Source organism: Arthrobacter hankyongi (assembly GCF_022012395.1).
In the GTDB taxonomy this organism is placed as follows: domain Bacteria; phylum Actinomycetota; class Actinomycetes; order Actinomycetales; family Micrococcaceae; genus Crystallibacter; species Crystallibacter hankyongi.
The window spans coordinates 1-55,922 of the sequence record NZ_JAKLTQ010000008.1 but is presented as its reverse complement, the minus strand read 5'-3'; the positions used below and the strand labels follow the sequence as shown (position 1 = coordinate 55,922).

Genomic DNA, 55,922 nt, shown 5'->3' with positions numbered 1-55,922 from the left:
GTTTGTCGTATCAGGCCCACGGTGGAAAAAATTGTGGCCGCGAGGGTCAACAAGGTTCCGTTGACCGGTACAGCGGCAAAAAACAAGGAGACGATCGCCAAAGTAAAGCCAACGATGACTTGATTGTTGCTCGCTTTGGCTGATTGGGTTTCTGCCGGGTGGGAAGGTTGAACCGGTGCCGGCGCGTGGTTCAGCGGCCCTATCGTGTGCAGGAGGTCTTGTAAGGCGGGGGCTTGGGTGTGGTGCGTCCAGCCCTGTCCATCCCACAACCTGCGTAGGCTTGGATCCCATGGATCCTGATACCACCCGCGCGGCCGTATCGTCATAAAATCTCCTATCAAGTACCGCTGCGCTCGTTCAATGCTGCCGCATCAGGCGATTGGGCAGCGTCACAATGAAGCCGAGCAAGCGGAGCAGTTAATTGCTTTCCGTGGATGGATGTTTGGCTCTCCACTGGTGACCGTATCTCAAGTCAATAGAGATAGCGGGCAAGGTGCCACAATGGGGCTGTGAACAAGGTTGATATTTCGCGGGCCGGGGGCATCTTCGCGTCGAAGTACCCTCGTTGGCACCCGGACTTCGAGCAGGAACCGGTAACCCGGCCCACATACAACCGTGAACCCTACGCGCGGGTGCGTATGGAGATGGAGACGGTCAACGGCAAGGCCATCGGTTGGACACCGCATTATGTGCAGGTGAAGTGGCAGGATGTTGATCTGAGCATTGAAACGCGCTGGGTGCCAGCAGTCTGGGTGAAGCGGATCAGCCGGGAGGAATCATCTTGGCAGGATCCCTACGACGAAACCGACTGAACCCACCCGACCTCCGATGTTTTGAGCGTTAAAGCATCGCCTAGTCTGGTCATCATGGACGACTCAACGTATTGCTGTGACGCTTACCTCGAAGGCCCGGAAGGGGAAACCCTCTGCGGTCAACCCACGATGTTCGGTGTAGAACGGACGGCGGTTGACATGCCGTTGCATGTTTGCCCGGATCATCTCGGCTCGATACTGATGCACGCTGATAGGATCGCGTGGCCCCCGATCATTAGCTGGGATGGCCCCGGAGAGCGACCGCAGAACGCCTTGAGCCTGGAACAGGTCAGGGAACTCGACGATCAATTTTTCAAGGGGCGCGGGGCACGATAGCGGATGCCGTCGCGTTTGTGCTCTGAATAGCAGGATCCCCCGTCAGCCAATGCGGTTGGCGGGGGATCCTTGTTTCTGCTGTGGCTATTTGCTGGATTCGGCCTGTTTGATGAACTGACCAAGGGCTGCGTGCATCGCTTTAATGCCGTCAAGGTCTGTCCACAGTTTCGACTGCAGTTCGTCAGTCCTAAAGTCCCAGTTTTCGATAGCCACCTCCGTGGCGTCCGCCTCCAGATCGTGGATAGCCTCCAGGATTACGGCGTCGGGCGCAGGGTCGGGGTCGATAAACCCAGACGGTTCGGGAGAAGCGTCGGCTCGCCGGTACGGCGAGGTGTAAAGGCGGCGGATGGTATTGCAGTACGGTTCGCCGTCGCCGTCCTGGTGATTGTCGCACCAAGGCTGACAGGTAGGTGTTGCCGTCATTTTCGTTTCCCCCTCATGGTTCGTACGTCTGATACTTCATTCTGGCGTAGATGTCGGCACACATCGGGCAGATGGCACCAGCCTCGGACGATGTTTCTCCGCCGTAGCCCTCGGCCGTGTAAGTGGGTCAAGCGGATCAGTCGGGAAGAATCGTCCTGTCAGGATCCCTACAACGAACTTGATGAACGAGACAACTGACCGCAGCAAATAGTATTTGTTCGTGAATATTTTTTGGGGATGGCTGCTCTCAGCCGACGTGTTGCAAACGCTGTTTGATGGGCTGTTGGGGGCTGGAGTCGGTGCGGCTGTGGCGGTTGTAGTCCTGCGGCTCACTCTGCGTGAACAGCGTGTAGGGCTTACACAACAGCTTGACAAGCAGGACACACACCACCAGGAACAGTTGAGGGTTCAACGCGAAGAGAATTCGCGGGCACGGATGCACGATGTTGTGGCGCGTTTGCTCAATACCTTGGTCGAAAGTCAAGACCTGTTTGAACTGAGTACGACTCAAAAACCATTCGACGAACTCCCCAGATTGAAGTCCCAGTTTGCAGTTGGGCTAGAAAGCTTTCACCTTGAGGTGCCGGCGGATGAGAAGGACATGTACTTCGCCATTCGAGAGCTGGGCATCAGAGCTTTTGAAGAAGTTGAAAAGTGTCTTATGGACGAGTACGAGGCAGCAACGCCCGAGAACGTTCAACGACTCTTCGGTTGGATGGGTGCCGTTCTTGTTATCTGGGTTCGTGGTTCGACAGATGAGCGCTCGGAGATGCTGGCAGGCGTAAAATACACGAACGCATATCTCGAAACCAAATCGCTGGATGAATGGGAGCAACTGTCCCGTGATGAGAAGCTCGGGAAAGCCCGCGTGGGGCTGGAGCAAGCAGTTTGATCCTTTGCTTGTCATGGGATCTCTGCGGGATCTGATTGTTTGCTTGACCCCATCCCCAAAGAAACCCGCTGCCCCCGTCTCCGCTCTGCTGCATTTGCCCACGACAACCAGACCCACCCCGGAGCGGGATGTGTCTAGCGTGTGGACCTGGGCCGCAGTCGCGTGCTGGGAGCCTCCTGACTTGGCTCACGAAGGTGGCTTCTCGCGGGTTGTGAGTCTCTGACGTGGGGTTTTGGTGGCTGCCTGCGCGGGATTTGTGCACTAAGCGGGGCCGTATTCTGGGGTGATGGCGCCGCACATACGGACCGTGAAGACCGCGTCGGGGGCGCGGGCGGTGCAGATCGTGTACTCGAAGCGGCGCGGGCAGCGGGATCTGGAGCATGTCGGATCCGCGCACACGGACGCCGAGTACGAGCTGCTGCTGGCCGCGGCGGAGCAGAAGCTTGCCGCGCGGCAGCCGCAGCTGGACCTGGGCCTGGAGGACCCGGCTGCGGCCGTGCCGATCACCGCGTCCCGGATGGGCGTGCTGTGGGACCTGCTGGAACTGGCCTACCACCGGCTCGGGTTCGCGGCCGTGGCCGGTGAGGAGGACGGGGACGTCTTCCGCCGGCTCGTGCTGGCCCGGATCATCGGGCCGACCAGCAAGCTGGACGCGGTGCGTGTTCTGGAGGAAGCGGGGATCGAGGCGCCGTCGTACCCGACGGTCAAGCGCCGCCTGCCGGCCTATGCGAAGCCGGAGTTTCGACAGAAGATCGCCGCCGCGAACGCGGACCACGTGGGGCTGGGGCCGGCCACGGTGGTCCTCTACGACGTGACGACCCTGTATTTCGAGACGCATGAGGGTGACGGGTTCCGCGAACCCGGGTTCTCGAAGGAACGGCGCCTGGAGCCGCAGATCACCGTCGGCCTGCTCGCCGACGCGGACGGGTTCCCGCTCATGATCCAGGCGTTCGAGGGGAACAGGGCCGGGATCGGCCACCATGCTGCCGGTGATCCGCTCCTTCATGGCCCATGGCCGCACACCGGCTCACCGACGTGGTCGTGGTCGCCGACGCGGGCATGGTCTCCGACGCCAACAAGAAGCTGCTCGAAGCCGAAGGGCTCTCGTTCATCCTGGGCGCGAAGATCCCGGCAGTCCCGTACGTGATCGACCGGTGGCGCAAGGAGCACCCGGGCCGGGACTTCCCGGACGGGCACGTGTTCGCCCAGCCGTGGCCGGCCGGCCCCACCGACAAGCGCCGGGACCACGTGTTCTACTACCGGTACTCCGCCGACAACGCCCGCCGCACCCTGCACGGCATCGACCAGCAGATCGCCAAGGCCGAGGCGGCCGTCGCCGGGAAGACGTCCGTGAAGCGGAACCGGTTCGTGAAGCTGACCGGCGGCGACCGGGCCGTGAACCGCGACCTGGAGGCCAAGGCGCGGGCGCTGGCGGGGATCAAGGGGTACGTGACGAACCTGGTCGACTGGCCCGTCGGGCAGGTCATCGCCGCCTACCACCGGCTCTACCAGGCCGGGAAATCGTTCCGCATGTCCAAGAGCGACCTCGCGGCCCGGCCCATCTACCACCACACCCGCGAGTCGATCGACGCGCACCTGACCATCGTGTTCGCCGCCCTGGCCGTCAGCCGCTGGCTGGAATCAGCCACCGGCTGGTCCATCCGCCGGCTCGTGAAGACCCTGCGCCGCTACCGCACCATCCAGATCCAGATCCAGGTCGGCGGGCAGACCGTCACCGCCGAAGACCCGGCACCCCCGGAGATCGGCGCCATCGTCACGGCCGCCCGCCAACACAATAGGCACTAAATGAGCCAAGTCGGGTCTAGCGTGTGGACCTGGGCCGCAGTCGCGTGCTGGGAGCCTTGCTGGCGCGGTTGCCGGCATTCGGTGGAGATAACCGCCCGCTCATTGGTTTAGGCGTAAGAGCGTAAAAAAGAACCGACTGCGGCAATCCGCAGACGGTGGAGAATGGCAGCCCCAGCCGGTACGCTGGAACTGCAATCAAACCTGACCGCTTGATTGCCACGCCCCGGAGGATTGCAGTCCTGCCGGAGCTTTTCTATTTGGTTTAGCAATCACAACCTTGCACTAGCGGCGTCCCGCTGGTCTTTGGGGTGCTGCCGCTGACCGTGCTGTTCGCGGTGTACCCGGGCCTGGCCCTGCTGAACCTGGGGTGGTGACCATGCCACGAATCCCGGATCCGTTACGACCGAAGAAAGTTCAGCGAACTACCGAGGGGAAACGATGAGACGCACACTGGGCCTGAGAGCCGCGGCCATACTGTCGGTGGTATTCACCGCCGGACTGGCACGTCTGCGGACGACGATGGCCGGGGAGGACCGCGAACGAGGGGACGTGCCGGGCTGGGTGATGATTACCCTAGTAACTCGGCCCTGAACTCACCGCGGCGGCTCTTGAAAGGGTCGGAGGATCCTATACGTGCTTCGAGAAATTCGACTTCGGTCGAAGCCGGAGGGGAGTCCTTGCTCTGTCCCAGGTGACGGAGCATTAACAGACCGTGTCATCAAGCACTGCATGTGGCCAGCGTAAAGGTACAGTTCCCCTTGAAATAGGTCAATTCAAGCTATGGGGCAAGGTCAATGACGGACGTCGAAGACGAGAAGCGTAATGCAGCAATCTTGGTGGGCAACGGACTCAGCGTCGCTTTCAACTCGAAGCTTAACCTCCGCTCCATCACCCAGGAGTTAGTTGAACGGATCAGCAACGCTACAGACGATGGTTCTGATGTTGTCGCCGCGATGAAGGAGATAGCTGAGCGGGCTCTCCCTCATGGTGCTACTACCGACGACGATTTTGAGGTACTCGTCGGCGCGTTCGGGGCTGAAAGCAGAACCCTGACGTATCTCCAGCAACTCGCCGCTCTGGTCTCGCCTCAAGACGCCAAGCTTCTTGAAGCTATCGCGCAAGTCAGTGACTTCGCCGAGCAGGTTAGGGATAACGGCATTAGTCATGTCCTGGAAGTGATTTTTGAGAGATCCCGTGCATACCGGGACGAATCTGAATCGATGCATGATTTTGTAGAAGCTATCGTCGAAGCCTTCGATGGAAAGATCGCGTTCGGCAACCTTAATTACGACACCCTTCTGCTAGCGGCTCTGATTGCAACCAATCAGCATAACCTGCTGACTTGGGACATGGCTGGAAAAGAGTAACGATCAAGAGCACTGAGGGCGACGAACTGTCAGTCCCTGCCCTCAGGCGGCGTCCGGAAGACTTCCCGGATAGCCGCATTCGGTTGCTGCACCTCCACGGCTCCTTGACCTATTGGTCGGACAGGGAACGAACTGTTTTCGCCAAGTTGGATACAGCCTTTCTCCAGACGTACGACCAGTGGCAGGCTGTCAGAGATCAGGAGACGAACGTCCGGCCTGTCGTTGTGCTTGCCAACCAGCGAGACAAAGCGGCGCATGTAACGGAATTTCCGTTTTCTCTTGCCTATGAGATGTTCGGGCGCGGTCTCAAGGACGCCCAGCACTGGCTTGTGGTGGGTTATTCATTCCGAGATGAATGTGTAAATGAGATGTTAAGGGCTGAATTCTCGGAGCGCGTGGTGAAGCCGAAGGTTCTTGTAGTCACGTATGGTGATCAGCCATCTCGTCATGACGTTGAACGCGCACTCGGCTGGGCGGCTGAAGATAGCAGTTCTAAGCATTGGTTGACCATAAACCGATATGGTGCCGATGAAATGACAAACTCCTTAGACTGGAAGAGTTTCATCTCATAATTACTATGGGCGGATGGGCTCTGGCCACCCTGATGACTGTGCTTTGAAATCACCGTAGTTGCGGCGCCGAGCTAAGTCGCGTCGTGTCCAGCCTTGGTAAGTGGTAGACCGCTTCACTTCAGCATGTCTTACGGGCGTTGGCAGTTAAACGTAACTACTTCCAGTACTAGTCATACTCATGTCCGCGGTGCTCGTCGCCGGGATCCTGGCCATTGCCAAGCCTGCGCTGGAGGGGCTGTTCAATGACGCCATGAACCAGGTCAGCCAGCGCTGACATGCACGGCTCCGGGACCGCGCGGGGTGGCGGCGAAGCGGGTTCGGCGGCGGTCGACTTTGTACTGATCGGCGCCGTCGCGGTGCTGATGTGCATGTCCATCGTGCAGTTGGCGCTGGTGTTGCACGTGCGCAACACCCTCATCGACGCCGCCGGCTCGGGGGCCCGCTACGGGACCCTGGCGGACCGGAACCTGGAGGATGCCAAAGCCAGGACTGTTTCCCTGATTACCTCGTCGCTCGGTCCGGCCTACGCCCGGGAGGTAGCCGTCGGGACGGTGGGCAGCGGCGGCGCGCGCATGCTGCAGGTGTCGGTTGCCGCACCCCTGCCGACGTTTGGCCTGCTCGGTCCTGCCGGCATGGTGAGGGTCGAAGGCCATGCGCCGCTGCCGCGGTGACGCCGGCGGTGTGCTGTCCGGGCTGCGGGAGCGGCTGGCCGGTGCCCTGTTGCCGGACGAGGGCAGCCGCTCCGAATGCGGCAGTGCCGTGGTCGAGTTCCTGTTCCTGGGCACGCTGCTGCTGGTACCGGTGGTCTACTTCATTGTCGGCATCGGGCAGGTGCAGGCCGGCTCCTTCGCCGTCGTCAGCGCTGCCGACCACGCGGCGAAAGTCTTCGCCGCCGCCCACAGTCCCGCCGAGGGACGGGCCCGGGCCGAACAGGCGGTGCTGGTGTCGGCCCAGGATTTCGGGTTCGACGGCGGGCGGCTGCGCGTCGACGCCCGCTGCAGCGCCGATCCCTGCCTCGAACCGGGATCGGCCGTGACGGTGGATGTGTCCCTCGAGGTGCCCTTGCCGTTCCTCGCGGGCCTGGACTTGTCGGCGGTACAGGTCAGCTCCACGGCCACGCAGATCGTGGGAAGGTTCCGATAGCCGTGGCGGGACTGCGGGAGACAGGCCGGCGGCACCGCGGTAAATCCGAGGACGGGCAGGTGCTGCTGCTGACTATCGGGCTGGTGGTCCTGTGCCTGGTGGTTGCCACCGTCGTCATGGCCGCCTCGACGGTGTACCTGGAACATAAGAAGCTGCTGTCCCTGGCCGACGGCGCGGCGCTCGCCGCGGCGGATACCTTTAGCCTGGGCGACGTCGAGGCCGGAGCCGGGGTGCCGCTGCCGGTGCTCGACGACGCCGCGGTGCGCCGGGCGGCACAGCGCTACCTGGCCGACACCGGGGCCGCCGGACGGTTCAGCGCACTGTCCGTGGAACCGGAAACCGGTTCACCCGAGGGGCGCACGGCCCACGTCTCGCTCTCCGCCGTCGTGCATCCGCCGGTGGTGAACTTCCTGGTCCCTGCCGGCATCCCCGTTTCGGCCGCCAGCGACGCCCGCAGCGAACTGACCCGGTGAACCGCCCGCTGGCTCTGGACGAAACCGCCGTGCAGTGCTTGAGTGGTCCCGTCCGATGCACCGGGGCGTCGTGCCGGCGGTGCTTTCCAACGGAACAAGGAGGAACGCCATGGCCGAGTTGACGGCGCAGTTCGACAAGGAATGGTCCGGCAAGGAAATGTCCGAACTCGTGGACGCACCAGTTTCCGCCCTCAAGGGAGTTTCCGAGTCCGACGCGCAAAAGCTCAAGGAAGCGTTCAACATCAAGACCATCGGGGATCTGGGCACCAACAAGTACTTCTTGTGGGCGCAGGCAGTTGTCAAACTGGCCGAATGATCCACCGGGAATCCTGCACGTAGCCGGCGTCCGCAGGAGCACTTGCCGGCGTCGGCCCGTAGGGTGCCGACGTGGCGCCCAACCGCAGGGACGTCGCCGTCCTGGGCGAGCAGGCCGGCGCCCCGGACCTGCGGGATGACCCGCCTGTGGTGCACCAGGTGGCGTCGAAGCTCTCGCACCGCCAGTCCGAACTGGAGCGGCTTGAAATCCTTTCCTCGCTGAAGGAGGCACCGACTGACCTTCGGACGGTCTGGCGCATGGCCTTCGCCGGGGCGTTACCGCCCGGGCATCAAGTCGGCTGCCAACCGGGCCACGCCCGAGCGCAGCCGGGCACAGGCATCATCGATGCTTTCGACGGGGCTGACCCTGGTGCCGAGGCCGGAGCCGGCATAGATAACGCGGTCGCTTACGGTGCCCCGGACCAGTCTCAAGTCCGGATGGCCCGGGACTGCCGAACCCGTCGGTTCTTCCACGACGGTGTGGGCGGGGATCTGCAAAAAGCTCATGACACCTCATTTGTGCGGCGGACGGTGGTCCCTTCCCCGGGCCGGCTGGCACGGGTCGTCATTTTGGTAATCGACGCGGCACCTGCCGAGGTTACGCCCCGTCTCGCCCCGGACCTGCTGCGCTGCTCTACTGCGCTTCCGTTTCCTGTTGATGCCTCCGGCAGGCGCTGTGCCGGGATGCCCTGCGGGAACAGGCAGGTGACCTCGAAGTCCACGCCGCAGTAGCTGAGTCCAACGGCCGCGAGCAGGTGGAAGCGAGGCGAACTCAGCCGTGGGCCGCGGGCCGCGGACGCGCGGCAGGGGCAGGGTCGGCACGGGATTGATCCGGTGCCACGTCCGGCGCATAAGGATTTGCCGGAAGGCCGGCCGCCCGCTGCCTCAAGGCGACATGGACGCGGGGCCGGATCCGCCAGCGTGTTAACCTAGCCCCGGCGCAAGCGCGTCCACTCGCATTCGTTTCCAGGGGAATCATGAGAAGTTCAGGGTTTCGTCCTGCCCACCGTTTGGGACGGTGGCGTCCGACGGTCTCGTTTTGGATCACGGCCGTTGTCCTGTTGCTGCTGTCAACTGTGGCTGCGGCGTCCCGCGGGCTTGCCGGAATCCTGATAACGCTGGGCAGCTTCGCATTGTTGACCGGCTTGTATGCCATTGTCTTCGAGCGCAGGTCATGGGCAGGTCTGCCAGGCCGGAAGATCGCGGCAATCGTGGGCTTAGGCGGCTTGGTCGTGACCGTGGTCGGCGGCGGCATCCCTGGACCGCCGGCCCCGACTGCCGGCGACCCGACTGCTAATGCGCCTGCCGCCGCTCAGACCGTTGCCGCGACGCCGGCGGCCACGGAGGCGGGTCCCGCTCGCGCGGCCTGCAGCGATGAAGCATCGGTCAGGCAGGTTCAGGACAAGGTTTTGGTGTGTACCGTGAACGAAGCAGGGGCCTTGGTGTGGCTGGACAAGGCAACCTCGGAAAAGCTCGCAGCCAACCGGGCAGCGGAGGAAGCTGCCGCCGAGGAGGCAGCCTCCGGGACGGCGCCTGCCGAGGAAGCAGTTGCCAAGCAGGCCGCGACGGAAAAGGCTGCAGCAGAGGCGGACGAACCGGCCACAGCGGAACAGGAAACCGCGGCGCAAACGGGGGAGAAACCGGCCGCGGCCGAGCAGGACGCGACAGCACCAGCGGCTGTCCATCCAAATAAGTCAAAAAGCCAATGGTGCGAGTTCCCGCCATCGACACCCGAATGCAATAGCGGTCCCAAACGGGAGAAATAGGCAAGGGTGCCCGGCCAATGTGCCAGGGCCCGTTGAAGCCGTCGATTGCTTTGCGCGGGGCGGGTGCAGGTGTGGGGAGGTCGTCCAAGCGACCGGCGGCCTCGGGCCTTGCGCCATGGCGTAGGCTTGGATAACCATGGCTGAAATCGATTTTCCTGCTGAAATCCGCGCGCTGCGTGCCACCTATGACTCCATCGAGGCAGTCTCCGACGTGGAGACCATCCGCAAGGACATCGCCGTCCTGAGCGAGCAGGCCGGCGTGCCGGATCTGTGGGATGACCCGGCGGCGGCGCAGAAGGTGACCTCGAAGCTCTCGCACCGCCAGTCCGAGCTGGAGCGGCTCGAAACCCTCTCCTCGCGCATTGACGACCTCGAGGTGCTCGTGGAGCTGGGCCAGGGCGAGGACGACGCCGACTCGATGGCCGAAGCGGCCCAGGAGTTGGCCTCGCTGAAGAAGGCGTTGGCGGAGCTGGAGGTCGTGACCCTGCTCTCGGGCGATTATGACGAACGCGAGGCCGTGGTCACCATCCGCTCCGGCGCCGGCGGCGTCGATGCGGCGGACTTTGCCGAAATGCTGATGCGCATGTACCTGCGCTGGGCCGAGCGCCACGGTTACCCGACCCAGGTGCTGGACACCTCCTACGCCGAAGAGGCGGGCCTGAAATCCGCCACCTTCGAGGTCAAGGCCCCCTACGCCTACGGCACGCTCTCGGTCGAGGCCGGCACGCACCGGCTGGTGCGGATCAGCCCGTTCGACAACCAGGGCCGCCGCCAGACGTCGTTCGCCGCCGTCGAGGTCATTCCGCTGATCGAGCAGACGGACTCGATCGAGATCCCGGAGAACGAGATCCGGGTGGACGTCTTCCGGTCCTCCGGCCCCGGCGGCCAGTCGGTGAACACCACGGACTCGGCGGTGCGCCTGACCCACATCCCCACCGGCATCGTGGTGTCGATGCAGAACGAGAAGTCCCAGATCCAGAACCGTGCCGCGGCGCTGCGCGTGTTGCAGTCCCGGCTGCTGCTGCTGAAGAAGGAGCAGGAGGACGCGGAGAAGAAGGCGCTGGCCGGGGACGTGAAGGCGTCTTGGGGGGACCAGATGCGCTCCTACGTGCTCAACCCGTACCAGATGGTCAAGGACCTGCGCACCGAGCACGAGGTGGGCAACACCTCCGCCGTGCTCGACGGCGAGATCGACGATTTCATCGACGCAGGCATCCGCTGGCGGGCCAACAACCGCAACGCCGCCGAGTAACCTGCCTCCGGACCAAACAGCCCGGCCCGCCCATTTTGGGGCGGACCGGGCTGTTTGTTTGCCCGCGGATACCCCGGGCGCGCCGCTCAGGCGAAGCCGAAAACGGGCGGGAACACCACCACCACGGCGGCGGCCCAGATCCCATAGACCGGCAGGTAACGCGTCTGCCAGCGCTCGAGCGCGGTGAACGGGCGCCGCCCGCGCAGGAACCCGACGCTGAGCCAGGCCGCCCGAACCAGGTGCACCAGCAGCAGGACGTTCAGGCCCAAGGCGGCGATCTTGTTGGGGCTGAAGCCGAACTCGGCGATGCGGGTCAGCATCGCGGTCAGCATCACGGCATCAACCGCGAGGGCCGCGACGACCATGACCAGCTGCAGGGCATCGAACAGGCCGGGTGGCGCCAGCGGGTCGCGGGCGGAAATCGAGTAGAGCAGCAGGCACAGGACGAGCACGAGGATCGCATCCATCAGGATGAGCAGGTTGCGGTCGACGTCGGTGAGGCCGCCGGCGGCCGCGAGCACAGCCAGCACGGCCAGCAGCATGGCAATCGTCAGGGGAGTGAAGACCCGGGTGAGGACCGGAGCGATGTTCTCGACGACGTTCTGCTTGGCCTCCACGAGCCACGCGGCGACGACGAACGCACCGGGGACGGCGAACGGCAGGAGCCAGTCCTCCAGCACCGGTTCGAGGTCCACGCCGACGATCTGGAGGACCGCGGACGTGAGCCCGATCAGGACGGCGCCGCCCAAGGCCAGGAGCGTGAAGTAGATTGCGAGCTCGCCGGTGAACCGGACGAAGTCCATCCGCCGACTGTCGGACCGCCATCTTCCTCCGGCGTAGGCGATCCCGGCCAGCAGCCACAGGACGACCGGCGCATGCAGCGCGGCGAGCACCTCGGTGGAACCGCCGGCGGCGAACGGATAGACGTTGAGCACCACCGCCAGTGCCGCGAACGAAACGAGCAGCACCGCCCCCACCCGTGCGGTGAGCCGGCGCTTCCACGCGAAGTAAGAGGCGAGGAACGGGAACACGAGCAACCCGAGGTTGCGCGCCAGCACGGCGCCGTCACCGAGCCAGGCAAGACCGGCCTTAATCGCCACACCCGCCCCGACGGCGAGCGTGAGGACGACCGCCAGCTCGCGCCACGACGGGGCACCGGCGGCGCCGGAGTCCTCCGGCACGAGCACGAGCTGCTTCCACAGCCGGTCGGAGTGCTCGCGGGCAAACTCGCGCGAGACGGCGTCGAGGTTACCCAGGCGCTTGATGGCAACGAGGAAGGCCTCCTCGTCGTCGAGCCCGGTCGCCTGCCGCTCGGCGATCTGCTCGCGCAGGTGGTCCTCCAGCTCATCGACGTCGGCGGGGGAGATGGCCTGGCGCCGCTGGACGTAGCCGCGCCACCGGCCGATCTGGGCCTCCAGATCCGCGTGCAGCTCCATCATGCCCACCCCGCCTCTGCGGCGGGCGGCCGCTGTGCGGCCTGCCAAACCTGCCGCAGTGCGTCGGCAACCACGTTCCATTGCTCCTGCCGGTCGGCGAGCGCCGCCCGGCCCGCCGGCGTGATCGCGTAGTGCTTGCGCCGGCGGCCGGCCTCGGACATGCCCCACGACGAGGACACGTAGCCGAGCCGCTCGAGCCGGTGCAGCAGCGGATAGAGCATCCCGTCGGTCCACTGCATGCCGCCGCCCGAGAGCTCGCCCACCCGCTTGAGGATCGCATAGCCGTACAGATCGCCCTCCGCCAGGATCCCCAGCACCAGCGGGGTGGCCGAAGCGGCGACCAGGTCCTTGTCGATATGCACCGCACCTCCTATACCTAGATCTACTAGGCATTAAACCTAGCAGATCTAGGTATGGCAAACGGTCCTGCCCGGCTGAGGGCCGGGCGGCCGCCCTCGGTCGGGCCTGGCTGCTTCGTAACCGCTTCGTGACCCTGAAGCGGCCCCTTCACGTTGACAATCTGTGAGCCTCGCCATAGATTTGCCGTAATCTGAATCACCTTTCAGGTTTAGTCTTGCAGTCCCCGCGGGGAGCTGCGCCGTCCTCTTTCAGGCCGCCGGGGGACAGGGGGTCCCGCCGGCGGCTGGTTCCGACGAAAGGTATCCCGTGAAGGCAACAAAGAAGTTCCTGATGGCCGCCGCGCTGGTCGGCGGCCTGACCCTCAGCGCCTGCGCACCCACTCCCGGCAGCGCCGGCAGCGGCAGCGCCACCGATGGTGCCGGGAGCGTGAACGTCGGCATCGTCTACTCCAAGACCGGGCCGCTGGCCGCCTACGGCGAGGCCTACTACGAGGGCCTGCAGGCCGGCATCGACTATGCCACCGGTGGCACCGGCGAAGTGGACGGCACCAAGCTGAACCTGACCTACCATGACGACGGCGGGGATCCGGACAAGGCGGTCAGCGTCGCCAAGGACCTGATCGGCCAGGATTACAAGATCCTCGCCGGCACCGTGGTCTCGGGCATTGCGCTGAAGCTGGCCGAGCAGGCGGCGCAGAACAAGGTCCTGTACATCTCCGGCCCCGCCGCCACGGACGCGATCCAGGGCATCAACAAGTACACCTTCCGTTCCGGCCGGCAGAGCCTGCAGGACGTGGCCACGGCCGGCACGTTCGTCGATGACCTCAAGGGCAAGAAGGTTGTGGTCTTCGCCCAGGACAATGCCTTCGGCCAGGGCAACCTCGCCGCGGTCAAGGCCGCCCTCGGCGGCAAGGGCGCCACCGTGGACAGCGTGCTGGTGCCCGAGGACGCCACCGAGTTCACCCCGTTCGCCCGCCAGTTGATCGACGCGAAGCCGGACCTGGTCTTCGCCGCCTGGGCCGGGGCGAGCTCCGGGTCCATGTGGCAGGCGCTGAACCAGCAGGGCGCGTTCGACGCCGCGCCGATCGTGACCGGTCTCGGCGACGCCGCGACCTTCGGGGCCTACGGTGCGGCCGCGGGCAAGATCAGCTTCCTGAACCACTACTTCCCGGGCGCTGCCGGCAACGACGTGGAGAAGGCGATGATCGCCGCCGTCGAGAAGGCGGGCAAGAAGCCGGACCTCTTCACCCCGGACGGCTTCGTGGCCGGCCAGCTGATCGTTCAGGCGGTCAAGGAGGGCGGCAGCGACGTCGACGCCATGGTTTCCGCGCTCGAGGGCTACAGCTTCGACGGGCCCAAGGGCAGGACCAGCGTCCGCGCCTCGGACCACGCCCTGCTGCAGGACATGTACCAGGCCAAGCTCGTCGAGAAGGACGGCGCGTGGACGCCCGAGCTGGTCGAGGTTGTCCCGTCGGACACCGTCGCCCCGGCCGAAGCCAAATAGCCAGCCGCCATCCAAAGGAAACCTATGTCCTCCCCAGCCCGCCCTGCGCTCGCCGTGGACGGCGCCGGCCTGAAGATCGGCGGTGCCCGCATCCTCGAGGATGTCCGCTTCGAGGTCGCCGCCGGCGAAATGGTCGGCGTGATCGGCCCGAACGGTGCCGGCAAGACCACCCTGTTCAACCTGATTTCGGGGGTGCTCAGGCCCACCGAGGGCCGCATCGTCCTTGGGGGTGCGGACGTCACGGGTGCCTCCATCCACGCCCGGGCCAGGGCGGGACTGGGGAGGACGTTCCAGACTTCGAGCCTGTTCCCGCAGCTGAGCGTGCTGGAAAATGTCCGGCTCGCCGCCCAGGCCCGGCGGGGCGGCAGCCTGTCGGTCCTGAAGTTTCCCCGCTCCGCGGACGAGGCCACCCGGGTGGCCCGGGAGAACCTGGCGGAAGTCGGGTTGCAGGACAAGGCCGCCACGGCGGCGGGGGACCTGGCGCACGGGGACAAGCGCAAGGTGGAGATCGCGATGCTGCTGGCCGCGGATCCGTCGGTGATCCTGCTGGACGAGCCGATGGCCGGCGTCGCCTCCGGGGACGTGCCCTCGCTGAGCGCCATCATCCGGCGGATGCACCGGGACCGCGGCTGCACCGTGCTGATGGTCGAGCACCATATGGACGTGGTGCTGGGTCTGGTGGACCGGGTGGCCGTGATGCACCACGGCAAGCTGCTGGCCATCGACACTCCGGACGCGGTGATGGCCAATCCCACCGTGCAGAGCGCCTACCTGGGGGAACCCGTATGAAACCGATCCTCAACATCGCCGGGCTCAATGCCTTTATCGCCGGCCAGCAGGTCATCGAGGATGTCTCCTTCTCGGTCCCGGCCACCGGCATTACGGCCCTGCTCGGCCGCAACGGCGTGGGCAAGACCAGCACCATCAAGGCCATCATCGGGCTGATCGGCCGCACCGGCACGGTGGAGCTGGACGGGCAGCGGATCGAGAAGGAGGAGACCCACCGGATCATCCGCCGCGGCGTCGGCTACGTCCCCGAGGACCGCGAGGTCTTCTCCAAGCTCACCGTCGCCGAGAACCTGAAGCTGGCCGAGCGGGACGCCCATCCGCGCCGACAGCTCGTGGAGGAGCTGTTCCCGGACCTGGTCAAGCGCTCCGGCCAGCTGGCCGGCACGCTCTCCGGCGGCCAGCAGCAGATGGTCAGCCTCGCCCGCGCGCTGCTGAACGAGAACAAGGTGCTGCTGATCGACGAGCCGACCAAGGGCCTGGCGCCCAAGATCGTGCAGGAAGTGGCCGATACCCTGGCACAGGCCGCAGCCACGGTGCCGATCCTGCTGGTGGAACAGAACCTGCAGGTGGTCCGCCAGCTCGCGGACGGGGCCGTGGTGCTCTCCGGCGGCCGGGTGGCGCATACCGCCGACAGCGCCGCGGACTTCCTGGCCGATGAGGACCTGACCCGCCGCCTGCTCGGCGTGCACGACGACGGCGCGGGCGCCGCGGCCCCGGCCGCGGGTTCCGGCGCGGGGGAGCCGGCCCCGGAGGTGGCCCGATGAGCACCGTCATCCTGCTGGCCGCGACCGGGCTCGGGCTCGGCGCGCTGTACTTCCTGGTGGCCTCCGGGCTGTCCCTGATCTACGGGCTGATGGGCGTGCTGAACTTCGCCCACGGTTCCTTCCTGACCCTCGGTGCGTTCGCCGGCTGGGAGGTGGCCCGCCGCACCGGGGCGGACAGCTGGTGGACCTTCCTGCTCTCCATCCTCATCGGCGCGGCGGTCGGTGCACTCTTCGCGGCGTTCACCGAGTTCGTGCTGATCCGCCGGCTGTACCAGCGGCACATCGAGCAGGTGCTGATCACCGTGGGGCTGGCGCTGGCCACGGTGGCCCTGTTCGAGGGCATCTGGGGTACCGACCCGGTATTCATCCAGGGCCCGGCCTGGTTCAAGGACACCACCGAGCTGCTCGGCGCCCGGATCCCGAACGACAGGTTCGTCTGCATCATCGCCGCGGTCCTGGTGCTGCTGGCCATGGTGCTGTTCCTCAAGCGCACCCGCTACGGCATGATCATCCGCGCCGGCGTCGAGAACCGCTCGATGGTCACCGCCCTGGGTATCGACGTGCGCAAGGCCTTCACCTTGGTCTTCACCATCGGCGGTGCCGCCGCAGGCCTGGGCGGGGTGCTGGCCTCCCACTACTTTGGCTACGTCTCGCCGCTGCTCGGCGGCTCGCTGCTGATCTTCGCCTTCATCGTCACCGTCATCGGCGGGCTCGGTTCGCTCACCGGGGCGGCGGTGGCCTCCGTTGCGGTGGCCCTGCTGCAGCAGTTCGCCAACTTCTACTTCGGCCTCGGGGACCTCGCCGTGGTGCTCGCCCTGGCGCTGGTGCTGCTCTTCCGCCCCGCCGGACTGCTCGGGAGGAAATCATGACCACCACCCGCACCGAGAACGCCGGGCTTGCGGCCGGAAGCCCGGCTCCGAGTCCGCGCCGCCTGCGCGGCGGCAAGGACTCCGACGGCGGCCGCCGGAAGCTGCTGGGCATCGGAGGCGGCCTGGCCGCCGTCGTGCTGCTGGCCCTGCTGCCGCTGTTGAACCTCTCCCTGCCCGGCATCCTGCCCGGCCCCACCTACACGCCCGGCTCGCTGCAGCTGCTGGCCATGTGCCTGCTGATGGCGGCGGCAGCCCTGAGCTACCACATGCTCCTGGGCGTGGCCGGGCTGCTCTCCTTCGGCCACGCGCTCTACTTCGGCGCGGGGGTTTACGGGCTGGCGGTGATCCTGTCCAACCTGCAGATCCCGCTGCTGCCGGCGATGGGACTGACCCTGCTGGTGGTCGTGATCCTGGCCCACGTGGTCGGCAGCATCAGCCTGCGCGTGGGCGGCATCCCGTTCGCGATGGTGACGCTCGCCTTCGCCCAGGCCGGGTCCGTGATGGTCCGGCGCAATCCGGGCGGAACCACCGGCGGCGAGGAAGGGCTCGCCCTGGACACGGCGAACCTGCCGGACTTCCTGGTCGGCGTGGCGAACACCCGCAACCTCTACTGGCTGGCCCTGGCCGCCCTGGTGCTGGTCTTCGCCGCCGTGAGCTGGATCCAGTACAGCCGGGCCGGCCACGTGGCCGCCGCGGTGCGCGAAAACGAGCTGCGCGTGCGGGTGCTGGGCCTGCAGCCGTACCTGGCCAAACTGCTGGTGTTCGTCGCCGGCGCCCTGATGGCCGGGCTCGTGGGTATGGTCTACCTGCTGCTGCAGTCCGGCGCGGTGCCGCGGGCGGTCTCCTCGGACTTCACCATCACGCTGCTGGTCATGGTGGTCTTGGGCGGCGTGGGCTCGCGCTGGGGAGCGGTGGCCGGCGGCATCTTCTACACGCTGCTGGACCAGCGGCTCACCGCCCTGGCCAACTCCGAGGCAGTGGCGGGCCTGCCGGACGTGCTGCGGATCCCGCTCTCGGAACCGCTGTTCATCCTCGGTACACTGTTTATCCTCGTGGTGCTCTTCCTCCCCGGCGGGATTACCGGCGGCATTCGGGGCGCGGCACGGCGGTTTGCCCGGCCGCGGGGCGGGCAGCCGGGCCGGACCGCAACCGCCGCGACCGCACGGCAGATTCCCGAGGAGCAGGCATGAGCCAAAACCCGGCAGCAGGCGACGGGCTGCACACTCTCGGCCGCTGGACGACGGACAGGTCCGTTTCCACCCCGGACCGGGTGGCCATCGATGACCGCGGCGTCCGGCTGCACTACCGCGAGCTGGAACGGCGGGCGGCAGCGCTCGCCGCCGCGTTCGGCGCCGCCGGCTACCGGGCGGGGGACCGGATCGGGACGGTCACCGGGAACTGCGCGGACCACGTGGTCCTTTTCTTTGCCTGTGCCAAGGCCGGCCTGGTGCTGGTGCCGTTGTCCTGGCGGCTGGCCCCGGCGGAACTGGCCGCCCAGCTGCAGTTGGCCGATCCGGCCCTGCTGGTGGTGGAGCACGAATTCGACGCGCTGGCCGCCGCTGCGCTGGAACTGCTGGCGGAGCCGCCGCGGACCGCGGCGCCGGGCCCGGCCGGCGTCGAACGCCTGCTGCCCGCGCGCACCGGTGCGATCCCCGGCCCGGTGCGCCCGGTCCGCGACGATGACCCGCTGCTGATGGTCTTCACATCGGGCACGGAAGGGCCGAGCAAGGCGGCGGTGCTCACCCACGCCAACTGCTTCTGGACCAACCTTTCCCTCTCCCGCACCATGGAGCTGAGCAGTTCGGACGTGGTGCTCTCGGTGTTGCCGCAGTTCCATGCCGGCGGTTGGAACATCCAGCCGCTGCTGGCCTGGTGGACCGGGGCCACGGTGGTGCTGGAGCGCCATTTCGACGCCGGCCGCGTGCTGGCGCTGATCGCCGAGCGCGGCGTGACCACCATGATGGGCGTGCCCAGCCAGTACCTGATGCTGGCCGAACACCCGGGCTTTGCCGCCGCGGACCTGTCCACGCTCACCCGGGCCGTGGTCGGCGGCGCCTCGATGCCCGCCCCGCTGCTGCGGATCTGGCACAGCCGGGGCGTGGCACTGAGCCAGGGCTACGGGCTGACCGAGGCCTCCCCGAACGTGCTGTGCCTGCCGCCCGAGGACGCCGAGCGGATGCTCGGCTACGCCGGCAAGCCGTATCCGCATCTGGAAATCGCCGTGGTGGATCCGGCCACCGGTGCCAGGCTCGACGGCGCCGCGACCGGCGAGCTCCGGGTGCGCGGCCCCGGCGTTTTCGCCGGCTACTTCAGGGACCCGGCGGCCACCTCAGCCACCCTGGTGGACGGCTGGCTGTGCACCGGGGACCTGGTGGAGCGGGATGCGGAGGGATTCGTGAAGATCGTGGACCGGATCAAGGACCTCTATATCTCCGGCGGGGAAAACGTCTCCCCGGCGCAGGTGGAGGCGGTGCTGCTGGCCCACCCGGCGGTGGCCGAAGCCGCCGTCGTCGGCGTGCCGGACGAACGCTGGGGCGAGATCGGCGCGGCCTTCGTAGTGGTGCGGGCCAGCATGGCCACGGACGAACAGGACCTGCTGGAGCACTGCGCGCAGCGGCTGGCCCGGTTCAAGCTGCCCGGCCGGATCGAATTCGTCCCGGCGCTGCCGCGCACCGCACTGAACAAGGTGGCCCGCGGCCGGCTGCGGACCCGGGCCGAAGCGGGGGCCCGGTGGTGAGCGGGGCGCCGCGCACCGCCCGCGGCACGCGGACGCGGGCCAAGCTGCTGGAAGCGGCCGAAAGCATCTTCGCCTCGGTGGGCTACCACGACGCCTCGATAGTGAAGATCACCGAACAGGCCCAGGTGGGCCTGGGCACGTTCTACCTCTACTTCGAGGGCAAGCAGGCCATTTTCGACGAGGTGGTGGAGGACCTGAACCGCCGGGTCCGCCACGCGATGACCGAGGCGGCCCGCAGCGCCGGTACCCGGCTCGAGGCCGAGCGGGCCGGCTTCCGCGCGTTCTTCCGCTTCACCGCCGAACACCCGGCGCTCTACCGGATCATCCGGCAGGCCGAATTCGTTTCGCCCGGCGCGCTGCGGATGCACTACACCCGGATCGTCAACGGCTACATCGAAGGACTCAAGAGCGCCCAGGCCGCCGGCGAGGTCCGGCCGCTGGATCCGACGGTCGCCGCGTGGGCACTGATGGGCGTCGGCGAACTGATTGGCATGCGCTGGGTGCTCTGGGACGAGCCCGGCGACGCCGGGCCCGCGGCGGCCGGGCCGCGCCGCGAAGTCCCCGAAGAGGTTTTTGAAGAAATGATGCAGTTCATCGAACGGGCACTGGCACCGGATGCTGCACCGGACCAGGAAGGAACCACAGATGGTTGAGCAGACCCTCACCGGCAAGCGGGCGATCGTGACCGGAGGAGCCAGCGGGATCGGCGAAGCCTGTGCCCGCGCCCTGGCCGCGCGCGGCGCCAAGGTGACCGTGGCGGACCTGGACGGGGCCGCGGCCGAGGCACTGGCCGCAGCCATCGGGGGAGAGGCCTGGCAGGTGGACCTGAGCGACACCGTCGCGCTCCAGGACCTCGAACTGGAGGCGGACATCCTGGTCAACAACGCCGGGATCCAGCGGATCAGCCCGATCGAGGACTTCGACCCGGAGGCCTTCCGGCTGATCCTGCGCCTGATGCTCGAATCCCCGTTCCTGCTGGTACGGGCGGTGCTGCCGGGCATGTACCAGCGCGGCTACGGCCGGATCATCAACATCTCCTCCGTGCACGGGCTGCGTGCCTCGGCCTACAAGTCCGCCTACGTCTCGGCCAAGCACGGGCTCGAGGGCCTGTCCAAGGTGACGGCGCTGGAGGGCGGCGCGCACGGGGTCACCAGCAACTGCATCAACCCCGGCTACGTCAAGACCCCGCTGGTTGAGAAGCAGATCGCGGACCAGGCGCGGGTGCACAACCTGCCCGAGGCGGAGGTCGTGGCGAAGATCATGCTGACCGAGAGCGCCATCAAGCGCCTCGTCGAGCCGCACGAGGTCGCCTCGCTGGCCTGCTGGCTGGCCGGGGAGGACGCCGGCATGGTCACCGGCGCGTCCTACACCATGGACGGCGGATGGAGCAGCCGGTGAACCCCTGGCAGCGCCGCGACTACCGCGCCATCGACGTCCCGGTCCGCGGCGGCCTGCTGCGCACCGGTGTATGGGGGCCCGGCTCCGGTCCCCAGGGCCAGGCCGTCCCGACCATCCTGGCCATCCACGGGGTGACCGCATCGCACCTGGCCTGGGGCCTGCTCGCGGACGAGCTGCCCGGGGTCCGCATCGTCGCCCCGGACCTGCGCGGCCGCGGCCGCAGCAACCGGCTGCCCGGCCCGTTCGGCATGGCCTCGCACGCCGATGACCTGGCGGCCGTGCTCGCCGCCGGCGACGTCGGCGCCGGCGGCGGGCCCGTCGTCGTCGCTGGCCATTCCATGGGGGCGTTCGCCGCGCTGGTGTTCGCCCACCGGCATCCGGCGCTGGTGCGGCGGCTGGTCCTGGTGGACGGCGGACTGCCGCTGCAGGTCCCGGCCGGACTCAGCGCCGACGAGGTAGTGGCGGCCGTGCTCGGCCCGGCGGCCGAGCGGCTGAGCCGGGTGTTCCCAAGCCGCCGGGACTACCGCCTGTTCTGGCGGGAGCACCCGGCCTTCGAGCGGAACTGGAACCCGCTGGTGGAGGCCTACGTGGACTATGACCTGGACGGCCAGGGGCAGCGGCTGCAGCCCTCCACCAGCTACCAGGCGGTGGCCGAGGACACTGCCGACCTGAATGGCGGCGCGGTCCTGCTGGCCGCCTTGGCGGGACTGAGCGTGCCGGCGGTGCTGCTGCGCAGCCCGCGCGGGCTGCTGGACGAGCCGCAGGGACTGTACCAGCCGGAGTATGTGCGGCAGTGGACGGATAGGACCGCCCTGCTCTCGGCCCGCGATGTTCCGGGGACCAACCACTACAGCATCGTGATGGACCATCCGGGCGTGCAGGCGGTGGCCGGGGCGGTCCGCGAGGCGCTGGAGCCGCAATTATCCCAGCCCGCCGGCTGTTAACCACGCGTTCACCAGTAGCGACACGCCCGCCCACCTGCAGGGTAATCCCAAGCGCGCCTGCCTATAGTCGAAAGGCCGATGCACCCCGAGCCAGGCCTTTCGACATCGGTGGCAGAAATTTGGGCAAAAGCACTCATGATTCGATTCGACCAGGTCACCAAGATCTACGACCAGAACTCGCGGCCCGCACTGGAGGACATCAGTGTGGAGATCGACCGCGGGGACTTCGCCTTCCTGGTCGGGTCTTCCGGCTCGGGCAAGTCCACCTTTATCCGGCTGGTCCTGAAGGAGGACAGGGCCACCCGCGGGGCCGTCTACGTGGCGGGCCAGAACGTGGCCAACATCCCCAGCTGGCGCGTGCCCAAGCTGCGCCGCGGCATCGGCGTCGTCTTCCAGGACTTCCGCCTGCTGCCGAACAAGACGGTGGCCGCGAACGTGGCCTTCGCCATGCAGGTGATCGGCAAGAGCCGGGCGGTCATCCGGGAAACCGTTCCCGAGGTGCTCAAGACCGTGGGCCTGGAAGGCAAGGACCACCGCATGCCCCACGAGCTGTCCGGTGGTGAGCAGCAGCGCGTGGCGATCGCCCGCGCCGTCGTCAACAAGCCCGGCATCCTGCTCGCAGACGAGCCCACCGGCAACCTGGACCCCACCACCTCGATGGGCATCATGAGCGTGCTGGACCGGATCAACCAGAACGGCACCACCGTGGTCATGGCCACGCACGATAACGTCATCGTCAATGAAATGCGCCGCCGCGTGATCGAGCTGCGGGACGGCCGGCTGGTCCGGGACGAAGCACAGGGCATCTATGTCGGCGCCCAGGATCGGAAGCGCGCCGCAGAGCCGAAGCAGAGTGCCGTATGAGGCTGGCATTCATCCTCGGTGAAATCGCTTCGGGCCTGCGCCGGAACCTCTCGATGGTCGTTTCGGTGGTCCTGGTGACCTTCATTTCGCTGACCTTCGTGGGCGCGGCTGGCATGCTGCAGCTGCAGATCAACCAGATGAAGGGCTTCTGGTACGACAAGGTCCAGGTGGCCGTCTTCCTTTGCGTGGACACGTCAACGACGGCCAGCTGTGCCTCAGGTCCGGTCACGGACGAGCAGCGCGGCGAGATCGAAAGCACGCTCAAGTCCCCGGCGGTGGCCCAGTACGTCGCCAACTACCAATTCGAGTCCCAGGCGGACGCCCTGGCGCACTTCAAGGAACAGTTCGCCAATTCGCCGATCGTGGATTCGGTGACCGCGGACCAGTTGCCCGAATCGTTCCGGGTCAGCCTGGTGGATCCGCAGAAGTACGAGGTCATCAACGAGGTCTTTTCCTCGCTACCGGGCGTGGAAGTGGTGGTGGACCAGCGCGAAGTCCTCGAGCGCGTCTTCAGCGTCATGAACATTGCCTCACTGGTGGCCGTCGGTATCGCCGCCGTCATGATCATCTGCGCCATCCTGCTGATCGCCACCACCATCCGGCTCTCCGCGTTCAGCCGTCGCCGCGAGACCGGCATCATGCGCCTGGTCGGTGCCTCCAAGGCCGTGATCCAGCTGCCCTTCATCCTGGAAGGGGTGATCGCCGCAGTCATCGGTGCGGTGCTGGCCTCGCTGGTGCTCTGGACCGTTGCGCGTTTCTTCATCGGCGGCTGGCTGGCGGATCAATACCCGGACACCGCCTTCATCTCCGATACGTCGGTGCTGCTGATCGCCCCGGCGCTGCTGCTGCTGGGCGCGCTGCTGGCGGGGGTTTCCTCACTGCTGACCCTGCGCCGGTATTTGAAGGTCTAGACTCATGACTAGTCAACAAAATAACAGGTGGGGGGACCGGTCGGTGCAGCGTGGCTACAGCTTTGTCCGTTCGAGTCAGCAGTGCCGTCCGAAGAGGTTTCCGCACGGCATTCTGGCAGCCGGACTCACCGGCCTGCTGCTGTTGACCCTGGCCGCAGCCGGTCCCGCACGGGCAGACAACCTGGATGACCGCAAGCAGGCACTGGAGCAGGAGATTTCCGACGTCCAGGAGTCGCTCGAGTTCCTGGACACGGACATCGTCAAGACCGTGACCCAGCTGAAGGAATACCAGCATCAGCTCCCGGCCGCCCAGGAAGCGTTGTCCGAGGCGCAGGGCCGCGTGGAGGAGGCCGCCGGCCAGGTGTCCGCCCTGTCCCAGCGGGTCGACCTGGCGCTGCAGACCAAGGACAAGATCAACCAGCAGATGGCCGACGACGAGGCGCGGCTGGCCGACACGAAGAAATTGATCGGCCAGATCGCCACCCAGGCATACAAGCAGGGCGGGGTGCCCAGCAACCTCCAGCTGTTCTTCGGCTCCGGGCCCAAGGCCGGCCTGGCGGATACCATCAGCCTGGCGGACCAGGCGCTGCGCACGCAGAACGCCGCCCTGGACCGGCTCTCGCAGCAGAACGCCACGAACGTGAACTCCGAGGCCCGGCTGGCCGCGGTCGAGGAAGAGATCCGCGGCCTCAAGGAGCAGGCCGAGGCCGCCCTGGCTGCCGAGCAGGTTGCCCGGGACGCGGCCGCCGCGGAAAAGGACAAGGTGGACCGGCTCATCGCGGACACCTCCGCGCTGTCGGACAAGCTCCAGGCCCGGAAGCCGGAAATCCAGCAGAAGCTGGCCGAGGCCGAATCGGCGCACGCCCAGGTGCAGGCTGATATCGCCGAGCGGCAGGAACGGCTGCGCCGGGAGGCCGAGGAACGGCGCAAGCGCGAGGAAGCCAAGCGCAAGGCGCAGCAGGCGGCTTGGGAGAAGGAACAGCGGCGGATCAAGGCAGCCCAGGCTGCCGCCGCTGCCAAGGGCCAGCCGGTGCCGCAGATTGTTCCGACCGTGTCGCAGCCGGCACCGGCTCCGTCCCAGCCTTCCTCGTTTGGCCTGATGGCACCGGTTTCGGCCTACGTTTCCTCGGGCTTTGGCTGGCGCCCGACGCCGGCCGGCACCATCGACTTCAACGGCACCGGCGGGTACATGCATACCGGCCTCGACTATGCCGCCAGCTGCGGCACCCCGGTGCGGGCACCGGCAGCGGGCACGGTGTGGCGGGCCGCCTTCGACACCTACGGTGCCGGTAACTTCGTGATCCTGGACCACGGCGTGGTCGGCGGCAATGCCCTGATGACCAAGTTCTTCCACCTCACCCGCTCCGTCGTGTACCCGGGACAGCAGGTCGGCCAGGGCCAGCTGATCGGCTACTCCGGCACCACCGGAAACTCCACCGGCTGCCACCTGCACTTCGAGACCGTGCTCAACGGGACGCTGGTCAACCCGGCGGGCCTGCTCTGACGCGGTAGCCCGCCCGGGTAGGGCAAGGCCCGGGCCGCGGGGCCCGCGGGGCCCGTGGCGAGCTTGCGAGCTGTGGGGAGGGCCGGGCCGTTATACTGGAGCTTTCCACCGATCGAAGGAGATGCCCCGTGCCCAGGGAAAGTGGCCGCAAGGCGGTGGCCACCAATCGCAAGGCGTTCCACGACTACCACGTCCTGGATACCTACGAGGCCGGGATGTCGCTGATGGGCACGGAGGTCAAGTCCCTCCGGGAAGGCCGGGCGTCCCTGGTCGACGGCTTTGCCACCTTCTACAACGACGAACTCTACCTGGAGAACGTCTACATCCCGGAGTACCTCAACGGCAGCTGGACCAACCATGCGGCCCGGCGCCGGCGGAAGCTGCTGCTGCACCGCGAGGAGCTGGCCAAGATCTCGCACAAGATCCGCGAGTCGGGGTTTACGATTGTTCCGCTCCAGCTCTACTTCCTTAACGGAAAGGCCAAGGTCGAGATTGCCGTGGCCCGAGGCAAGAAGGACTACGACAAGCGGCAGGCGCTGCGCGAGAAGCAGGACACCCGCGAGGCACTGCGCGCGATGCGGGCACGCAACCGGGGCTAGGAACTTAGGTCTCCCGGCGGGAAATAATTGCGCCGGGGGATGGGTTACAATAAGTACTCCGGAGCCACCAGATGGGTTCGGCAACGGACAGTGCCAGCCAAAGGCAACTGGGATTGGTAACTGAATAAGGGGATGACTGGTTTCGACGATGTTAGTCGCGACAGGTGAAGCGGGCCGAGGATGCAGAGTTATCTCGTAAACGCTCTCTGTAAACCAATAAGTGCCGAATCTAAGCGCACTGACTTCGAACTCGCTGCCTAAGCAGTAGTTCAGTCCGTCAGCCCGGGGATGCTCTCGCCCCGGTAACTGGCGTCATTTAGAGGGCCACTGCTGGACACTTTCGCCGTTGGAGTGTCCGGGACTTTTAGACGGCTGGGCCCGGGTTAGCCACTCGTTTGCATGATGGCTAGGGCCGAGAAAACCCGAAGCAAACTGCGCCCGGAGAAGCCCTGGCAACACAACATCGGACGGGGGTTCAATTCCCCCCATCTCCACCTCTGAGATTCAGGAAGTGTCTTCCCACTCCCTGTATCGCATTGGGTCTGCTCCTGCAGAACAGCGAAGGCCTGCCCCTCGGGGCAGGCCTTCGCTGTTTCCCGGCAGCCGCTCAAACGATCGGGGAGACGGAGCGGATAGGCCCGTCTCCCCGGGAGGCCGTGCGCTGAGCCGGTTCAGCCTTCGCCGCAGAGCAGGTGGTACCAGCTGTCGGCCAGCACCTCCAGTACGTGGTCGCGGTGCGGCTCGGACTTGCGGCGGGTCCAGAGCGTCGAGACGTAGTTGAGCTGCGTGAAGGCGAGCATTCCGCGCACATGGAGCGTTTCCTCGGAGAAGCGGCCGGCCAGCTGCATGCCCCGGATGAGGTCGGAAATGACCTCCTCATGCCATTCCGCGAGCATCGCCCGCACCTCGCGATCAACCGCGGCGGCCTCATCGAGCACGTCGAGGTACGGGCGGAAGACCGGCCAGAGCGCCGCGCGGGACTCGAGCCAGGCGAGGATACCCGGCAGCTCGCCCGCGCGCACGACGTCGACCAGTTCCGCGGCGGTCGACGCGTGGTCGGGGCCATCCGCGCGGTCGAGTACGGTGTTGACGCGCGCCATGAAGTCCCTCATGAGATCACTGCGCGAGGGGTAATGCGCATAGAAGGTTACCCGGCTGGTGCCGGCGGCTGCGGCGATTTCGTCGATCGTCGTCGCAGCGTAGCCCTTCTCGGTGAAGAGCTCGAGCGCCCGTTCGACGATTATGTCGCGGGTCAGCTGTTTCTGGGCTTCCCGCAGTGACACCATAAGGAGATTCTAACGGTGGTGTGAGGGACGTGAGATCGGCATCAGATTGTCACCGGTGCTGCCGGGCGCAGCGTTCCCGGACCGGCGCCGGCCAGACGACGCAGTTTCGGGATGGGAATCCGGTAGTTGACCGCCGCGGCGGTCCCGGAGCCGTCCTCGTTCTCCCAGCGCATCAGCATCGACTCCCGGTCCTCGCCCGGCTCGCAGAAGTCGGGTGCGCCGACCACCGGCGTAAAGCCGACGGACTTGAGCGACAGGCCGAAGCCCTCGGTCCAGAAGTACGGCTGGAAGTCGAACTCGGGCGCCGCGTCACCCTTGAGCAGGCCGACGGCTGCGACCTTGGCCTGGTCGATGGCGCTTGTCCACAGCGGCACCCGTCCCATCCCGCGGCGGGTCGGGAAGAACGCCACGTCGCCGGCGGCGACGACGTCCGGCCGGAGCCGGCCGCGTGAGTCGACGCGCAGCGACCCGTCGACGAGCAGTCCCGAGCCGGCCAGCCAGTCGACGTTCGGCTCGTCGCCGATCGCGCTGATGACGAGGTCCGCCTCCATTTCGGTACCGTCGGCCAGGGCGACCCGCGTCCCGGCAGCGGAGTCGATGAGGCGGGCCTTTCCGCCGCTGACCAACCGCAGTCCGCGCCGGATGGCGGCGGAAGTGAACAGAGCGGACAAATGGTCGCCGAGCTGGTTCGCGAGCGGTTTGGCGTCGGAGACGAGCGTGACCTCGCAGCCGACGTGCAGGCAGCCTGACGCGACCTCCATGCCCAGCGGACCGCCGCCGACCACGATGACCGAGGGCCGCCCAGCGACGCGCTGCTTCAGCGTGATCGCATCCTCGATCGTGCGCAGGGTGAGTTCCCGGGGCGCGCCGTCGGGCCGCGGCTCCGGAGCGAGGCGCCTCGCCCGGGAGCCGGAGGCGATGACCAGGCCGTCATACGGCAGCTCGCCGCCGCTGTCGAGCCGGACCACCCGGGCGTCGATGTCCAGGCCTGCGGCGCTGACGCCGAGCAGCTCGGTCGCTTCGTGGGTCGGCGCGGGCAGCTCGTGGGCCGTCAGGCCGTCGTCGCGGTGCAGCAGCGCCTTCGACAGGGCGGGGCGGCTGTAGGGGTGGTGGCGCTCGGCGCCGACCACCGTCAGCTCGCCGTCGAACCCGGCCGAGCGCAGTGAGTCGCAGGCCGTGAGCCCGGCGATGCCGTTGCCGACGACGACGATCCGGCGCATCGTCACTGCCCCGCCAGCCGGAGCGCGGCGACCGGGCAGACCCGTACCGCCGCCTTGGCGGTGTCCAGATCGGCCCCGTCCACCTCGGGGGTATCGATCACGAGTTCGCCGTCGTCGTCGAGGTGCATGAGCTTGGGTGCGGCTTCTTCGCAGAGGCCGTGTCCCTCGCAGCGCGGCCGGTCGAGTTCGATCCTCATGCTGCCACCACCTTGACGACCTGGAGCTGCTCGTGGCTTCGCGTGATGTTGCTTGGCTCCCGGACTTCGTCCGCGATCGCCATCGACCTCACCCGGCGGGCGAGCGCGTCGATGATCGCATGGGCCTCAAGCTTCGCCAGGCCTTGGCCGGCGCAGCCATGCGGCCCGTAGCCGAAGGAGAGATGGTCGACCGGGTTGCGCGTCACGTCGAAGACATCGGGATTCTCGTAGTGCCGCGGGTCGCGGTTGCCGGCGCCGAAGAGGATGCCCAGCTGGGCGCCTGCGGGAACCGTGACCCCGTCGATCTCGACGTCGCGCGTCGCCGTGCGGCCCCAGATATGGATCGGGGCCCAGTAGCGCAGGACCTCGGCGAAGGCGGCGGGGACAAGGTCCGGGTTTTCGCGGACGAGTTCGAGCTGCTCCGGGTGGCGGCCGAACAGCGCGACGATGTTGCCGATCGAGGCGATGGTCGTGTCGACGCCGGCCCCGAGGTACTGGTGGATGATGTGTCCGGCCGTGCCTTCGGGGATGTCACCGCGCGTCTCGGCGTCGAAGATTCCGCGGCCGATCGAGCCGGGAGCGAGGTCGTCGGCGGTGACCGTGGAGCACCAGCCGTAGAGCTCGCCGGCGATCGGGAAGCTCTCCTGCGTGCGCTGGTTCATCGGCCCGATGACCTGCATGGCGGCCTGCCCCCAGCGCAGCATGTTGTCCTTGACGTGCCCGCTGAAGCCGATCAAGTCGGCGACGATCTCGAGCGGGAAGGCGCGGGCCAGGGAATCGACGGCTTCGAAGCTGCCGCTGGCGGCGAGCTCGGCGACAAGCTTGTCCGCCTTCTCATCGATGGTGACCTTCAGGCCGCGCAGGGCCCGCGGCGTGAGGTTCTCCGACAGCGTCGCGCGCAGCTGGGTGTGCAGTGGCGGGTCGGAGGCAAGCGAAGTGCCCTGCAGCGCCTCGTTCACCATGGGGTTGAAGCCCAGGGCCGTGGACGAGAACGTCGCCGGATCGCCGAGCGCGTCGCGGATGATGTCGTAACGGGTCAGGACATACAGGTCGTTCTTCGGCAGGTAGACGACGCCGGCCTGCTCGCGCAGCGCTGCGTAGGTGGGGTAGGGGTCGACCAGGACGCCGTCGTCCCAGATGTCGATGGCCGACTCGGTGGGTGCAGTCACAGTATTCTCCTTGAGGTTGGGGATGGGGATGGGGTAGTGGGTAGCTGAAGTGAAGGCCGTGGGCCTCAGACGGCGGCCTCGGCATTGGCCTCCGTCGTCTCCGTGACGGCGCCGGGCGCGGGGGCCGAGGAGCGTGCGGAGATGAACAGAGTGAGGATGGCGGAGACTGTCGCCGCGATGCCCGCGACGAGGAAGACAATCTGGAAGCCCTGGCCGAGGGCGGTCCCTGCCGCGCCTTGGATCTGCTGCTGCGCGGAGCTGAGGGCCTGGACCATGCCGTCGACGGCCTGGCCGGGTGCGCCGCCGGCCAGCGCCTGTCCGGAGAACTGCCCGATGATGCCCTCCCAGCCGGAGAGATAGCCCAGCGGCGGCACCTGGGAGAGCCCGGCGACGGCGTTGGCCGGCAGCCCAGCCCCGCCAAGGATCCCGGCGAGAGGTCCGGCGAAGACCGAGGCACCGACGCTGAACGCGATGGCCGAGCCAACGACGGGGCCGAGGGCGAAGCCGAGGTCGCGCAGCAGGTTCGTCGTCGCCGAGGCCATGCCGATATCTTGCGGCCGGACGGTGTTGATCGCCACGGCGGTAATGGAGCCAACGGTGAGCGCGAATCCGAGGCCCAGCAGCAGAAGCGGCGGAATGAAGGCCGTCCACGAGGTACCGCCGAAGGCCTCCGGCGTGCCCAGGGCGAACGTCGAGAGCCAGTAGCCGGAGACCGCCATCAGGGCGAATCCCGCGGTGAGCACCCAGCGCGGCGCGACGTGGTGGATGAGCCACCCCACGACCGGGATGAACGCGAAGGCGGGGCCCTGGATGAAGACGAACAGCACGCCGACCTTCCAGGCCTCGGCCAGGGCGAGTCCGCCGACGGCGACACTCGTGCTGTAGCAGATCGCGAGGAAGGCGAACATACCGGTGACCGCGACGATTCCGGTGATCGAGTAGGCGCTGTTCTTGAACAGCGAGAGGTGGATCAGGGGCTGCCGGGTGCGCGTCTCGATGACGATGAAGAGGACCAGGAGGATGCCGCCGGCGACGTAGCTCGCGATGACTTCCCCGGAGCCGAAGCCGGAATCGACCGCCTGCACGGTCGCGAAGAGGACGGCGATGAGGCCGAGCGCGAGGGTGATCTGGCCGGGCAGGTCGAGTTTGCGCCCCTCGGCGGCCGCGGAGTCTTTCGCCCGGAGCGCGATGATCAGGACGATGACGGCGACCGCGGCTGCCACGTAGTAGGCCACACGCCAGCCGCTGAACACGTTCGGAGCGCCCGCCTCGGCGCCCGGCACGGTGAAGACCTGCGCGGTGAGGCCGGCGAGCACGGGGGAGATCACCGCGCCGAGCGACAGGAATCCGGCCCAGGTGGCAATGGCCCGCGCCCGCGCCCGATGGCCGGGGGTAATCGCCGCGATCATGGACAGCGAGATGGGGAAGAGGATGCCCGCCCCGATGCCGCCGATAGCCTGCGCGGCGATCATCATCCCGGTCGTCGACGCCAGCGCGGCCAGGACGGAGCCGACGACACTGACCACGGCACCGATGTACAGCAGCTTCTTGCGGCCGAACAGGTCGCCCAGAAGTCCCCAGCTGAGCTCGAACACGACGATGCCCATCATAAACATGCCCGCGATCCAGGTCAGGCCAGCGCCGGAGGTGTGGAATTCCGTAGCGAAGGTGCCGTTGAGGGCGCCCGGCAGTGCATTGGTGATCTGCGCGAGGGCGACCGCGCTGTAGGCGGCCACGAATGTCGCTCGGGCTGAGCCGCGGCTCGATACCGTGCTGGTTTGACTCATCGATGAAACTCCCTTGTTCCGGTCGAAGCTCGGGTGGTGGGCGACGGACCACGCTCGCTGGTCTCCGGGTGCCCGGCGGGCCTCGGCGGAAGGAGCGTTTCCTGAGACAGTGTGACCTTAAGGTTTACGTCATGTCAATAAAAATTATGACGTGAATTACATTGACTCTCCGCAGGGCCTGCAAAAAATATGCAATGACAACTTACTTAACATGACGTAGTGTGATTGTGGATGCACCGCGACGGCTCGATGGGCCGCCGGGACCCCTCCTTCAAACCCGAATTTCAACGGATAGATCAATGAGCCGCCCCACGCCCGTTCGCACGGGCGGGGCCTTCATGCCGCCGTAGAGCACGCCACCGTCCATGCGGTCATTGGCCCACCATCACCGTCCGGCGTGGGTGGCTCAGTGGCAGGCACGGCGGTCCTGTGACTGTTAGCCGAGTAGGGCGGTGAAATCGCAGCTCGGAGTGGCGGTTTTTCTGCATGGGAGGGTCGCTGCCGGCCGGGGGATGACTTGTATCCGCTGGGTTCGGGAACTCACGGCATGGACCTCTGGAGTCTTTTGGGACGAAGGGCTGTACCTGGCCGGCCGATTGAACCGCCCCGGGATCCTCCTATTCGGCTAACAGTCCCGGTGGCTGCGGCCCTGGAAGCCGGCCACGATCCGGAGCTCGCCCGGCTGAGCGAGGTCCGGATCCGTCTGGCATCGACATCGACCACCCGGGCCTCGCCATGGACCTCGCCGGTGATCAGTCCGGTCTTGCCTCCGGTGAAGGGAGGTGGGACCGCGCCGAGGTTGGCCAGCGCCAGGGCGGGCAGGGCACCGGAGATCCGCTCTCCGGTGGTCAACAGCAGGTCAAGCTCGCGGGCTGCCGGTGCCGGGGCCACTTGGCCGGCCAAGTCGAGCAGATCGTCCGTGGTGTCGCCCATGGCGGAAACCACCACCACGACCCGGTAGCCTGACTCGTACGTATCCGTGATCCTGCGGGCGACCCGGGTAATTGCTTCGGCCGTTGCGACAGAAGTTCCGCCGAATTTCTGGACGATCAGTCCAGCGCCGAAATCAGCCTCCAAAGCGGCCGGCGCCCCGGGCGGCTGCGGGACCATGGCCGCCTCCTGGTAGGCGCTTCCTGCCGAGGTGCGGTGCTACATGGCTTCCCCGGCAGATCATGTCGGGCCAGGTCCTGTCTGTGCAGTTCACCCGCGTCTCCGTTACGCGCCCGTTATCGGCACGTTACCGCTCGCCGATTAGTTTCCTGATGAAACCTTTAGCCCCGTTGACATCCCCGGGCAGGGTGGCAAGCTGGAACAAACGGGGATTCCCGCAGCGGCCGTGGGGGCGGTCAGCGGGTGGCCAGTGCTGGGGGGAGCCGGAATATCATGTCCGTAAACCGCAATTGGGAAGTCCATCTGCTCGGAGGGTGGCACCTGTTCCACAACAGGCACCCTGTCAAAGTCACCATCCGCCAGCAACGATTGATTGCTGTCCTGGCCCTGTACGGCAGCCAGCCCCGCTCCTTCCTGGCCGGGACCCTGTGGCCGAACAGTTCGGAGAAGCAGGCCACCGGGAGCCTGCGCGAGAGCATCTGGATGGTGTCGCACCAGCTGCCGGGACTGCTGGTGGAGGGCAGGGATCCGCTGGCCTTGTCGGCTTCCGTGACGGTGGACGTGCATACCGTCCGGCGCCGGGCCGCCGAACTGGACCGCAGCCCGGGAAACCGCGGGGACCAGCGCAGCGCGGAGATGCTGGACGCGCTCCGGAACGCGGAGCTGCTGCCCGGCTGGTACGAAGACTGGGTGACGGTGGAGCAGGAACGCTGGAACCAGCTGCGCCTGACCGCACTGGAACGCCTCGCCACCCGGTTCCTGGAGCACGGCGAGACCGGACAGGCCGTGGAGGCCGCTGCCTGCGCCATCGCGATCGAGCCGCTGCGGGAAAGCGCCCAGCGCCTGCTCCTGGAGGCCCATCTGGCCGAGGGGAACTACGCGCAGGCATTGCGCAACTATGACGCCTTCAGCTCCCGGCTCTGGGACGAGTTCGGAGTGGAGCCCTCCGCAAAGATCTCCGAGCTGATCAGCCCTCTCAGGCTTGAGCGCGGCAGCCGGCGGCAGGACGCGGCTCCCGAACACGGATTCGAAGGCGCGGGGGCGGCCGGCCGGCTGCGGTTCGGCGGCTTGCCGGCCCGGTAGGCCCCCTATGGACCGCGGGATCAGGGCTCGGCAGTCAGCGAGTTGGCGTAGAGGTCCAGCAGCGCGGGCATGCCGCCCTGTTCCATGGCCTTGCGCTGGCGCTCGGCTCCGGTGCCGTCGGCGCGCACCTCGGCGAGCGAAGCGTCGACCCATTCGGTCTCGCCCGCTTCCTCGAGCGCGGGGCGGATGTGCCGCAGCAGTTGGGCCAGCACCATCTCCGCCGGCAGCAGCACGCCGGCCAGCGGGTCAATCAGCTTCCCGGCCATGCCGTGGCGCCCGGCCTGCCATACGGCGGCGTCCAGCACCTCGGCGTCGGGCTCCGGACACGGCAGCCCGCGCGCCGCCTCGGCCGCCGCGGTGGAGACCAGACCACGGATCAGGGCGGCCAGCAGCACCGCGTCCTGGGCCCGAAGCTGCACATCCGCGGCGCGGACCTCGACGGTGGGGTAATGGTCCGAAAGCCGGGCAATCCAGGTCAGCACGCCGCGGTCGATAATCACCGAAGTGTCCACCAGCCGCTGGATGCGCCGTTCATAGTCGGCGGCATCGGCGAATACCGGCGGGCAGCCTTGGAGTGGCCAGCGGCGGTAGTTGATGGTGCGCCAACTGGCGAAGCCGCTGTCCCGGCCCTGCCAGAACGGTGAGTTCGCGCTGACCGCTATGATGGCCGGCAGCCACGGGCGGATCCGGTTCAGCACCTGGACGCCGGTTTCCCTGTCCGGCACTTCGACGTGCACATGCTGGCCGTTGATGAACTGGTCCGCCACAATCCCTTTCGCGCTGGCCTTGAGCTGGTGGTAGCGCGGCTTGTCCGTGACCTCCGGAAAGCTTTCGTCGATGCTCGGCGCTGTTGCGGTTGCGGCGGCCCGTACGCCGGCCTTGCGCGCGGCGGCAGCCAGGCTGCGGCGGAAATTAAGCAGGGACTCCTCAGCCTCGGTCAGCGTGCTGCACACGCTGGTGGCCGTCTCGATCTGGCAACTGAGCAGTTCCCGCTGGATGTCTCCGCGGGCCACCACGGCGGAGCCCTCCAGGTACGCGGCGACCGTGTCTGCGACCGCCGCGGGCTTGGCACTGTGCGGGTCCAGCAGCAGGTATTCTTCTTCGACGCCGATCGTCGGAACTACCTGCCGGGCGCCGGTGGCTGCCGCGGCGGCTGCATTGGCCGGGTGGTGCATGTGCTGCCCTTCCTTCGGATGTTGGCGGACAGTTTGAGCTTAGTTGATCAGCATGCTGTCTGTTGAATCCGGTAGGCGGGTTCAGCCCCCGACGACACAGCCGGGATGCGGCCGGTCGCTGCTGATCCACAGCGCGGCTGCCGTCTCGGCGCCGAGGTCGAGTTCGCGTGCGGCGTCCTCCGCGCCGAACCTGACTACCAGTGCGCCGCCGAAGGGGCGCCGTCCGATGATGCTGACCGGTTCGTCCAGGCCGATGCTCTCGGCCTGCAGGAAGCGCAGCAACTCCGGGTCCGCATCGCTGATCCGGGTGATCCTGCCGGTATGGCCCTCATCCAGGTCCTGCAGCCGGTAGGCCCGGGGGACCGTGATGGAACCGTCGGCAGCCGGAATTGGATCCCCGTGCGGGTCCCGCTCCGGGTCGCCCAGCTTGGCCGCCATGCGTTCGACCAGCTTTTCCGAGACCGTGTGCTCCAGCAGTTCGGCCTCGTCATGAACCTCGTCCCAGGCGTAGCCCAGTTCCTGGACCAAGTAGGTTTCCAGCAGCCGGTGCCGGCGCACCATGGCCAGGGCGAGCCGGCGGCCTTCGTCGGTGAGTTCGACGCTGCCGTAGGGCTCGTGAGACACGAGTCCGAGTTCGACGAGCTTGCGGACCATTTCGGATACGGAAGAATTGGCTACCCCGAGCCGGGCGGCCAGGCGGGAGGAGCTGGCCGGGCGGTCCTGCCACTCGGTGAAGCCGTAGAGGACCTTGACGTAGTCCTGGACGCTGGACGAGTCGCTGCTCAGGACGGAGTTCTTTTTGTGCTGCTTGTTGGCTGGGGACATCTTCGCTTCCGGGATTCTAGCGGCCGGCTAACTGTCCGGCGGGCCTGGCCGCCTCAAGACGGGAGGCGCGGCGGCGCCGCCATTGCCAGACTACCCCGCTGCGGCGGGCGAAGAGGAACACGATGATGAAGACCACTGACTGCGCCAGCACCACCGACGCGCCGGTCGCAATATCCAGGTAGTAGCTGGCGTAGATGCCTGCCACCGAGGCGGCCGCGGTGACCGAACCGGCGATCAGCAGCATCCGGTCGAAGCTGCGGGTCAGCAGGAACGCGGTGGCGCCGGGGGTGATGAGCATGGCGACGACGAGGATGATTCCCACCGCCTGGAGTCCGACGACGACGGTCAGTGCCAGCAGGCCCAGCAGCAGCGCGGACAGCCGGCGCGTGCCCAGGCCGATGGCGTGGGCGTGGACGCGGTCGAAGGCAAAGACCGTCAGGTCCCGCCGCTTGAACAGCAGCACGGCCAGGGTCAGGGCGCCCAGCACCAGCACCTGGATGAGTTCGCCGGTGGTGACGCCCAGGACATTGCCGAAGAGGATGTGCTGCAGGTCGATCTGGCTCGGCGTCTTGGAGATGATGGCCAGGCCGGCCGCGAACAGGCCGGTGAAGACGACGCCGATGGCCGTATCGGCCTTCAGTTTGCTGTTGGCCCGGACCGCGCCGATCAGCGCCACCGCGCCGGCGCCGAACACGAAGGCGCCGATCGAAAACGGAATGCCGGCAATGTAGGCCAGGGCCACGCCCGGCAGGACGGCGTGCGAGACCGCATCGCCCATCAGCGACCAGCCCATCAGGATCAGCCAGCAGGAGAGTACCGAGCAGACGACGGCGGCGGCCACGGTAACCAGCAGGGCGCGGGTCAGGAAACCATACTGCAGCGGCTCCACCAGCCAGTTAAGCAAGTCCATCGGGGGTCTCCTCCAAGGCGGCGGTTCCGGCCGCGGCAGGCAGCGGGCCGAAAGCCCGCGCAAGGTTGTCGTTGGTCAGCACGGACCCGGGTGTGCCGTGCGCGAGCACATGCCGGTGCAGCAGTACGGCTTCATCGCATAACTGCGGGATTCCGGCCAGGTCGTGGGTGGAAACCAGGATGGTCCTGCCCTCGTCCCGCAGGTCGCGGAACAGCGCCACGAGAGCGCCCTCTGAGGACTTGTCGACGCCGGCAAACGGCTCATCGAGCAGCATCAGCGCCGCGTCCTGGGCAATGCCCCGGGCCACGAAGGCCCGCTTGCGCTGGCCGCCGGACAGTTCGCCGATCTGCCGGTGCTGCAGGTCGGCCAGGCCGACCCGGTCCAGGGCGTGGTCCACGGCCTCGCGGTCCTGGCGGCGGGCGCGGCGCATGGGACCGAGCCTGCCGTAGCGGCCCATCATCACGACGTCGCGGACGCAGACCGGGAACGTCCAATCGACGTCTTCGGACTGCGGCACATAGGTGACCAGGTTCAGTTTCCGCGACTGGACGGAGTCGAGGCCGAATAGCCGCACCGAACCCCGGGTCGGCTGGACCAGGCCCATCAGGGATTTGAACAACGTGGACTTGCCCGAGCCGTTCACTCCGATCAGGCCGCAGATTCTCCGCTCTTCGATGGTGAGGTTGACGCCGTCGAGCGCGGTCACGCCGTGGTAGTCCACGTGCAGTTCGTTGACGGCGATCGCGGCCGCCCCGGAGGGGATCTGCTGCAGGCTCATGGCGCCAGTCCTTCCTTGATCATGTCGATGTCGTGCCGGATCAGGTCCAGATGCGTGGGGACCGGCCCGCCCGCGGCGGAGAGCGAGTCTACGTACAGTGGTTTCACCAGCCGGGCGCCGGTGGCCGCGGCGACCTGTTCCATGGCCGAGGGATTGACCGTGGACTCGCAGAAAACCGACGGCGCCTTGTGCTGCTGCACGAACCCGATCGCATTCTTGATCTGGTGCGGCGTGCCTTCGGCATCCGAGTTCACCGGCCAGAGGAAGGCTTCCTGCAGCCCGGCGTCCCGGGCCAGGTAGGAGAATGCCCCCTCGCAGGTAACCAGCGCCCGGCTGGACCGCGGCTCCTTGAACGCCCCGGTCAGGTCCGCCATGACCTGATCCAGTTCGGCCTTGTAGCTTTCGCCGTTGGCGCGGAAATCCGCGGCATGGGCCGGGTCGAGCCGGCTCAGCGCCTTGACTGTATTGTCCACATAGGTCTTGGCGGCCAGCGGGGACATCCAGGCGTGCGGATTCGGCTTGCCCTCGTAGTCGCCGGACCGGATGTTGACCGGTTCCACGCCCTCCGACAGCACCGCGTGCGGCGCGGGAACGGAGGCCACGAACCGCTCGAACCACCGCTCCAGTCCCAGCCCGTTGTCCAGGATCAGGTCGGCCTCTTGGGCGTTGACCAGATCCGAGGGCGTGGGTTCGTAGCCGTGGATCTCGGCGCCGATTTTGGTGATCGATTCAACCCGCATATGTCCGCCGGCGATCGTCCGCGCCATATCCGCCAGCACCGTGAATGTGGTCAGCACCAGCGGCCGCGGATCCTCCGCGGCGGAGCGGCTGTCCGCCGACCCCGCGCCCCCGCAGGCAGTCAGCGCGCCCAGCGACAGCAGCAGGGCGAGGGCAGTCCACCAATTTTTCGGCATGCCTAAATATAGCTTGATGGCATGCCTGAAAAGAAGTGTCTGTGCGTCAGGCTTTGAACGCCCGCCAGGTCTGCGTGTAATAGGGGAGCTGGATGACGGACGTGCCGGCGTAGGCCAGATGGTCATGCAGGTACCAGGACAGGTTGCCCAGTACCTTGGCCCGCGTGGCCTCGTTCGCCCGCAGGTAGTAGCTGCGGGACTTCGCCAGCTCGATCAGCTCCGCCGGGGTGAGCGGGTCGCTCCAATGGGTCTCGTGCCGCTCCAGCCCGGTGAACTCGGGCCCCAGCTGCGGCCGGTAGCCGGGCCGGTGCACATCCCCGGCATGCATGATGCGCGAGAGCCGGTGCACCCACGGCACGGTCACGTCCAGCTGGTTCCAGACCAGGCCGAGCAGGCCTCCGGGGCGCAGCACCCGCGCCAATTCGGTACTGGCGGCCAGCGGATCTGCCCAGTGCCAGGCCTGGGCTACCGTGACCACGTCCATCGAGGTGTCAGGCAGGCCGGTGTGCTCGGCCGTGCCGACCAGGGTCGGCACGCTGCGGAACTTGCGGGTCAGCTGCGCGAGCATGTCCGCCGAGGGGTCCACCGCCACCACCTGCAGCCCGCGGGAAAGCAGTTCCGCAGTGTACTTGCCGGTGCCGGCCCCCACGTCAGCGGCTTGTGCGGCCTCCGGCGCCGCAGCCAGCAGCCAGTCCACCGCATCCGCCGGGTATCCCGGCCGCACCCTGTCATAGTGTTCGCCGCCGGCCTGGAAGCTGCCGCCGAAGGCGCGGCGGCGGTCCTCGTCCAGCTTCGGCCCGCGCTGAACCACCGCTATCCACCCTCTCTTCCATCGACTTGCCACTTAAAGCCGCTTTCCGGGCTGGAAAGGGCGTTATCCGTCTAGCCGATCGGGGGAAATTGTACCGGACCGTTTAGCTGTCAGCGGGCGCTGCACCGGCCGTGCCCGGCATCGCCGGAGCCCAGTCGGGGAACGGGCGTGTCTCGAGGGCCGGGACCCAGCGATCGTGCTCGACCACATAGTCCTGGCCCAGCCCCTCGCGCAGCAGCGCATCGACGCCGGCGATCAGCCGCGCGGCGTCGTCGAGCCGGGAACCGATGCCGAAGCTGGCCCGCAGCGATCCGGACGGCAGGCCGAGGCGGTTGAGCAGCGGGTGCGCGCAGAATTTGCCATCCCGGACGCCCACCCCGTGCTCGGCCGAGAGGTAGGCTGCCGCCAGACCTGCGTCGTACCCCGCGATGGAGAAATTGACAATGCCGACGGCGTCCGCGGCATCACCGGGAAAGATCCGGTGCACCTTGACATCGGGCAGGGCCTCCAAGCCGGCCACAAGGTAGTTGCGCAGCGCTTCCTCGTGCCGGTACCAGGCCTTGGTGTCCAGCTCGGCGAGGAGTTCGGCGGCCTTGGCCAGCGCTGCCACGCCCATCAGGTTGGGCGAGCCTGCCTCGTGCCGGGCCGGTCCGGTGGACCACGTGGCGGTATCCAGCCGTGCCCGGCGCACCGGGCCGCCGCCGGCCAGATAAGGCGTGCCGGAGTCGAGCCAGTCGCCCGGGCCGATGAGGGCGCCGGCGCCGAACGGCGCATAGAGCTTGTTCCCCGACAACACCACATAGTCGATACCGTCCGCGGCCATATCGATCCGCCGGTGCGCGGCCAGCTGGGCCGCATCCACCAGGATGCGCGCTCCGTGGCGCCGCGCCAGCCGGGCCGCCTCGGCCACCGGGAACAGCTCGCCGGTGACGTGGGACGCGCCGGTTACGGCCAGCAAGGACGTCCGCCCCAGCGCCAGTTCGGCCTCGAGGGCAGCCAAGGTCCCGGCAATAGTCGGTTCGGCGGCGATGCCGCGGTGGGGAATGCGCTGCCACGGCAGCAGATTGGCGTGGTGCTCGATGTCCAGGTAGAGCACCTCACCCGGGACACAGCCGGAGAGCAGGTTCAGCGCATCCGTGGAATTACGCGTGAAGACGACCTGGTCCCCGTTCCGGCCGCCGACGAACCCGCGCAGAGTGCTGCGCGCCCGTTCATACACTGCAGTGGAAACCTGGGCCGTATAGCCGGCCCCGCGGTGCACGCTGGCGCAGTAGGGCAGCAGCTCCTGCAGGTGTGCGGCCACCCCGGCCAACGCCGGGGCAGAAGCAGCGTAGTCCAGGTTCGCGAAGCGGATTTGGCGGCCATCGGCCAGCGGCACGGCCAGATCCGCGCCGGCCACCTCGCGCAGCGGCAGGGCCGCGGACCGGCGGCCGGCAGGCAGGATCGTTGACAGGAAGCTGGTACTCATCTGACCTCACTTGTGAGGGACCGCCGGCCGGGCCGGCGGGTCCGCGCTTGCCGCGCCGGGCAGGCGTGGCCAGGTCGTCACCCGGGGCACCCCGCCGCGTCGGGAGGGTTGCCGGCCAGCAAACCGGGGTTTCGCGCTGGCACTCGTGACCTGGTCCCATCCTAGCTGCTCGCCGGTGTCGGGACGCCGCTGTGTTACGGCACCGGGCACAAGCGCTTAATCCCGGGCCACGGACCCTTCGCGTCCGGCAGGCCGCTGGCCGCGCAGCTCCGGATTGAGCAGTTGCAGCACTTCCTCGTGCAGCGCGCCGTTGGTCGCCAGAGCGTTGCCGCCGAACGGGCCTTCTTCGCCCTCCAGCGAGGTGAACCTGCCGCCGGCCTCGGTGACGATCGGCACCAGGGCGGCCATATCGTACAGATTGAGCTCCGGCTCGCAGGCAATATCGACGGCGCCCTCGGCCACCAGGCAGTATGACCAGAAGTCCCCGTAGGCCCGCGTCCGCCACACCGCCTCGGTCAGGCCCAGGAACTCGTCCAAATTGCCGCGTTCCTTCCAGCCGGTCAGGCTGGAATAGGACAACGAGGCATCGGCCAGCTGGGCGACGCTGGAGACAGCCAGCCGGGTGGCCGCGGACAGCGACCGTCCGGTGTAGGCTCCCGCTCCCTTAGCGGCCCACCAGCGCCGGCCCAGTGCCGGCGCGCTGACCACGCCCACCACGGGTACGCCGTCATCGATCAGGGCAATCAGGGTGGCCCACACCGGAACGCCCCGGACAAAGTTCTTGGTGCCGTCGATCGGGTCGATGACCCACTGTCGCGGCCCCTGGCCGGTACTGCCGAATTCCTCGCCCAGGACGGCATCGCGCGCCCGGGCCCGGGACAGCTGCCCGCGGATCGTCTCTTCGGCGGCCCGATCCGCGTCGGTGACCGGCGTCAGGTCCGGCTTGGTGTCGACCTGCAGATCCAAGGCCTTGAAGCGGGACATGGTCTGGGCGTCCACGGCGTCGGCCATGACATGGGCCAGGCGGAGGTCGTCGGTATAGCTGCGGGGTTCCAAGGTCATGGTTCCCAGCGTAGTGCCCGAGGGGCCCAAACCGAGCTCGCGAGGTTTGGGAGGGCACGAAGCGGTAGCGTTCGCTGCCTTCCCCGTGCTTCGCAAGCTCAGCACGGGGACCCGGGCAACACTCTTGCCGAGGGCCCGGTCCCGGGCACGGCTGGCCCTGTGGGGCACCCCTGCCGCTGATCGCTCAGACGTTGCCGAGTTCTTTCGCCTCGGTGCGTTCCTGCGCGCCCAGCAGCCGGCGCAGGGAAGCCAGCCGGGCCGGCCCGGCCGCGCCGGCGCTGCCGGAGGCCACCCAGGCATCGAGGCCGCACTTGACCGCGGCGTCGTCATGCCGGCAGCCGCGCTCGCAGTCCTCGGTACCCGGTGCCAGATCCGGGAAGGCGGCCAGGATCCGGTCCGGGTCCACGTGCGCCAGGCCGAACGACCGGATCCCGGGGGTGTCGATGATCCAGCTGCCGGCGGGCGCGCCCTGCAGCCTCAACGCGAGTGCCGAGGAGGAAGTGTGCCGGCCCCGGCCGGTCACGGCATTGACGCCACCGGTGGCCCGGTCGGCACCGGTCAGCGCATTGACCATGGTGGACTTGCCGACGCCGGAGTGGCCGAGCATCACGCTGACCATACCGTCCAAATGCTTGCGCAGGCCTGCCACGGCGTCCGTGTCCAGGCGGGCCGAGGCGCCGTCGTCGGACCGGGCGTCGATACCCGAAGCGTCGGTGGAAGCCGTGCGGCTGACCACGACCGGCAGGTCCAGGCTCTCGTAGTTGGCCAGCAGCTCGGCGGGGTCCTTCACATCCGCCTTCGTCACGCACAGCAGCGGCTTGATGCCGGCGTCGTAGGCGGCCACCAGTGCGCGGTCGATGAAGCCGGTGCGTGGCTCCGGATTTGCCGATGCCACCACGATGACCAGCTGGTCCGCGTTGGCCACCACCACCCGTTCAATCGGATCCGTGTCGTCCGCGCTGCGGCGCAGCAGCGTCCGGCGTTCTTCCACCCGCACGAGCCGGGCCAAGGTGTCCGGGGCGCCGGAGACATCTCCGACCAGGGCAACGAAGTCCCCGGCGACGACGGGCATGCGGCGCAGCTCGCGGGCCCGGGCAGCCACCACGATGCGCTCGTCCGGCGTGTCTTCGCCGACGACGGCGGTATAGCGGCCGCGGTCCACCGTGATGATGCGGCCGATCACGGCGTCCTCGTGGGCCGGGCGGTCCTTGGTCCGCGGGCGGGACCCGCGCTTGTTCGGCCGGATGCGGATATCGGATTCATCCCAGCTGCCGGTAGTGCGGCCCATGCTTAGTGCGCTCCCGTCCGTTCCGGGACACTGTTGCCGGCCTCGAACATTCCCCGCCACAGTTCGGGGAACTCCGGCATGGTCTTGGACGTCGTGCCGATGTCTTCGACCTGGACCCCTTCGACGGCGAGGCCGATGATGGCGCCCGCCGTCGCCATCCGGTGATCCGCGTAGGAGTGGAAGACGCCGGCGTGCAGCGGCCGCGGCCGGATGATCAGCCCGTCCGCGGTTTCCTCCGCGTCGCCGCCCAGCCGGTTGATCTCGGTGACCAGGGCTGCCAGCCGGTCCGTCTCGTGCCCGCGCAGGTGGGCGATGCCGCTGAGCCGCGACTCGGAGCCGGCCAGCGCGCACAGCGCCGCGACGGTGGGGGCCAATTCGCTGGTATCGGCAAGGTCCGCACCGAGGATGCGCGCACCGCCGGTGACGGTCAGGGTGCCGCCGTCGTACTCCACGCTGGCGCCCAGCCGGACCAGGATGGAACGCCACTGGTCGCCCACCTGGGTAGTCTCGGCCGGCCAGTCCGGAATCCGCACCGTGCCACGGGTGGCCAGAGCCGCGGCCAGGAACGGGCCGGCGTTGGACAGGTCCTGTTCGATCCGCAGATCGAAGGCGCGCACCGGGCCCGGGGAGACGATCCAATGGTCCGGAGTGGAATCATCCACATCCACGCCCAGGCCGCGCAGCACCTGGACGGTCATGGCGATGTGGTCCAGGCTCGGCACCGGCGGACCGGAATGCTCCAGATGCAGCCCCCGGCGGAACCGGGCACCGGCCAGCAGCAGCGCCGAGACGAACTGGGAGGAGGAACTGGCATCGATCACCAGGTGGCCGCCCTCCACGCTGCCCCCGGCCGCCAGGCTGAAGGGCAGCGCCGAGCGCCCGTCGTCGTCGACGTCGATGCCGAGGCCGCGCAGGCCGGCGATGATCGGTCCCATGGGACGGTTGCGCGCATGCGGATCCCCATCGAAGGTGATGTGCCCGCTGCACAGCGCCGCCAGCGGCGGGACAAAGCGCATCACCGTCCCGGCCAGCCCGCAGTCCACGGCCGCCGCGCCCAGCGGCCGGTCCGGCTGGATCGGGGTGACCAGCAGGTCCGGCCCGAAGAGGCCGTCGCCTTCGACCTCCTCGACGCCGGCGCCCAGGGCGCGCAGCGCCCCGACCATCAGCGCCGAGTCCCGCGAGTGCAGGGGCGAGCGCAGCCGGGACGGCCCGTCCGCCAGCGCGGCCAGGACCAGGTACCGATTGGTCAGGGATTTCGACGCCGGCACCCGTACCGTGGCGTCCAGCGGCGCGGTGGCGAAGGGCGCCGGCCAGTAGGTGCCGTGCGGTGCGGCGTTGGTTGTGGTGGAACCGGTCATGAAGCTCAGGAACCCGCCACGGCTGCAGTGGCCTTCTCGGCCGCCTTCGAGGCGGTCCGGGACGCGGCCTTCGCAGTCCTCGACACCGACTTGGCGGTCTTGCCGGTGTCTTTGCCCAGTGACTGGATGTTCCGGCGGGCATCTTCGGCCAGATGGCTCGCACGCCACGCCAGTCCGGGCCGGCCTGCGGTATCGACGGCGGCCAGCAGGCCGGCGCCGACCAGACCCAGGTTCTTCAGCAGCTGGCTGCGGCGCAGCCGGCGGCCTTCCGGGGTGGACTGTTCCGCGTTGCGGTATTCCACGATCGCATTGATCGCCGCCATTTTGGCCAGGACCAGGGCGGAGAGGCGCGGAAACTTGCCGGCGGCCAGCATCACGCCGGCACCCACCTGCACGGCGCCGACCATGCGGGCGACCAGCATTTCGTTGTCGGTAACAACCGAAGCCTGCGGCACAATGGAGCCGGCCCGCTGCAGCACCGGCTGCAGCTGGTCCGCTGTCTGCCGGGCGTTGCGCAGCTGGTCCACGCCGGAGGCGACGAAGGTGGCGGCTAGGAGCGGACGGGCGAGACGACGGACAACTGTCATAGGTGCCTCCTGGCGTAGTGCTGCCGGTGGGCCGGCAGCGCAAACTTACAAGGAATACAACGACTGGTCGGAACTGACAAAAGTCAGCACCGTGGTACTGGTCTCTAGTTTTGCACTTTTGACTCCGGGGCACACCTTCGGGCAGAACTGGTGCCCTGTCCGGGGTAGGCGCGGCCCGGCGCCGTCATGCCCGGCCGGAGGCGGAGGCAGCCGGGAACCGGCACACGGCGGCCTCCGGTGTCCGATCGTGTCCTGCCTTCGGGCCGGCATGTCGGTCTTGTTGCCGGACGGCAGCCGGGCCAATACCGGAGACGACGGTGTACCGGCCGCGGCGCGGGCGCCGGCCCGCACCAGGTAGGCGGACTTTTCCGCGTGGAGTTTTGGGCCACATGGCCAGGCCGGACGGCCGGAACTGATAGGTGGCGATTTCCCGCCACGACGCTCCGGACTTTGAAAAGGTCCTGCACCTTCGGGGAGGCTTTGCGCGGTCCGGACGGTCGCGGCGGTTGCCTGGGGGCCGAAAACGACGGGAATAGTGTGGGACCGGTGGCCGTTGCCCTAAGTGGAAGCACTGCATCCGGCACACCTCCGGGCCGGCGGGATGCGGGCGTGGAAAGCCATGAGGTCAGGAAGGGGAGGCCCGGTGTCAGCAGCGATCACCGAACCGACCAAGGACTTTATGGTGCCGCGGCCGGTATCGACGGTGCCAAGCGTAGACTTGGAGCCAATGACTACCGACAATTCCGAAGCCGAGGTCATGGCCGACAACGGGCAGCTTGCCGCCTCTCGGGCGTCCCAGGCTGCTTCCGGTGCAGGACCCGGGAACGAAACTGAAGAAACGGCCGACGAGCGAGTTGCCCGTTTTGAGCGTGATGCCATGCAGTACGTGGACCAGCTGTATTCCGCGGCCATGCGCATGGCGCGCAATCCGAGCGACGCGGAGGATCTGGTCCAGGAGGCTTACGCCAAGGCGTTTGCCGCCTTTCACCAGTACAAGCCCGGGACCAACCTTAAGGCTTGGCTGTACCGGATCCTGACGAATACCTATATCAACCTCTACCGCAAGCGTCAGCGTGAGCCGCAGCAGTCCAACACGGACCAGGTGGAGGACTGGCAGATGTACCAGGCCGCTTCGCACACTGCCACGGGGCTGCGGTCTGCCGAAGCGGAGGCCTTGGACCATCTGCCGGATTCTGATGTGAAGGACGCGCTGCAGTCCATTCCGGAAGAATTCAGGTTGGCCGTCTACTTTTCCGATGTGGAGGGCTTTGCCTACAAGGAAATATCGGAAATCATGAACACCCCTATCGGAACGGTGATGTCCCGCCTGCACCGCGGGCGCAAAATGCTACGTGAGCTGCTCGCGGACTATGCAGCCGAACGCGGCATTCGGCGGCCAGAGAAGACGGACACCACCGCCGGGACACAACAGGAGAACGGCAAATGAGCGACTGCCAGGGCTTGGGCGATTGCGATGACGAACGCATGAAGCGAATCTACGAATACGTCGACGGCGTACTCTCGCGCGAGGACGTCAGGGAAATCCAGTCACATCTGGAGTCCTGCCCTGAGTGCGCCAAGGAATACAACCTGGAGTGCCTGATCCGCGATGTGGTCAAGCGCTCCTGCCGGGAGGCTGCGCCGCAGACCCTCAAGGAGCGCATCCTGGCCCAGATCAGCCACGTGGAGCCCGCCAGCGTCGTGTGAGCGTATCTCCGCAGGTATTGCACAGAACCCCCGCCGGCAGAGTTGCCGCGGGGGTTCTGTGCAATACCTGCAGTCCGGTGGACCGGCTGCTCAGGTGTTGGGGCGCTTGCCGTGGTTTGCGCCGCCGCGCTTACGGTCACGGCGCTTGCGTGCACGCTTGCTCATTGCTGCCTCCTTACGTGGCTGGATAATAACCGGGTAACAGTCTTCCACACCCTCAGCGGCCCAGCCTAACCGGCGAGGGCCCCGAACCGAGCGAAGCGGGGTTTGGGAGCCGGTGACGTGCTAACCGGCGATGCGTGGAAACTGTGCGGTCCGTACTACGCCGGCTCGGGCAATTCCAGCCACTGGTACCAGCCGCGGTGCAACACGAGCCACGCCATCAGCCCGTAGCCGGCCTGTCCGGGACCGCCGCCGTTGGCGGCCAGATCCGTGCGCCACTGCCCGTGGTTGAGCAGTGGTGTGAAGGTGTCCACGTAGACATGCTTGCGCCGCGTGGTTACATCGCCGAAGGCAGTCGACAGCTCGGCCAGCCGGAGGTTACGCTCCGGGTCCAGGCCCGGGGGCGGGCCCACCACGAACACCCGGATGCTCAACTGCGAGGCGCCGTCGAGGATGTTGGCCAGGTTCAGCCGGCTGCGCGCGGTGGTCAGGCCCAGATCCAGGTCCCGGCTGGAGAGGCCGATGACCAGACGGTTTTCGAAGCCGTCATCGAAGCGGCGCCCGGCTTCCTGCAGCCACCGGCCCGCGAGCTCCTCGGTGCCTTCATTGGGGGAGGCCAGCGTGAAGGTCACCAGGGAGGCCGGCGCGGGATTGGTCCGGGCAAGTGTCCGGCCCAGCCAGCCCAGCGCCCGGGGATCCCCGGCGCCGGCCAGCAGCTCGTCACCGACGGCGGCAATCCTGATTTTGCGTTGCTCCACAAGCTGCTTTCTGCTCGATACCCGCTAGTTGGCATGGGCGGAATTTTGTTTAAAAGAAAGTGGGTGGGGTGCTGCTGGCACCCCACCCACCATCTTACCTATCGGCGCTCGAAAGCCTTCTTGACCAGCACATCCTGCTCAACGGCGTGACGCTTGGCGGAACCGGTGGAGGTTGCCGCCGACGCCTGCCGCGAGACCAGGCGGATCTCCTTGTCCAGCAGATCGGGCAGGTGAAGGCCGATGAACGGCCACGGGCCTTGGTTGGCTGGCTCGTCCTGGGCCCAGACATACTCGGCGTTCGGGTACTTGGCCAGCTCCGCCTTGATCTCCTCGATCGGCAGCGGGTAAAGCTGCTCGACCCGCACGACGGCGGTGCGGGTGTCACCGTTCTTCCGGCGGGCAGCAACCAGATCGTAGTACAGGCGCCCGGACACCAGGACGACGCGGTCCACCACTGCCGGATTAAGGGCTTCGACCTCCGGCAGCACCGGACGGAAGCTGCCCTGGGTGAATTCCTCCACCGAGGAGGCAGCGGCCTTCAGGCGCAGCAGCTGCTTCGGCGTGAAGACGATCAGCGGTTTGCTGGGCTTGCTGTAGGCCTGCCGGCGCAGCAGGTGGAAGTGCGAGGCCGGGGTGGTCGGGTTGGCCACCACCAGGTTGTCCTCGGCGCACAGCTGCAGGAAGCGCTCGATCCGGGCCGAGGAGTGGTCCGGGCCCTGGCCTTCGTAGCCGTGCGGCAGCAGCATGACCAGCGAGGAGCGCTGGCCCCACTTCTGTTCCGCGGAGGAGATGAATTCGTCGATGACGGTCTGTGCGCCGTTGACGAAGTCACCGAACTGCGCCTCCCAGAGCACCAGCGCGTCCGGGCGCTCCACCGAGTAGCCGTACTCGAAGCCGAGGGCGGCGTATTCGGACAGCAGCGAGTCGTAGATCCACAGCTTGGCCTGGTCCGGGGTGAGGTGGGTCAGCGGGGCCCACTCGCCGCCGGTGGCGCGGTCGTGGAAGACAGCGTGGCGCTGGACGAACGTGCCGCGGCGGGAGTCCTGGCCGGCAAGCCGGACCGGGACACCCTCCATCAGCAGCGAACCGAAGGCGGCAATTTCGCCAAAGCCCCAGTCGATGCCGCCCTCGCGGGACATTTGTTCGCGCTTTTCCAGCAGGGCCTTGAGCTTCGGGTGGATGGTGAAGCCCTCGGGCACATTGATGTGCGCCTTGCCGATGTAGGCCAGGGTGTCGGCGGTGATCGCAGTGCTGCCCGGGACGTGCGCCGTGTCTTCCTTCTGCTGGGAGCGCGGACGCTCCAGGTCGCTCACCGCGGCCGCGTCCTTGGTCACGATCGGGATCGGCGACGTCTGGGCGGCATGGGTCTCGGCGAACACCCGCTCCAGGCGCTCCTGGTAGTCGCGCAGTGCCTGGTCCGCTTCGTCCTGCGTGATGTCGCCGCGGCCGACCAGGGCCTCGGTGTACAGCTTGCGGGTGGAGCGCTTGGCTTCGATCAGGTTGTACATCATCGGCTGGGTCATCGAGGGGTCGTCGCCCTCGTTGTGGCCGCGCCGGCGGTAGCAGACCATGTCGATGACGACGTCCTTGTGGAAGCGCTGGCGGTATTCGTATGCCAGCTGGGCCACGCGGACCACGGCCTCGGGGTCGTCGCCGTTCACATGGAAGACCGGGGACTGGATCATCTTCGCCACATCGGTGGAGTACACCGAGGAGCGTGAGGACTGCGGCGAGGTGGTGAAGCCGATCTGGTTGTTCACCACGATGTGGATGGTGCCGCCGGTGCGGTAGCCGCGCAGCTGGGAAAGGTTCAGCGTCTCCGCCACCACGCCCTGGCCGGCGAAGGCCGCGTCGCCGTGGATCATGATCGGCAGCACCGGGAAGACGCCGGTGGCGCCCTGGTCCAGACGGTCCTGCTTGGCGCGGACGATGCCCTCGAGGACCGGGTCAACGGCCTCGAGGTGGGACGGGTTCGCGGCCAGGTAGACCCGGGTTGCGTTGCCGCTGTCCGAGGTGAACGTGCCCTCGGTGCCCAGGTGGTACTTTACGTCGCCGGAGCCCTGCACGCTGCGCGGGTCCTGGGTGCCCTCGAACTCGCGGAAGACCTGGGCGTAGGTCTTCCCGGCGATGTTGGTCAGCACGTTCAGCCGGCCGCGGTGCGCCATGCCGATGGCGACCTCGTCCAGTCCGTCGTCGGCCGCGTCGGAGATGACGGCGTCCAGCAGCGGAATCAGCGACTCGCCGCCCTCGAGCGAGAAGCGCTTCTGGCCCACGAACTTGGTCTGCAGGAAAGTCTCGAACGCTTCCGCGGCGTTGAGCTTGCCCAGGATCCGCAGCTGTTCTTCCCGGCTGGGCTTGGCATAGGGCCGCTCAAGCTCGTCCTGGAACCACTTGCGCTCTTCCGGGTCCTGGATGTGCATGTACTCCACACCGGTGGTGCGGCAGTAGGCATCGCGCAGCACGCCCAGGATGTCGCGCAGCTTCAGCCGCGGCTTGCCGCCGAAGCCGCCGGTCACCCATTCGCGGTCCAGGTCCCACAGGGTCAGGCCGTAGGTGAGGATGTCCAGGTCCGGGTGCTTGCGCTGGACGTATTCGAGCGGGTTGGTGTCCGCCATCAGGTGGCCGCGCACACGGTAGGCATGGACCAGCTGCTGGATGCGGGCAATCTTGTTGACCTGCAGCTCCACGTCGACCTGGTTGTCAGCGTGCCAGCGCACCGGCTCGTACGGAATGCGCAGCGCTTCGAAGATCTCGTCGTAGAAGCCCTGCTCGCCGAGCAGGAGGGATTCGACCAGGCGCAGGAACTCGCCCGAACCGGCGCCCTGGATGACGCGGTGGTCGTAGGTGGACGTCAGGGTGATGATCTTGCCCACGCCCTGCAGGGCAAGCGTCTTTTCGCTCGAACCGCGGAACTCGGCCGGGTACTCGAGGGCGCCGACGCCGATGATGGTGGCCTGGCCCTTGGACAGGCGCGGCACGGAGTGCACCGTGCCGATGCCGCCCGGGTTGGTCAGCGAGGCAGTGGTGCCGGCATAGTCGTCGGCGGTCAGCTGGCCGTTGCGGGCACGCTTGATCAGGGCCTCGTACGTGTGCCAGAACTCCGAGAAGTTCATCGTCTCGGCCTTCTTGATGTTCGGGACAACAAGCAGGCGGGAGCCGTCGGGCTTGGGCATGTCGATGGCGATGCCGAAGTTCACATGGGCGGGCTGGACGGCCACGGGCTTCCCGTCGACCTCGTCATAGTGCACGTTCTGGCTGGGGAACTGGCCCAGTGCCTTGACCACCGCGTAGCCGATCAGGTGCGTGAACGACACCTTGCCGCCACGGGCGCGGGCGAGGTTGGAATTGATGACCACCCGGTTGTCGATCAGCAGCTTCGCCGGGACAGCGCGCACGGTGGTCGCCGTCGGCACGCTCAGGCTCTGGTCCATGTTGGTGGCGATGGCCTTGGCCGGCCCGCGCAGCACGGAGACGGTGTCCTCTTCGGTCTTCGCGCTCGGCGTGGACTTGGGAAGCTGGGCGGGAATGGGGGCGGACTTCGGGGCGGAAGCCTTCGGTGCGGGCGCCTGCGCGGCGGGGGCCGGCTGGACGGGAATGGGGGCGGATACCGACACCGTCGTGGAAGTGTTCGGGGCGGGGGCGGGATCGGCGGGAATCCGCGCCGTGCCGGCAACGGTGCCATCGGCGGCCGGGGAGACCGCCTGCCTGATCACGGGAAGTGCCTTGGTGCTGGTGCTGGGTTCGGCCGCGGGGGAGGTGGCCGGGGCGCTGTTGCCGGCAGGCGCAGCCTCGGTAGCGGATTCGAAGATGCTCCACCACTTCCGGTCCACCGAATTCTTATCCTGGAGGTACTGCTCGTAGATCTCATCAACGAGCCATTCGTTGCCACCGAATTCCTCGGGTAGACGAAGGTTGGGATGCTCTGGCACTTTGTTTACGCCTCTTCCATCAGTTGCCGCTTGCCCGTCCAATTGCGCGCCTTGAAACTGCGTACTCCCGTGGCCTTGCCGCAAGCCGAGGCAACTGCGGGCGCGTGCCGGCGCGCAAGATTTGGACCTCAAGCCAGTCTAGTAACACTTCGGGGAGTACGGCCAATTACCTGATCTACTGCTACGCCGGCCGGCACTTTCGGCCGGGCTGGTGACCGGGTGCCGGCGCGGGACTGCCGCGGCGGCACAATCTGTTGACATACTTCGTTGAATAACGTTGAAGAACCTCCCCAGGCCCCGTGCAGTCAGTCAGATCCAGGAGCAGTGCATGCGTTTCCTTAATGAGCCGACCACCGATCTGACCTACTCGGATGTGTTCCTTGTCCCATCCCGGTCCGAGGTGGTGTCCCGGCTGGACGTGGATCTGGCTCCGCAGGATGGCACCGGCGCCACCATTCCGGTCGTGGCGGCCAACATGACCGCCGTGACCGGACGGCGGATGGTTGAGACGCTCTCCCGGCGCGGCGGGCTGGCGGTGCTGCCGCAGGACGTCCCGGTCGAGGTGATCGCCGACGTCGCCGCGTGGGTAAAGGCCCGCCATGCCGTCTACGAGACGCCGCTGCGGCTGCGTCCGGACAATACGGTGATCGATGCCCTGCACCTGATGGCCAAGCGTTCGCACGGTGCCGTGGTGGTGGTCGACGACGCCCAGCGGGTCGTGGGCGAGGTCCGCGCGCAGGATTGCGAAGGGGTGGACCGGTTCGCTTCCCTCGGCGCCGTGTTGCGCCCGACCCTGCTGACGTTGCAGGCTTCCATGTTCGGCACCGAGCTGGATGAATCGCTGCGCAAGGCATTTGAACTGTTCGACGCCGCGGGCGCCGCCTTTGCGCCCGTGGTGGACGACGACGGCGTGCTGCAGGGCGCGCTGACGCGCACCGGCGTGCTGCGTTCGACCATCTACCGTCCGGCACTGGATGGGAAGGGACGGCTGAAGGTTGCCGCCGCCGTCGGCATCAACGGCGATGTCCGCGCTAAGGCCGCGGCCCTGCTGGAGGCCGGGGTGGATGTGCTGGTGGTGGATACCGCCCACGGCCACCAGGCCAAGATGTTCGACGCGCTGCAAGCGGTGCGCAGCCTGCAGCCGGCGGTGCCCGTGGTCGCCGGCAATGTGGTCAGTGCGCAGGGCGTGAGGGAGCTGGTCGGGGCGGGCGCGGACATCGTCAAGGTGGGCGTTGGCCCGGGCGCGATGTGTACCACCCGGATGATGACGGCCGTCGGCCGCCCGCAGTTCTCCGCCGTCCTCGAGTGCGCGCAGGAAGCCCGCCGGCTCGGTGCGCATGTCTGGGCCGACGGCGGTGTGCGGTATCCGCGTGATGTGGCCCTGGCGCTGGCCGCCGGTGCCAGCCAGGTCATGATCGGCTCCTGGTTCGCCGGAACGCATGAAAGCCCGGGAGACCTGCTGACGGACAGCAGCGGCCGGGAGTATAAGGAGAGCTTTGGCATGGCCTCGTCCCGGGCCGTGCAGCTGCGGACCCGGGCGGAAGGGGCGTTCGAGCGGGCGCGCAAGGGATTGTTCGAGGAAGGCATTTCCTCCTCGCGCATGTACCTGGACCCGGCACGGCCCGGCGTCGAGGACCTGCTGGACTTGATCACCTCGGGCCTGCGCAGCTCCATGACCTATGCCGGGGCGGCGGACCTGGCGCAGTTCCGGGAACTGGCCGTCGTGGGCGTGCAGTCCGCTGCCGGCTACGAGGAGGGCCGGCCGGTACCGCAGAGCTGGTAGCCGCGGAACTTCCTGCAGATCAAACGAAGGCTGGACACCCTGTTAACGGCCGGCGGCCGGGCGGAGTGCACGGTCCGGCTGATAGCATTTAATGACAATGGACAGCTATTCTAGGCGCCGGTCCGTGACGTCTGCCTCGCCCACTGCGGCATGCACCAAGGCAGTCCCACCCAGCACCGGCAGACCCCGTACACGTGCCCATCACTCGCTGCCTGCCGCCGGAGCGGCCGGACAGGAGCCTTCCAGTCCGGATCCGGACGACCACCCTCCGCGAGGGCCTGAGTATTTGCCGCCCGGCTTCCGGGCCGGCCGCGCGGGAGGAGCCAGCTAATGGAATGGCTCCAGATCGCCGCCGGTTTGCTCCTGATCCTGGGCACCGGATTCTTTGTTGCCGTCGAATTCGCCCTGGTCGCCCTGGACCAGCCCACGGTCCAGCGCGCCATCGACAACGGGGACAAGGCCGCAGTGCCGCTGATGCGGTGCCTTAAGTCACTCTCCACCCAGCTGTCCAGCTGCCAGCTGGGCATTACCCTGACTACGCTGTTGACCGGCTTCCTGCTCGAGCCCTCCTTCAGTGCCCTGCTGCGGGGGCCGCTGACGGCCGCCGGTCTGCCGGCGGCCGTGGTTGAGCCCACCGCCGTCATCATTGCCATGGTCGTGGCCACGCTGCTCTCCATGCTGCTCGGCGAACTGGTGCCCAAGAACGCCTCCATCGCGCTGCCGATGGCCGTCGGCAAGGCGGTGGCGCGCCCGCAGCTGGTTTTCACCGCCATCTTCAAACCGGCCATCGTGGTGCTCAATGGCTTCGCCAACAAAGTCCTGCACCTGTTTGGACTGGAAGCGAAGGAAGAGCTTTCGGGTGCTCGCACCCCATCCGAACTGGCCTCGCTGGTGCGCCGCTCGGCCGAGATGGGCACGCTGGATGCGGGGACCGCCACGTTCCTGTCCCGCACGCTGACCTTTTCCGGCCGCACGGCCGCGGACGTGATGACTCCCCGGATCCGGGTCGAGTTCATCGATGCGGACCAGAGTGTGGCGGAGCTGGTGGCGGTGGCGCGCCGGACCGGTTTTTCGCGCTTCCCGATCCTCGGGGATTCCCCGGACGACGTGCGCGGTGTGGCCCATCTGAAGAAGGCCATCGCCGTGCCGCGGCAGAAACGCCCCACACTGGCGGCCGCGGCGATCATGTCCGAGGTGCTCCGGGTGCCCGAAACCGTGCATCTGGACTCGCTGCTCGGTGAGCTTCGCGCCGCGAACCTGCAGTTCGCCGTCGTCCTGGACGAATACGGCGGCACCGCCGGCGTGGTAACGCTGGAGGACCTGGTCGAGGAAATCGTCGGCGAAGTCAAGGACGAGCATGACCGGGTCAAGCCCGGCGTGCTGCAAAGCGCCACCGGCAACTGGTATTTTCCCGGGCTGATGCGCCCGGACGAGGTATCCGAGCAGATCCCTGCGCTCACCGTGCCGGATGAGGCCAGTTACGAAACCGTGGGCGGGTTCATCATGGCGGGGCTGGGCCGGATCGCCGCGGTCGGGGACACCGTCGCCGTCGAGGGCGGGGTCCTGGAAGTGGAGCGGATGGATGGCCGCCGGGTGGACCGCGTCCGGTTCATCCCGGCGCCGCAGCCAGCCACTGACAGCAGCGACGAGGGGAGCGGGCGATGAACGCGGAAGCGGGTATCTTCTGGCTTGTCGTCCTGCTGATCGGCAATGCGTTTTTTGTCGGTGCGGAATTCGCCATCATGTCGGCGCGCCGGAGCCAGATCGAGCCGCTGGCCGACAGCGGTGGCCGGCGGGCCAAAATCACGCTCTGGGCCATGGAGCATGTATCCCTGATGCTGGCCTGTGCCCAGCTGGGCATCACCGTCTGCTCGCTGTTGATCCTGAACGTGGCCGAGCCGGCCATCAAGGAACTGCTCCTGGTGCCGCTGGAACAATGGGCGGGTATCCCGCATGAGGTCTCCTACGGCATCTCGTTCCTGGTGGCCCTGCTGCTTGTGACGTTCCTGCATGTGACCCTGGGCGAGATGGTTCCGAAGAACATCTCGGTGTCCAGTGCGGACAAGGCGGCCCTGCTGCTGGCGCCGCCGCTGGTCTACGCCTCCAAGGCGGTCCGGCCGGTGATCAGCGTGCTCAACTGGTCCGCCAACCACATCCTGCGCCTGATGGGTATTCAGCCCAAGGACGAGGTGAGCTCCACCTTCACCCTGGAGGAGGTCCAATCCATCGTCAAGGAGTCCACCCGCCACGGCCTGGTGGACGATGAGTCCGGCCTGATCTCTAGTTCGCTGGAGTTCTCCGGCCAGACGGCGCGCAGCGTGATGGTCCCGCTCGAGGAGCTGGTGACCCTTGATGTGGACGCCACGCCCGAAGAGTTCGAGCGGATGGTGCGCCGCACCGGCTTCTCGCGCTTCCCGGTGGCTGACGGCAGCTCGGACCTGACCGGCTACCTGCACCTGAAGGACGTGATGACCATCCCCGAGGAGGGCTTCCGGAGCCCGGTTTCGGTGGGTAAGGTCCGCACCCTGGCGAATCTGGGACCGGACGACGAAATCGAGGATGCGCTGGCCGCCATGCAGCGTACCGGTTCACACCTGGCGCGCGTGATCAGCCCCGAGGGGCAGACCATGGGTGTGCTCTTCCTGGAGGACGTGCTGGAGGTGCTCGTGGGCGAGATCCGCGACGCCACCCAGGTCCAGGGCGAGCGCCGCCGCGGCGAC

Annotated in this window: 55 protein-coding genes, 1 other RNA gene, 2 pseudogenes and 1 riboswitch (1 of these 59 running past the window's edge); of the genes and pseudogenes, 33 read left to right on the top strand and 25 right to left on the bottom strand. The window is 67.4% G+C overall.

Features of this window, described 5'->3' with window-relative positions:
* A protein-coding gene (locus tag LVY72_RS12345; RefSeq protein WP_237821250.1) for a DUF2510 domain-containing protein crosses the window boundary here: on the bottom strand, positions 1-326 show its 5' portion. The gene continues 121 nt to the left of window position 1, outside the view; only the first 326 of its 447 coding nucleotides appear in the window; its start codon is at positions 324-326; the stop codon falls past the left edge of the window.
* Between the two features lie 183 nt (positions 327-509).
* Here LVY72_RS12345 and LVY72_RS12340 point away from each other — a divergent pair, with 183 nt between their 5' ends.
* On the top strand, positions 510-812 hold the full coding sequence (locus tag LVY72_RS12340) for a hypothetical protein (protein ID WP_237821248.1): 303 nt from the start codon (positions 510-512) through the stop codon (positions 810-812).
* Positions 813-866: 54 nt separating this feature from the next.
* Entirely contained in the window at positions 867-1,148 is a 282-nt protein-coding gene (locus tag LVY72_RS12335; RefSeq protein ID WP_237821246.1) for a hypothetical protein, read from the top strand.
* Between the two features lie 84 nt (positions 1,149-1,232).
* On the opposite strand, the gene LVY72_RS12330 is transcribed toward LVY72_RS12335, so the two are convergent.
* Positions 1,233-1,571 (bottom strand): hypothetical protein, encoded by a 339-nt coding sequence (locus LVY72_RS12330; protein ID WP_237821244.1) that lies wholly within the window; start codon positions 1,569-1,571, stop codon positions 1,233-1,235.
* A 220-nt stretch (positions 1,572-1,791) separates the two neighbouring features.
* On the opposite strand from LVY72_RS12330, the gene LVY72_RS12325 reads away from it, so the two are divergent.
* The 9 genes and pseudogenes from LVY72_RS12325 to prfB (LVY72_RS12285) all read left to right on the top strand — a co-directional run.
* Entirely contained in the window at positions 1,792-2,463 is a 672-nt protein-coding gene (locus LVY72_RS12325; RefSeq protein ID WP_237821243.1) for a hypothetical protein, read from the top strand.
* Between the two features lie 286 nt (positions 2,464-2,749).
* Positions 2,750-4,269, top strand: a pseudogene (locus LVY72_RS12320) (IS1634 family transposase).
* A gap of 794 nt (positions 4,270-5,063) precedes the next feature.
* Positions 5,064-5,636, top strand: coding sequence for a hypothetical protein (locus tag LVY72_RS12315; protein WP_237821241.1), 573 nt, complete (start codon positions 5,064-5,066; stop codon positions 5,634-5,636).
* Complete coding sequence (locus tag LVY72_RS12310; protein WP_237821240.1) at positions 5,612-6,208, top strand: SIR2 family protein; 597 nt, start codon at positions 5,612-5,614, stop codon at positions 6,206-6,208. Before LVY72_RS12315 ends, LVY72_RS12310 begins: the two co-directional genes overlap by 25 nt.
* A 275-nt stretch (positions 6,209-6,483) precedes the next feature.
* Complete coding sequence (locus LVY72_RS12305) at positions 6,484-6,879, top strand: TadE/TadG family type IV pilus assembly protein (RefSeq protein WP_237821238.1); 396 nt, start codon at positions 6,484-6,486, stop codon at positions 6,877-6,879.
* A complete protein-coding gene (locus tag LVY72_RS12300) occupies positions 6,860-7,351 on the top strand; it encodes a hypothetical protein (RefSeq protein ID WP_237821236.1) in 492 nt (163 codons plus the stop codon). The genes LVY72_RS12305 and LVY72_RS12300 overlap by 20 nt, the downstream gene beginning before the upstream one ends.
* A 59-nt stretch (positions 7,352-7,410) precedes the next feature.
* Positions 7,411-7,824, top strand: a complete 414-nt coding sequence (locus LVY72_RS12295) for a pilus assembly protein TadG-related protein (RefSeq protein WP_237821234.1) — start codon at positions 7,411-7,413, stop codon at positions 7,822-7,824.
* A gap of 109 nt (positions 7,825-7,933) precedes the next feature.
* Positions 7,934-8,140, top strand: coding sequence for a hypothetical protein (locus LVY72_RS12290; protein WP_237821232.1), 207 nt, complete (start codon positions 7,934-7,936; stop codon positions 8,138-8,140).
* A 65-nt stretch (positions 8,141-8,205) separates the two neighbouring features.
* A pseudogene (gene prfB / locus LVY72_RS12285) lies at positions 8,206-8,358 on the top strand (peptide chain release factor 2); the annotation flags it as partial.
* A gap of 57 nt (positions 8,359-8,415) precedes the next feature.
* Here prfB (LVY72_RS12285) and LVY72_RS12280 read toward each other — a convergent pair.
* Entirely contained in the window at positions 8,416-8,646 is a 231-nt protein-coding gene (locus LVY72_RS12280; RefSeq protein WP_237821229.1) for a hypothetical protein, read from the bottom strand.
* Positions 8,647-9,200: 554 nt separating this feature from the next.
* Between LVY72_RS12280 and LVY72_RS12275 the strand changes: the two genes are divergently transcribed.
* Both LVY72_RS12275 and prfB (LVY72_RS12270) read left to right on the top strand, forming a co-directional pair.
* The gene (locus tag LVY72_RS12275) at positions 9,201-9,905 is read left to right on the top strand and encodes a hypothetical protein (RefSeq protein ID WP_237821227.1); all 705 of its coding nucleotides are present in this window, start codon (positions 9,201-9,203) and stop codon (positions 9,903-9,905) included.
* A gap of 136 nt (positions 9,906-10,041) precedes the next feature.
* Positions 10,042-11,157 carry a peptide chain release factor 2 gene (gene prfB / locus LVY72_RS12270; RefSeq protein ID WP_237821225.1) on the top strand — a complete coding sequence of 372 codons (1,116 nt, stop codon included), beginning with the start codon at positions 10,042-10,044 and terminating at the stop codon, positions 11,155-11,157.
* Between the two features lie 86 nt (positions 11,158-11,243).
* Here prfB (LVY72_RS12270) and LVY72_RS12265 read toward each other — a convergent pair whose 3' ends face one another.
* Complete coding sequence (locus tag LVY72_RS12265; RefSeq protein WP_269092467.1) at positions 11,244-12,596, bottom strand: permease prefix domain 1-containing protein; 1,353 nt, start codon at positions 12,594-12,596, stop codon at positions 11,244-11,246.
* The gene (locus LVY72_RS12260; protein WP_237821221.1) at positions 12,593-12,955 is read right to left on the bottom strand and encodes a PadR family transcriptional regulator; all 363 of its coding nucleotides are present in this window, start codon (positions 12,953-12,955) and stop codon (positions 12,593-12,595) included. The genes LVY72_RS12265 and LVY72_RS12260 overlap by 4 nt, the downstream gene beginning before the upstream one ends.
* Positions 12,956-13,259: 304 nt before the next feature.
* Between LVY72_RS12260 and LVY72_RS12255 the strand changes: the two genes are divergently transcribed.
* From LVY72_RS12255 to ssrA, 14 genes are all read left to right on the top strand, one after another.
* Positions 13,260-14,456, top strand: coding sequence for a substrate-binding domain-containing protein (locus LVY72_RS12255; RefSeq protein ID WP_237821219.1), 1,197 nt, complete (start codon positions 13,260-13,262; stop codon positions 14,454-14,456).
* A 24-nt stretch (positions 14,457-14,480) separates the two neighbouring features.
* Positions 14,481-15,245, top strand: coding sequence for an ABC transporter ATP-binding protein (locus tag LVY72_RS12250; RefSeq protein ID WP_237821217.1), 765 nt, complete (start codon positions 14,481-14,483; stop codon positions 15,243-15,245).
* Positions 15,242-16,009: an ABC transporter ATP-binding protein gene (locus tag LVY72_RS12245; protein ID WP_237821215.1), complete on the top strand. Its 768-nt coding sequence runs from the start codon at positions 15,242-15,244 to the stop codon at positions 16,007-16,009. The genes LVY72_RS12250 and LVY72_RS12245 overlap by 4 nt, the downstream gene beginning before the upstream one ends.
* Positions 16,006-16,878 (top strand): branched-chain amino acid ABC transporter permease, encoded by an 873-nt coding sequence (locus tag LVY72_RS12240; protein WP_237821213.1) that lies wholly within the window; start codon positions 16,006-16,008, stop codon positions 16,876-16,878. The genes LVY72_RS12245 and LVY72_RS12240 overlap by 4 nt, the downstream gene beginning before the upstream one ends.
* Entirely contained in the window at positions 16,875-18,068 is a 1,194-nt protein-coding gene (locus tag LVY72_RS12235) for a branched-chain amino acid ABC transporter permease (protein ID WP_237821211.1), read from the top strand. The genes LVY72_RS12240 and LVY72_RS12235 overlap by 4 nt, the downstream gene beginning before the upstream one ends.
* Positions 18,065-19,615: an AMP-binding protein gene (locus LVY72_RS12230; RefSeq protein WP_237821209.1), complete on the top strand. Its 1,551-nt coding sequence runs from the start codon at positions 18,065-18,067 to the stop codon at positions 19,613-19,615. The genes LVY72_RS12235 and LVY72_RS12230 overlap by 4 nt, the downstream gene beginning before the upstream one ends.
* Complete coding sequence (locus LVY72_RS12225) at positions 19,612-20,268, top strand: TetR/AcrR family transcriptional regulator (protein ID WP_237821208.1); 657 nt, start codon at positions 19,612-19,614, stop codon at positions 20,266-20,268. The genes LVY72_RS12230 and LVY72_RS12225 overlap by 4 nt, the downstream gene beginning before the upstream one ends.
* Positions 20,261-21,013 (top strand): 3-hydroxybutyrate dehydrogenase, encoded by a 753-nt coding sequence (locus LVY72_RS12220; protein WP_237821206.1) that lies wholly within the window; start codon positions 20,261-20,263, stop codon positions 21,011-21,013. The genes LVY72_RS12225 and LVY72_RS12220 overlap by 8 nt, the downstream gene beginning before the upstream one ends.
* Entirely contained in the window at positions 20,998-21,957 is a 960-nt protein-coding gene (locus LVY72_RS12215; RefSeq protein WP_237821204.1) for an alpha/beta hydrolase, read from the top strand. The genes LVY72_RS12220 and LVY72_RS12215 overlap by 16 nt, the downstream gene beginning before the upstream one ends.
* 135 nt (positions 21,958-22,092) lie before the next feature.
* A complete protein-coding gene (ftsE, locus tag LVY72_RS12210; protein WP_237821202.1) occupies positions 22,093-22,821 on the top strand; it encodes a cell division ATP-binding protein FtsE in 729 nt (242 codons plus the stop codon).
* Complete coding sequence (ftsX, locus tag LVY72_RS12205) at positions 22,818-23,732, top strand: permease-like cell division protein FtsX (protein ID WP_237821200.1); 915 nt, start codon at positions 22,818-22,820, stop codon at positions 23,730-23,732. The genes ftsE and ftsX overlap by 4 nt, the downstream gene beginning before the upstream one ends.
* Before the next feature lie 4 nt (positions 23,733-23,736).
* On the top strand, positions 23,737-25,236 hold the full coding sequence (locus LVY72_RS12200) for a M23 family metallopeptidase (protein ID WP_237821198.1): 1,500 nt from the start codon (positions 23,737-23,739) through the stop codon (positions 25,234-25,236).
* A 128-nt stretch (positions 25,237-25,364) separates the two neighbouring features.
* Positions 25,365-25,835, top strand: a complete 471-nt coding sequence (smpB, locus tag LVY72_RS12195; protein WP_237821196.1) for an SsrA-binding protein SmpB — start codon at positions 25,365-25,367, stop codon at positions 25,833-25,835.
* Between the two features lie 128 nt (positions 25,836-25,963).
* Positions 25,964-26,332: a transfer-messenger RNA gene (ssrA, locus tag LVY72_RS12190) on the top strand.
* 174 nt (positions 26,333-26,506) lie between these two features.
* Here ssrA and LVY72_RS12185 read toward each other — a convergent pair.
* From LVY72_RS12185 to LVY72_RS12160, 6 genes are all read right to left on the bottom strand, one after another.
* Positions 26,507-27,121: a TetR/AcrR family transcriptional regulator gene (locus LVY72_RS12185; protein ID WP_237821194.1), complete on the bottom strand. Its 615-nt coding sequence runs from the start codon at positions 27,119-27,121 to the stop codon at positions 26,507-26,509.
* A 41-nt stretch (positions 27,122-27,162) separates the two neighbouring features.
* Positions 27,163-28,341: an NAD(P)/FAD-dependent oxidoreductase gene (locus tag LVY72_RS12180; RefSeq protein WP_237821462.1), complete on the bottom strand. Its 1,179-nt coding sequence runs from the start codon at positions 28,339-28,341 to the stop codon at positions 27,163-27,165.
* A gap of 2 nt (positions 28,342-28,343) precedes the next feature.
* Positions 28,344-28,538 (bottom strand): ferredoxin, encoded by a 195-nt coding sequence (locus LVY72_RS12175; protein WP_237821192.1) that lies wholly within the window; start codon positions 28,536-28,538, stop codon positions 28,344-28,346.
* Positions 28,535-29,707, bottom strand: a complete 1,173-nt coding sequence (locus LVY72_RS12170) for a cytochrome P450 (RefSeq protein ID WP_237821190.1) — start codon at positions 29,705-29,707, stop codon at positions 28,535-28,537. Before LVY72_RS12170 ends, LVY72_RS12175 begins: the two co-directional genes overlap by 4 nt.
* 65 nt (positions 29,708-29,772) lie before the next feature.
* The gene (locus tag LVY72_RS12165) at positions 29,773-31,494 is read right to left on the bottom strand and encodes an MFS transporter (RefSeq protein ID WP_237821188.1); all 1,722 of its coding nucleotides are present in this window, start codon (positions 31,492-31,494) and stop codon (positions 29,773-29,775) included.
* A 540-nt stretch (positions 31,495-32,034) separates the two neighbouring features.
* Positions 32,035-32,604: an amino acid kinase family protein gene (locus LVY72_RS12160; protein ID WP_372463703.1), complete on the bottom strand. Its 570-nt coding sequence runs from the start codon at positions 32,602-32,604 to the stop codon at positions 32,035-32,037.
* Between the two features lie 273 nt (positions 32,605-32,877).
* Between LVY72_RS12160 and LVY72_RS12155 the strand changes: the two genes are divergently transcribed.
* On the top strand, positions 32,878-33,687 hold the full coding sequence (locus LVY72_RS12155) for an AfsR/SARP family transcriptional regulator (protein ID WP_237821186.1): 810 nt from the start codon (positions 32,878-32,880) through the stop codon (positions 33,685-33,687).
* Between the two features lie 20 nt (positions 33,688-33,707).
* Here LVY72_RS12155 and LVY72_RS12150 read toward each other — a convergent pair whose 3' ends face one another.
* The 11 genes from LVY72_RS12150 to LVY72_RS12100 all read right to left on the bottom strand — a co-directional run bounded on the left by LVY72_RS12150 (position 33,708) and on the right by LVY72_RS12100 (position 44,863).
* Positions 33,708-34,862 carry a carboxylate-amine ligase gene (locus LVY72_RS12150; RefSeq protein WP_237821184.1) on the bottom strand — a complete coding sequence of 385 codons (1,155 nt, stop codon included), beginning with the start codon at positions 34,860-34,862 and terminating at the stop codon, positions 33,708-33,710.
* 81 nt (positions 34,863-34,943) lie between these two features.
* Complete coding sequence (locus LVY72_RS12145) at positions 34,944-35,687, bottom strand: metal-dependent transcriptional regulator (RefSeq protein ID WP_237821182.1); 744 nt, start codon at positions 35,685-35,687, stop codon at positions 34,944-34,946.
* Positions 35,688-35,703: 16 nt separating this feature from the next.
* Positions 35,704-36,597 carry a metal ABC transporter permease gene (locus tag LVY72_RS12140; protein ID WP_237821180.1) on the bottom strand — a complete coding sequence of 298 codons (894 nt, stop codon included), beginning with the start codon at positions 36,595-36,597 and terminating at the stop codon, positions 35,704-35,706.
* Positions 36,584-37,375, bottom strand: a complete 792-nt coding sequence (locus tag LVY72_RS12135) for a metal ABC transporter ATP-binding protein (RefSeq protein WP_237821178.1) — start codon at positions 37,373-37,375, stop codon at positions 36,584-36,586. Before LVY72_RS12135 ends, LVY72_RS12140 begins: the two co-directional genes overlap by 14 nt.
* Positions 37,372-38,289, bottom strand: coding sequence for a metal ABC transporter substrate-binding protein (locus tag LVY72_RS12130; protein WP_237821176.1), 918 nt, complete (start codon positions 38,287-38,289; stop codon positions 37,372-37,374). The genes LVY72_RS12135 and LVY72_RS12130 overlap by 4 nt, the downstream gene beginning before the upstream one ends.
* A gap of 46 nt (positions 38,290-38,335) precedes the next feature.
* Positions 38,336-39,100 (bottom strand): class I SAM-dependent methyltransferase, encoded by a 765-nt coding sequence (locus LVY72_RS12125; protein ID WP_237821174.1) that lies wholly within the window; start codon positions 39,098-39,100, stop codon positions 38,336-38,338.
* Between the two features lie 103 nt (positions 39,101-39,203).
* On the bottom strand, positions 39,204-40,568 hold the full coding sequence (locus LVY72_RS12120) for an aminotransferase class V-fold PLP-dependent enzyme (RefSeq protein ID WP_237821172.1): 1,365 nt from the start codon (positions 40,566-40,568) through the stop codon (positions 39,204-39,206).
* Between the two features lie 38 nt (positions 40,569-40,606).
* A riboswitch (SAM riboswitch) is annotated at positions 40,607-40,719 on the bottom strand.
* 65 nt (positions 40,720-40,784) lie between these two features.
* Positions 40,785-41,630 carry a histidinol-phosphatase gene (hisN, locus tag LVY72_RS12115; RefSeq protein ID WP_237821171.1) on the bottom strand — a complete coding sequence of 282 codons (846 nt, stop codon included), beginning with the start codon at positions 41,628-41,630 and terminating at the stop codon, positions 40,785-40,787.
* 184 nt (positions 41,631-41,814) lie between these two features.
* Positions 41,815-42,918: a ribosome small subunit-dependent GTPase A gene (rsgA, locus tag LVY72_RS12110; RefSeq protein WP_237821169.1), complete on the bottom strand. Its 1,104-nt coding sequence runs from the start codon at positions 42,916-42,918 to the stop codon at positions 41,815-41,817.
* 2 nt (positions 42,919-42,920) lie between these two features.
* Positions 42,921-44,276, bottom strand: coding sequence for a 3-phosphoshikimate 1-carboxyvinyltransferase (aroA, locus tag LVY72_RS12105; RefSeq protein ID WP_237821167.1), 1,356 nt, complete (start codon positions 44,274-44,276; stop codon positions 42,921-42,923).
* Between the two features lie 5 nt (positions 44,277-44,281).
* Positions 44,282-44,863, bottom strand: coding sequence for a DoxX family protein (locus LVY72_RS12100; RefSeq protein ID WP_237821165.1), 582 nt, complete (start codon positions 44,861-44,863; stop codon positions 44,282-44,284).
* Positions 44,864-45,590: 727 nt separating this feature from the next.
* On the opposite strand from LVY72_RS12100, the gene LVY72_RS12095 reads away from it, so the two are divergent.
* Both LVY72_RS12095 and rsrA read left to right on the top strand, forming a co-directional pair.
* On the top strand, positions 45,591-46,310 hold the full coding sequence (locus tag LVY72_RS12095; protein WP_308190779.1) for a sigma-70 family RNA polymerase sigma factor: 720 nt from the start codon (positions 45,591-45,593) through the stop codon (positions 46,308-46,310).
* Entirely contained in the window at positions 46,307-46,570 is a 264-nt protein-coding gene (gene rsrA / locus LVY72_RS12090; RefSeq protein ID WP_237821163.1) for a mycothiol system anti-sigma-R factor, read from the top strand. The genes LVY72_RS12095 and rsrA overlap by 4 nt, the downstream gene beginning before the upstream one ends.
* A gap of 90 nt (positions 46,571-46,660) precedes the next feature.
* Here the strand turns inward: rsrA and LVY72_RS24900 are convergent, their stop codons facing one another.
* From LVY72_RS24900 to LVY72_RS12080, 3 genes are all read right to left on the bottom strand, one after another.
* A complete protein-coding gene (locus LVY72_RS24900; RefSeq protein WP_369299106.1) occupies positions 46,661-46,735 on the bottom strand; it encodes a 50S ribosomal protein bL37 in 75 nt (24 codons plus the stop codon).
* 155 nt (positions 46,736-46,890) lie between these two features.
* Positions 46,891-47,490, bottom strand: a complete 600-nt coding sequence (locus tag LVY72_RS12085) for a GDSL-type esterase/lipase family protein (RefSeq protein ID WP_237821161.1) — start codon at positions 47,488-47,490, stop codon at positions 46,891-46,893.
* A gap of 98 nt (positions 47,491-47,588) precedes the next feature.
* Positions 47,589-51,419, bottom strand: coding sequence for a multifunctional oxoglutarate decarboxylase/oxoglutarate dehydrogenase thiamine pyrophosphate-binding subunit/dihydrolipoyllysine-residue succinyltransferase subunit (locus tag LVY72_RS12080; RefSeq protein ID WP_237821159.1), 3,831 nt, complete (start codon positions 51,417-51,419; stop codon positions 47,589-47,591).
* A gap of 328 nt (positions 51,420-51,747) precedes the next feature.
* Between LVY72_RS12080 and guaB1 the strand changes: the two genes are divergently transcribed.
* The 3 genes from guaB1 to LVY72_RS12065 form a co-directional block, all read left to right on the top strand.
* Positions 51,748-53,202 (top strand): GMP reductase, encoded by a 1,455-nt coding sequence (gene guaB1 / locus LVY72_RS12075; RefSeq protein ID WP_237821157.1) that lies wholly within the window; start codon positions 51,748-51,750, stop codon positions 53,200-53,202.
* A 330-nt stretch (positions 53,203-53,532) separates the two neighbouring features.
* Positions 53,533-54,867, top strand: a complete 1,335-nt coding sequence (locus LVY72_RS12070) for a hemolysin family protein (protein WP_237821154.1) — start codon at positions 53,533-53,535, stop codon at positions 54,865-54,867.
* Positions 54,864-55,922 (top strand): hemolysin family protein (locus tag LVY72_RS12065; RefSeq protein ID WP_237821152.1); only part of this gene is annotated, 1,059 nt, incomplete at its 3' end. The genes LVY72_RS12070 and LVY72_RS12065, both read left to right, overlap by 4 nt.

Coding starts and splice junctions, on each gene's coding strand:
- LVY72_RS12335 (WP_237821246.1), top strand. CDS start 867: ATGGACGACTCAACGTATTGCTGTGACGCTTACCTCGAAGGCCCGGAA.
- LVY72_RS12330 (WP_237821244.1), bottom strand. CDS start 1,571: ATGACGGCAACACCTACCTGTCAGCCTTGGTGCGACAATCACCAGGAC.
- LVY72_RS12315 (WP_237821241.1), top strand. CDS start 5,064: ATGACGGACGTCGAAGACGAGAAGCGTAATGCAGCAATCTTGGTGGGC.
- LVY72_RS12305 (WP_237821238.1), top strand. CDS start 6,484: ATGCACGGCTCCGGGACCGCGCGGGGTGGCGGCGAAGCGGGTTCGGCG.
- LVY72_RS12300 (WP_237821236.1), top strand. CDS start 6,860: ATGCGCCGCTGCCGCGGTGACGCCGGCGGTGTGCTGTCCGGGCTGCGG.
- LVY72_RS12290 (WP_237821232.1), top strand. CDS start 7,934: ATGGCCGAGTTGACGGCGCAGTTCGACAAGGAATGGTCCGGCAAGGAA.
- LVY72_RS12280 (WP_237821229.1), bottom strand. CDS start 8,646: ATGAGCTTTTTGCAGATCCCCGCCCACACCGTCGTGGAAGAACCGACG.
- prfB (WP_237821225.1), top strand. CDS start 10,042: ATGGCTGAAATCGATTTTCCTGCTGAAATCCGCGCGCTGCGTGCCACC.
- LVY72_RS12265 (WP_269092467.1), bottom strand. CDS start 12,596: ATGATGGAGCTGCACGCGGATCTGGAGGCCCAGATCGGCCGGTGGCGC.
- LVY72_RS12250 (WP_237821217.1), top strand. CDS start 14,481: ATGTCCTCCCCAGCCCGCCCTGCGCTCGCCGTGGACGGCGCCGGCCTG.
- LVY72_RS12245 (WP_237821215.1), top strand. CDS start 15,242: ATGAAACCGATCCTCAACATCGCCGGGCTCAATGCCTTTATCGCCGGC.
- LVY72_RS12240 (WP_237821213.1), top strand. CDS start 16,006: ATGAGCACCGTCATCCTGCTGGCCGCGACCGGGCTCGGGCTCGGCGCG.
- LVY72_RS12235 (WP_237821211.1), top strand. CDS start 16,875: ATGACCACCACCCGCACCGAGAACGCCGGGCTTGCGGCCGGAAGCCCG.
- LVY72_RS12230 (WP_237821209.1), top strand. CDS start 18,065: ATGAGCCAAAACCCGGCAGCAGGCGACGGGCTGCACACTCTCGGCCGC.
- LVY72_RS12220 (WP_237821206.1), top strand. CDS start 20,261: ATGGTTGAGCAGACCCTCACCGGCAAGCGGGCGATCGTGACCGGAGGA.
- LVY72_RS12215 (WP_237821204.1), top strand. CDS start 20,998: ATGGAGCAGCCGGTGAACCCCTGGCAGCGCCGCGACTACCGCGCCATC.
- ftsE (WP_237821202.1), top strand. CDS start 22,093: ATGATTCGATTCGACCAGGTCACCAAGATCTACGACCAGAACTCGCGG.
- ftsX (WP_237821200.1), top strand. CDS start 22,818: ATGAGGCTGGCATTCATCCTCGGTGAAATCGCTTCGGGCCTGCGCCGG.
- LVY72_RS12200 (WP_237821198.1), top strand. CDS start 23,737: ATGACTAGTCAACAAAATAACAGGTGGGGGGACCGGTCGGTGCAGCGT.
- LVY72_RS12185 (WP_237821194.1), bottom strand. CDS start 27,121: ATGGTGTCACTGCGGGAAGCCCAGAAACAGCTGACCCGCGACATAATC.
- LVY72_RS12180 (WP_237821462.1), bottom strand. CDS start 28,341: ATGCGCCGGATCGTCGTCGTCGGCAACGGCATCGCCGGGCTCACGGCC.
- LVY72_RS12175 (WP_237821192.1), bottom strand. CDS start 28,538: ATGAGGATCGAACTCGACCGGCCGCGCTGCGAGGGACACGGCCTCTGC.
- LVY72_RS12165 (WP_237821188.1), bottom strand. CDS start 31,494: ATGAGTCAAACCAGCACGGTATCGAGCCGCGGCTCAGCCCGAGCGACA.
- LVY72_RS12160 (WP_372463703.1), bottom strand. CDS start 32,604: ATGGTCCCGCAGCCGCCCGGGGCGCCGGCCGCTTTGGAGGCTGATTTC.
- LVY72_RS12155 (WP_237821186.1), top strand. CDS start 32,878: ATGTCCGTAAACCGCAATTGGGAAGTCCATCTGCTCGGAGGGTGGCAC.
- LVY72_RS12150 (WP_237821184.1), bottom strand. CDS start 34,862: ATGCACCACCCGGCCAATGCAGCCGCCGCGGCAGCCACCGGCGCCCGG.
- LVY72_RS12145 (WP_237821182.1), bottom strand. CDS start 35,687: ATGTCCCCAGCCAACAAGCAGCACAAAAAGAACTCCGTCCTGAGCAGC.
- LVY72_RS12140 (WP_237821180.1), bottom strand. CDS start 36,597: ATGGACTTGCTTAACTGGCTGGTGGAGCCGCTGCAGTATGGTTTCCTG.
- LVY72_RS12135 (WP_237821178.1), bottom strand. CDS start 37,375: ATGAGCCTGCAGCAGATCCCCTCCGGGGCGGCCGCGATCGCCGTCAAC.
- LVY72_RS12130 (WP_237821176.1), bottom strand. CDS start 38,289: ATGCCGAAAAATTGGTGGACTGCCCTCGCCCTGCTGCTGTCGCTGGGC.
- LVY72_RS12120 (WP_237821172.1), bottom strand. CDS start 40,568: ATGAGTACCAGCTTCCTGTCAACGATCCTGCCTGCCGGCCGCCGGTCC.
- hisN (WP_237821171.1), bottom strand. CDS start 41,630: ATGACCTTGGAACCCCGCAGCTATACCGACGACCTCCGCCTGGCCCAT.
- rsgA (WP_237821169.1), bottom strand. CDS start 42,918: ATGGGCCGCACTACCGGCAGCTGGGATGAATCCGATATCCGCATCCGG.
- aroA (WP_237821167.1), bottom strand. CDS start 44,276: ATGACCGGTTCCACCACAACCAACGCCGCACCGCACGGCACCTACTGG.
- LVY72_RS12100 (WP_237821165.1), bottom strand. CDS start 44,863: ATGACAGTTGTCCGTCGTCTCGCCCGTCCGCTCCTAGCCGCCACCTTC.
- LVY72_RS12095 (WP_308190779.1), top strand. CDS start 45,591: ATGACTACCGACAATTCCGAAGCCGAGGTCATGGCCGACAACGGGCAG.
- rsrA (WP_237821163.1), top strand. CDS start 46,307: ATGAGCGACTGCCAGGGCTTGGGCGATTGCGATGACGAACGCATGAAG.
- guaB1 (WP_237821157.1), top strand. CDS start 51,748: ATGCGTTTCCTTAATGAGCCGACCACCGATCTGACCTACTCGGATGTG.
- LVY72_RS12070 (WP_237821154.1), top strand. CDS start 53,533: ATGGAATGGCTCCAGATCGCCGCCGGTTTGCTCCTGATCCTGGGCACC.